At 71.5% G+C, this 57,671-nt stretch carries 48 protein-coding genes and 2 pseudogenes (1 of these 50 cut by a window edge); 21 read left to right on the top strand and 29 right to left on the bottom strand.

Features of this window, described 5'->3' with window-relative positions; genetic code table 11:
• The 5 genes from murQ to ABZV93_RS02850 form a co-directional block, all read right to left on the bottom strand.
• Positions 1–179, bottom strand: partial view of an N-acetylmuramic acid 6-phosphate etherase gene (murQ, locus tag ABZV93_RS02870; protein ID WP_354929270.1) — the 5' portion only. 784 nt of this gene lie to the left of the window's left edge; 179 of the gene's 963 nt are visible here — the first part of the coding sequence; it begins with the start codon at positions 177–179; its stop codon lies beyond the left edge, outside the window.
• The gene (locus tag ABZV93_RS02865; protein ID WP_354929267.1) at positions 179–1,102 is read right to left on the bottom strand and encodes a MurR/RpiR family transcriptional regulator; all 924 of its coding nucleotides are present in this window, start codon (positions 1,100–1,102) and stop codon (positions 179–181) included. The genes murQ and ABZV93_RS02865 overlap by 1 nt, the downstream gene beginning before the upstream one ends.
• 207 nt (positions 1,103–1,309) lie before the next feature.
• A complete protein-coding gene (locus ABZV93_RS02860) occupies positions 1,310–3,046 on the bottom strand; it encodes a serine hydrolase (protein ID WP_354929264.1) in 1,737 nt (578 codons plus the stop codon).
• Between the two features lie 62 nt (positions 3,047–3,108).
• On the bottom strand, positions 3,109–4,470 hold the full coding sequence (locus ABZV93_RS02855; protein WP_354929261.1) for a DUF1343 domain-containing protein: 1,362 nt from the start codon (positions 4,468–4,470) through the stop codon (positions 3,109–3,111).
• Positions 4,471–4,564: 94 nt separating this feature from the next.
• Positions 4,565–6,439 (bottom strand): glycoside hydrolase family 3 N-terminal domain-containing protein, encoded by a 1,875-nt coding sequence (locus ABZV93_RS02850; RefSeq protein ID WP_354929258.1) that lies wholly within the window; start codon positions 6,437–6,439, stop codon positions 4,565–4,567.
• Between the two features lie 367 nt (positions 6,440–6,806).
• On the opposite strand from ABZV93_RS02850, the gene ABZV93_RS02845 reads away from it, so the two are divergent.
• Positions 6,807–7,208 (top strand): hypothetical protein, encoded by a 402-nt coding sequence (locus tag ABZV93_RS02845; protein ID WP_354929255.1) that lies wholly within the window; start codon positions 6,807–6,809, stop codon positions 7,206–7,208.
• A gap of 55 nt (positions 7,209–7,263) precedes the next feature.
• Entirely contained in the window at positions 7,264–8,433 is a 1,170-nt protein-coding gene (locus tag ABZV93_RS02840; RefSeq protein ID WP_354929252.1) for a glycoside hydrolase family 5 protein, read from the top strand.
• A 191-nt stretch (positions 8,434–8,624) separates the two neighbouring features.
• On the opposite strand, the gene ABZV93_RS02835 is transcribed toward ABZV93_RS02840, so the two are convergent.
• Together ABZV93_RS02835 and ABZV93_RS02830 are read right to left on the bottom strand one after the other, a co-directional pair.
• Complete coding sequence (locus tag ABZV93_RS02835; RefSeq protein ID WP_354929249.1) at positions 8,625–10,322, bottom strand: GAF domain-containing sensor histidine kinase; 1,698 nt, start codon at positions 10,320–10,322, stop codon at positions 8,625–8,627.
• Positions 10,319–10,966, bottom strand: a complete 648-nt coding sequence (locus ABZV93_RS02830; protein WP_092654211.1) for a response regulator transcription factor — start codon at positions 10,964–10,966, stop codon at positions 10,319–10,321. Before ABZV93_RS02830 ends, ABZV93_RS02835 begins: the two co-directional genes overlap by 4 nt.
• On the opposite strand from ABZV93_RS02830, the pseudogene ABZV93_RS02825 reads away from it, so the two are divergent.
• The 7 genes and pseudogenes from ABZV93_RS02825 to ABZV93_RS02795 all read left to right on the top strand — a co-directional run.
• Positions 10,884–11,831, top strand: a pseudogene (locus tag ABZV93_RS02825) (GtrA family protein); the annotation flags it as partial. The gene ABZV93_RS02830 and the pseudogene ABZV93_RS02825 sit on opposite strands and share 83 nt — an antisense overlap.
• Positions 11,832–11,856: 25 nt before the next feature.
• The gene (locus tag ABZV93_RS02820) at positions 11,857–13,266 is read left to right on the top strand and encodes a glycosyltransferase (RefSeq protein ID WP_354929246.1); all 1,410 of its coding nucleotides are present in this window, start codon (positions 11,857–11,859) and stop codon (positions 13,264–13,266) included.
• Positions 13,253–14,854, top strand: a complete 1,602-nt coding sequence (locus ABZV93_RS02815) for a glycosyltransferase family 39 protein (RefSeq protein ID WP_354929243.1) — start codon at positions 13,253–13,255, stop codon at positions 14,852–14,854. Before ABZV93_RS02820 ends, ABZV93_RS02815 begins: the two co-directional genes overlap by 14 nt.
• 44 nt (positions 14,855–14,898) lie before the next feature.
• Positions 14,899–16,326, top strand: a complete 1,428-nt coding sequence (locus tag ABZV93_RS02810; RefSeq protein ID WP_354929240.1) for a hypothetical protein — start codon at positions 14,899–14,901, stop codon at positions 16,324–16,326.
• Positions 16,327–16,374: 48 nt separating this feature from the next.
• Entirely contained in the window at positions 16,375–16,818 is a 444-nt protein-coding gene (locus tag ABZV93_RS02805; protein ID WP_354929237.1) for a hypothetical protein, read from the top strand.
• A complete protein-coding gene (locus ABZV93_RS02800; protein WP_354929234.1) occupies positions 16,811–18,724 on the top strand; it encodes a PAS domain S-box protein in 1,914 nt (637 codons plus the stop codon). Before ABZV93_RS02805 ends, ABZV93_RS02800 begins: the two co-directional genes overlap by 8 nt.
• A 43-nt stretch (positions 18,725–18,767) precedes the next feature.
• Complete coding sequence (locus tag ABZV93_RS02795) at positions 18,768–19,508, top strand: response regulator transcription factor (protein ID WP_354929231.1); 741 nt, start codon at positions 18,768–18,770, stop codon at positions 19,506–19,508.
• Positions 19,509–19,536: 28 nt separating this feature from the next.
• On the opposite strand, the gene ABZV93_RS02790 is transcribed toward ABZV93_RS02795, so the two are convergent.
• From ABZV93_RS02790 to ABZV93_RS02770, 5 genes are all read right to left on the bottom strand, one after another.
• Positions 19,537–20,031 carry a hypothetical protein gene (locus tag ABZV93_RS02790; RefSeq protein WP_354929228.1) on the bottom strand — a complete coding sequence of 165 codons (495 nt, stop codon included), beginning with the start codon at positions 20,029–20,031 and terminating at the stop codon, positions 19,537–19,539.
• Between the two features lie 133 nt (positions 20,032–20,164).
• Positions 20,165–21,199: a patatin-like phospholipase family protein gene (locus ABZV93_RS02785; RefSeq protein WP_354929225.1), complete on the bottom strand. Its 1,035-nt coding sequence runs from the start codon at positions 21,197–21,199 to the stop codon at positions 20,165–20,167.
• A gap of 36 nt (positions 21,200–21,235) precedes the next feature.
• Positions 21,236–22,678, bottom strand: a complete 1,443-nt coding sequence (locus ABZV93_RS02780; protein ID WP_354929222.1) for a wax ester/triacylglycerol synthase family O-acyltransferase — start codon at positions 22,676–22,678, stop codon at positions 21,236–21,238.
• A gap of 118 nt (positions 22,679–22,796) precedes the next feature.
• On the bottom strand, positions 22,797–24,101 hold the full coding sequence (locus ABZV93_RS02775; RefSeq protein WP_354929220.1) for a chromosome partitioning protein: 1,305 nt from the start codon (positions 24,099–24,101) through the stop codon (positions 22,797–22,799).
• A gap of 4 nt (positions 24,102–24,105) precedes the next feature.
• Positions 24,106–24,780 (bottom strand): hypothetical protein, encoded by a 675-nt coding sequence (locus ABZV93_RS02770; RefSeq protein ID WP_354929217.1) that lies wholly within the window; start codon positions 24,778–24,780, stop codon positions 24,106–24,108.
• 400 nt (positions 24,781–25,180) lie between these two features.
• Here ABZV93_RS02770 and ABZV93_RS02765 point away from each other — a divergent pair, with 400 nt between their 5' ends.
• Positions 25,181–25,414: a helix-turn-helix domain-containing protein gene (locus tag ABZV93_RS02765; RefSeq protein WP_354929214.1), complete on the top strand. Its 234-nt coding sequence runs from the start codon at positions 25,181–25,183 to the stop codon at positions 25,412–25,414.
• Between the two features lie 36 nt (positions 25,415–25,450).
• Here ABZV93_RS02765 and ABZV93_RS02760 read toward each other — a convergent pair whose 3' ends face one another.
• Positions 25,451–26,098 carry a hypothetical protein gene (locus ABZV93_RS02760; RefSeq protein ID WP_354929211.1) on the bottom strand — a complete coding sequence of 216 codons (648 nt, stop codon included), beginning with the start codon at positions 26,096–26,098 and terminating at the stop codon, positions 25,451–25,453.
• A gap of 295 nt (positions 26,099–26,393) precedes the next feature.
• Between ABZV93_RS02760 and ABZV93_RS02755 the strand changes: the two genes are divergently transcribed.
• On the top strand, positions 26,394–27,218 hold the full coding sequence (locus ABZV93_RS02755) for a LysM peptidoglycan-binding domain-containing protein (RefSeq protein WP_354929208.1): 825 nt from the start codon (positions 26,394–26,396) through the stop codon (positions 27,216–27,218).
• 48 nt (positions 27,219–27,266) lie between these two features.
• A complete protein-coding gene (locus ABZV93_RS02750) occupies positions 27,267–27,881 on the top strand; it encodes an Rv3235 family protein (RefSeq protein ID WP_354929205.1) in 615 nt (204 codons plus the stop codon).
• A 357-nt stretch (positions 27,882–28,238) separates the two neighbouring features.
• Here the strand turns inward: ABZV93_RS02750 and secA are convergent, their stop codons facing one another.
• Positions 28,239–31,067 (bottom strand): preprotein translocase subunit SecA, encoded by a 2,829-nt coding sequence (gene secA, locus ABZV93_RS02745; RefSeq protein WP_354929202.1) that lies wholly within the window; start codon positions 31,065–31,067, stop codon positions 28,239–28,241.
• 230 nt (positions 31,068–31,297) lie between these two features.
• Here secA and ABZV93_RS02740 point away from each other — a divergent pair, with 230 nt between their 5' ends.
• On the top strand, positions 31,298–32,425 hold the full coding sequence (locus ABZV93_RS02740; protein WP_354929199.1) for a GNAT family N-acetyltransferase: 1,128 nt from the start codon (positions 31,298–31,300) through the stop codon (positions 32,423–32,425).
• Positions 32,426–32,713: 288 nt separating this feature from the next.
• Here the strand turns inward: ABZV93_RS02740 and ABZV93_RS02735 are convergent, their stop codons facing one another.
• The 8 genes from ABZV93_RS02735 to mtrA form a co-directional block, all read right to left on the bottom strand.
• Entirely contained in the window at positions 32,714–33,916 is a 1,203-nt protein-coding gene (locus tag ABZV93_RS02735; protein ID WP_354929196.1) for a crosslink repair DNA glycosylase YcaQ family protein, read from the bottom strand.
• Positions 33,917–34,008: 92 nt separating this feature from the next.
• Positions 34,009–34,440 (bottom strand): response regulator, encoded by a 432-nt coding sequence (locus ABZV93_RS02730; RefSeq protein ID WP_354929193.1) that lies wholly within the window; start codon positions 34,438–34,440, stop codon positions 34,009–34,011.
• 198 nt (positions 34,441–34,638) lie between these two features.
• On the bottom strand, positions 34,639–35,382 hold the full coding sequence (gene raiA, locus ABZV93_RS02725) for a ribosome-associated translation inhibitor RaiA (RefSeq protein WP_354929190.1): 744 nt from the start codon (positions 35,380–35,382) through the stop codon (positions 34,639–34,641).
• Between the two features lie 596 nt (positions 35,383–35,978).
• Positions 35,979–36,281: a phosphoribosyltransferase family protein gene (locus ABZV93_RS02720; protein WP_354929187.1), complete on the bottom strand. Its 303-nt coding sequence runs from the start codon at positions 36,279–36,281 to the stop codon at positions 35,979–35,981.
• Positions 36,278–36,760, bottom strand: a complete 483-nt coding sequence (locus ABZV93_RS02715) for a hypothetical protein (protein ID WP_354929184.1) — start codon at positions 36,758–36,760, stop codon at positions 36,278–36,280. Before ABZV93_RS02715 ends, ABZV93_RS02720 begins: the two co-directional genes overlap by 4 nt.
• Positions 36,739–38,523: an LpqB family beta-propeller domain-containing protein gene (locus ABZV93_RS02710; protein WP_354929181.1), complete on the bottom strand. Its 1,785-nt coding sequence runs from the start codon at positions 38,521–38,523 to the stop codon at positions 36,739–36,741. The genes ABZV93_RS02715 and ABZV93_RS02710 overlap by 22 nt, the downstream gene beginning before the upstream one ends.
• Entirely contained in the window at positions 38,520–40,274 is a 1,755-nt protein-coding gene (mtrB, locus tag ABZV93_RS02705) for an MtrAB system histidine kinase MtrB (RefSeq protein WP_354929178.1), read from the bottom strand. Before mtrB ends, ABZV93_RS02710 begins: the two co-directional genes overlap by 4 nt.
• Positions 40,275–40,496: 222 nt before the next feature.
• The gene (gene mtrA / locus ABZV93_RS02700) at positions 40,497–41,174 is read right to left on the bottom strand and encodes an MtrAB system response regulator MtrA (RefSeq protein ID WP_354929175.1); all 678 of its coding nucleotides are present in this window, start codon (positions 41,172–41,174) and stop codon (positions 40,497–40,499) included.
• A gap of 76 nt (positions 41,175–41,250) precedes the next feature.
• On the opposite strand from mtrA, the gene ABZV93_RS02695 reads away from it, so the two are divergent.
• From ABZV93_RS02695 to ABZV93_RS02675, 5 genes are read left to right on the top strand one after another with little or no spacing between them, the layout of a single operon-like run.
• A complete protein-coding gene (locus tag ABZV93_RS02695; protein ID WP_354929172.1) occupies positions 41,251–42,519 on the top strand; it encodes a hypothetical protein in 1,269 nt (422 codons plus the stop codon).
• A 13-nt stretch (positions 42,520–42,532) separates the two neighbouring features.
• A complete protein-coding gene (locus ABZV93_RS02690) occupies positions 42,533–43,240 on the top strand; it encodes a DUF4129 domain-containing protein (RefSeq protein WP_354929169.1) in 708 nt (235 codons plus the stop codon).
• The gene (locus tag ABZV93_RS02685) at positions 43,237–44,616 is read left to right on the top strand and encodes a DUF4350 domain-containing protein (protein ID WP_354929166.1); all 1,380 of its coding nucleotides are present in this window, start codon (positions 43,237–43,239) and stop codon (positions 44,614–44,616) included. The genes ABZV93_RS02690 and ABZV93_RS02685 overlap by 4 nt, the downstream gene beginning before the upstream one ends.
• Complete coding sequence (locus ABZV93_RS02680; RefSeq protein ID WP_354929163.1) at positions 44,613–45,644, top strand: MoxR family ATPase; 1,032 nt, start codon at positions 44,613–44,615, stop codon at positions 45,642–45,644. Before ABZV93_RS02685 ends, ABZV93_RS02680 begins: the two co-directional genes overlap by 4 nt.
• A 9-nt stretch (positions 45,645–45,653) precedes the next feature.
• The gene (locus ABZV93_RS02675) at positions 45,654–47,012 is read left to right on the top strand and encodes a DUF58 domain-containing protein (protein WP_354929160.1); all 1,359 of its coding nucleotides are present in this window, start codon (positions 45,654–45,656) and stop codon (positions 47,010–47,012) included.
• A gap of 98 nt (positions 47,013–47,110) precedes the next feature.
• On the opposite strand, the gene ABZV93_RS02670 is transcribed toward ABZV93_RS02675, so the two are convergent.
• Positions 47,111–48,112 (bottom strand): stage II sporulation protein M, encoded by a 1,002-nt coding sequence (locus ABZV93_RS02670; protein ID WP_354929157.1) that lies wholly within the window; start codon positions 48,110–48,112, stop codon positions 47,111–47,113.
• A 40-nt stretch (positions 48,113–48,152) separates the two neighbouring features.
• On the opposite strand from ABZV93_RS02670, the gene ABZV93_RS02665 reads away from it, so the two are divergent.
• The gene (locus tag ABZV93_RS02665; RefSeq protein ID WP_354929154.1) at positions 48,153–49,028 is read left to right on the top strand and encodes an RDD family protein; all 876 of its coding nucleotides are present in this window, start codon (positions 48,153–48,155) and stop codon (positions 49,026–49,028) included.
• A gap of 108 nt (positions 49,029–49,136) precedes the next feature.
• Here ABZV93_RS02665 and ahcY read toward each other — a convergent pair whose 3' ends face one another.
• Positions 49,137–50,585 (bottom strand): adenosylhomocysteinase, encoded by a 1,449-nt coding sequence (ahcY, locus tag ABZV93_RS02660; RefSeq protein ID WP_354929151.1) that lies wholly within the window; start codon positions 50,583–50,585, stop codon positions 49,137–49,139.
• Between the two features lie 115 nt (positions 50,586–50,700).
• On the opposite strand from ahcY, the gene ABZV93_RS02655 reads away from it, so the two are divergent.
• Entirely contained in the window at positions 50,701–51,213 is a 513-nt protein-coding gene (locus ABZV93_RS02655; RefSeq protein ID WP_354929148.1) for a MerR family transcriptional regulator, read from the top strand.
• Here ABZV93_RS02655 and ABZV93_RS02650 read toward each other — a convergent pair whose 3' ends face one another.
• Positions 51,214–52,161, bottom strand: a complete 948-nt coding sequence (locus tag ABZV93_RS02650; protein ID WP_354929145.1) for a cation diffusion facilitator family transporter — start codon at positions 52,159–52,161, stop codon at positions 51,214–51,216.
• A 187-nt stretch (positions 52,162–52,348) separates the two neighbouring features.
• On the opposite strand from ABZV93_RS02650, the gene ABZV93_RS02645 reads away from it, so the two are divergent.
• Positions 52,349–53,722: an adenylosuccinate lyase family protein gene (locus tag ABZV93_RS02645; protein WP_354929142.1), complete on the top strand. Its 1,374-nt coding sequence runs from the start codon at positions 52,349–52,351 to the stop codon at positions 53,720–53,722.
• Between the two features lie 4 nt (positions 53,723–53,726).
• Here ABZV93_RS02645 and manA read toward each other — a convergent pair whose 3' ends face one another.
• The 4 genes and pseudogenes from manA to ABZV93_RS02625 all read right to left on the bottom strand — a co-directional run bounded on the left by manA (position 53,727) and on the right by ABZV93_RS02625 (position 57,665).
• Positions 53,727–54,890 (bottom strand): mannose-6-phosphate isomerase, class I, encoded by a 1,164-nt coding sequence (gene manA, locus ABZV93_RS02640; protein ID WP_354929139.1) that lies wholly within the window; start codon positions 54,888–54,890, stop codon positions 53,727–53,729.
• A gap of 44 nt (positions 54,891–54,934) precedes the next feature.
• Complete coding sequence (locus ABZV93_RS02635) at positions 54,935–55,981, bottom strand: SIS domain-containing protein (RefSeq protein ID WP_354929136.1); 1,047 nt, start codon at positions 55,979–55,981, stop codon at positions 54,935–54,937.
• Positions 55,982–56,080: 99 nt separating this feature from the next.
• A pseudogene (locus tag ABZV93_RS02630) lies at positions 56,081–56,254 on the bottom strand (Trm112 family protein); the annotation flags it as partial.
• Positions 56,255–56,279: 25 nt separating this feature from the next.
• Entirely contained in the window at positions 56,280–57,665 is a 1,386-nt protein-coding gene (locus ABZV93_RS02625; protein ID WP_354929133.1) for a phosphomannomutase/phosphoglucomutase, read from the bottom strand.
• Positions 57,666–57,671: the final 6 nt, after the last annotated feature.

The raw sequence follows: 57,671 nt of genomic DNA, 5'->3' as shown, positions 1-57,671 counted from the left end.
GCGCCCGCCACCTGCTGGTCCTCGTCGTTGATGAGTTCCAGCACCGCGAGGGTGGGTACCCGGTCGATCTGCGTGGTGCGCGGATTGCGTGCCTCCGTGGGTGATTCCACGCGTACGAAGTCCTCGATCACCGGTCGGGTTCCCTTCTCCCGACGCGGCTCGCTCCGCGAATCACCCATCAACGCCGTCCGCGCGAAGCCGCCACCCGGCGTCCACTGATCGCGTCGAAGGTCACCTCGAGCGCGCCCATCGTCTTGTCGTAGTGACGCCTGGCCACCGCCACGAACAGGCAGTCCACCACGGTGAGCTGGGCGATCCGGCTGGCGGTTGCGCCGGAACGGAACGTGGTCTCCCGTGCCGCCGTGGTGAGTACGTAGTCGGCGACCTCCGCGATCGGGGACCGCGGGAAGTTGGTCAGCGCCACCGTGGTCGCGCCCCGGTCGCGTGCCTGGGCGAGCACCTCCATCGTGTCGCCCGTCATGCCGGTGTGGGAGATGCCGACCGCGACGTCGCCCGGGCCGAGCAGCGCGGCACTGGCCAGCGCGGCGTGGGTGTCGACCCATGCGAACGCCAACCGGCCGATGCGGTGCAGCTTCTGCTGGAAGTCCAGGGCCACGAAGGCACTCGCGCCCACACCGAAGAGCTCGGTGCGCCGTGCGGCGGCGAGTACCTCCGACACCGTCTCCACCACCTCGACGTCGAGCTGGCGGGCGGTCTCCTCCACCGCACGTGCGTCGGCGAACGCGACCTTCTCCACGATCTGCGCCATCGAGTCGTCAGGACCGATGTCGCTGCCGACGACCCGGCCGCGGTCGCCGTCGCGGGCGGATTCGCGGGCCGACTCCGCCGCCAGCCGAAGCCGCAGCTCCGGGTAGCCGGGTAGTCCTAGAACCTTGCAGAACCTGATGACCGTCGTCTCCGACGTGCCCGCCGCGCGGGCCAGCTCGGTGATGGTCCGGGCGGACGCCCCCTCGGGATCCTCGAGGACGAGGCTGGCCACGCGGCGCTCGGCCGGTGACAACGAAGGAGCGAGGGCCCGGATCCGGATCACGACGCCTTCGGCCACCGGGTCGGCCTCAGGAATCTTCGAATTCTTGCCCATAGTGGAAAGTAACTTACCCTCGCAACCTGGGAGCACGTGTCCAGCCACGCTCGCGACCGCCACCTGGCCGAACCTCGTTCCGGAACACCGGAGCGGGGTTCACCACCGACCACCACCATCGCCGTCGACCACCCGGCGAGCCGGAAGCCGGACCAGTGTCCGTGCTCCCTGCCGTGTCGCTAGCGTGCACTGTCGGTGACGAACGGTTCAGCGCCTTGCCAGTGACCAGCCGTCCGCGAGGAAGCGATCGGCTTCCCGCTCCCCGTTGAACAGCGTGCCCTGCGCGTCACCCAACCGGACCTCATCGACGTAGACACCGCGACCCTGGTAGAGCGGATCGGTGACGTATCGCCAGCGAAGCTGGACCTGACCTGGCGATTCGTCGACCTCAGCGTACGCCTGCTGCCAATGCCGTCCGGTGAATCCCCGGATAGAGCCGTCATGGTTAGCGATCCGTCCGCGACTCGACACGACGTACGGCAGCGGCGACCACGTAGCGCCACCGTCGCGGGACAACTCCAGTGTCAGGACGTCTGCGGTTTCGGTGTCCACGAACAGGTCGAAGCCGAGCCTGGTGCGTCTCTCCCGCAACGTCACCGGCAACGTCAGCGTCGCTGTGCTGTCGTCCGCGTGACCGGCGTACCACGCGGTGCGACCACGTCGCGGTGTGACGTCGAGTGCCTGCGCCACGTGGTCGGCGACCGTGCGGCGCGCGACGTTGACGCTGCTCCACTCCCTGCGTGGATGGACCCGGTTGGTTGTCAGGACGGCGATGGAACGCGACAACAGGTCGATGACCACCGACGTCCCGGTGAAGCCGGTGTGCCCGGCTGTACGCGGTGACGACAACGCGCCCATGTAGAACCGCTGGTCGAGCTCGAAACCCAACCCGTGCGCGTGACCTGGGAAACCTTCGTTCAGGTCGGTGAGCATCGCCGTGACTGTCTTCTCCTGAAGGACGCGACGACCTGCGTACGTGCCGCCGTTCATCATCGCCTGCGCGAGGATCGAGAGATCGGACGCGGTGGAGAACACCCCGGCATGTCCGGCGACACCGCCCAGCGACCAGGCGTTCTCGTCGTGCACGCTACCGCGCACCATGCCCCGGTCGGGGTCGGTCTGGAACTCCGTCGCCGCCACGCGGTGCAGCTTGTCCGCCGGCGGGTTGTAGCCGGTGTCGACCATGCCGAGTGGTTCGGTGATGCCGGTGCGCACGAGTTCGTCGAGGCCGCGGCCGGCGACGCGTTCGACCAGGACGCCGAGCGTGATGAGGTTGAGGTCGGAGTAGACGTACGTCGTTCCCGGTGGCGCGCTCGGCTTGACCGCGAGCACCGCCGCGATCCGGCTCGCACGGTCGGCGTAGGGCCGCCACAGGCGCATCCATGACGGCAGACCGGAGGTGTGCGTGAGCAACTGGCGTACGGTGATTGGTTCCTTGCCGAAGCTTCCGAACTCCGGAAGGTAGTTGGCGACCGGCGCGTCCAGGTTTACCCGGCCGCCCTCGACCTGCTGCATCACCACGATCGACGTGAACAGCTTGGAGATGCTGGCCAGGTCGAAGATGGTGTCCGGCGTCATCTGCACCTGCTGGTGCGGGGGCAACTCGGCACCGGACGCGTCGGCGTACTTCACCGCCTGGCCCATCGCCTCGTGCACGACGACCTTGCCCTCGCGGGCGACCAGCACGACGGCACCCGGGTAGAGCGGGTGCCCGTCGCCCTGCGGCCGGAGGTATCCGCGCAGGTCGTCCACCATCGCGGTGAGTTCGGCGGCGTCCAGACCGGCCTCCTTCGGTGTGCCGGCACGAAGTCGGGTGCCGGGAGGGGCGAAACCTTCATACGGATGGTCGAAACCACGACTGCGTGCATCGGCGCGTGCGGGCGGTGGTATCGATGCCAGTGCGGCGACGAGAACCGTGCCGACCAACGCGATCGTGGCGACCACCCGTACGCTAGCCCGCCTTCTCCACCCGTCCATCGACAGACCTGCCCTGGGCACGTCGTGTCCTAGGCCCGTCGTCCCGGATACAGGAGGTACTGCCGACGGCGTGCGTCGAACTCCTTCACCTCCTCACTCCACGCACCCACCACCTCGGCCACGGACGCGCCGGCGTCGATCATCGTGCGCAGCCGCGGCGAACCGGACAGCTTGTCGATCCAGTACGGCCGTTTCGGGTCGTAGGTGTCGTAGCGCCACTGGAAGTCCGCGTACCGGCGGGCCTCCACCAGCATCGCCACCGCGGCCGGGACGGGCTGGAACGCGCGTACGTCGGTGACGTGCACCTGCACACCCGCGCAGGTCTCGCCGACGTACTTGTTGAACGTCGGTACGAAGTACGCCTCGCGGAACTCCACGCCCGGGAGCCCGTGGGTGTTCAGCCGGTCACCCCAGTGGTAGTCGAGGTACGGCGCACCGAGGAGCTCGAACGGCCGCGTGGTCCCGCGCCCCTCGGAGATGTTGGTGCCCTCGAAGAAACAGGTGCCGACGTAGGCGAGGGCGCTGTCCGGCGTGGGGATGTTCGGCGAGGGCGGCGGCCACAGCGGGTCGTACTCCTGTGCGCGCGAGTCCGGCCGCCAGCCCCTGACCTCCACGACCTCGAGGTCGACCGGGCGGCCCGCCTCCGCGGGCAGCAGCTCGCCGTTGAAGAACCGTGCGAGCTCCCCCACCGTCATCCCGTGCTGCTGCACGATCTCCTTGGCGCCGACGCCGGAGGTGTAGTCGGGTGTCATCATCGCGCCGTCCACCCGGCCGCCGATCGGGTTCGGCCGGTCGAGAACGACGTACCGCAGGCCCAGCCGGGCGGCCGCGGCCATCGAGTTGTACATCGTCCAGATGTAGGTGTAGAACCGCGCACCGATGTCCTGGATGTCGAAGACCAGCGTCTCCACGCCGGCCTTGGCGAACAACTGTCCGAGCTTCGCCTGGTTGGCGCCGTACGCGTCGTAGACCGGCACGCCTGTCCGCGGGTCACGGCTGTCACCCTCCGAGCCGCCCGCCTGCGCGCTGCCGCGGAAGCCGTGCTCGGGCCCGAACGCGCCCAGAATCGTCAGGTCGTCGTGCTCGGCGAGGTCGTCCACGATGTGGCGGGCGTCGGGCAGGATGCCGGTCGGGTTGCTGAAGATGCCCAGCTTGCTGCCGCGCAGCACCGCCCAGTCGTTCGCGGCGGCGACCTCGGCGCCGGTGAGCACCCGGCCACCGGCGCGCGCGGCGGTGGCCGGCTGGTCACCCCGGCCGGCCTGCCGGTCGCCGGGGTGCTCGGTGGCGGCGGCGGCCGAGCCGGACAGCTCCAGACCGGTGGTCACCACCGCCCCGGAGGCCAGGGCCGAACCGAGGAGGGTGCGCCGGGACGGTGAACCGGTGCTGGTCATCGCGTACTCCGTTCGTTTCGCGGATCTGGCGTTCGCGCGTTCGTGTGCGTGGGTTCGCATTCGCGGGATTCGTGCGTGCGGCCTCGCGGGCCGGTCACCAGGTCAGGCCGTGGCCGTACGGGTAGAGCACGCCGGTGCCGTCGGCGGTCGGGATCTCCACCGGCAGCCGCCCGCGCGGGCCCACCTCCCCGCACAGCACCCGGGCGAGTGCCCGCATGGTCACCGCGGTCGGTGCGTACACCGCAACGCCCGCCTGCGCGCGGTCGGCGTACGCCAGGTCGTAGGGGTCGGCGACCGCGACCACCACGACCGGGCGCCCGGTGCCGAGGAGCTCCCCGACCAGCAGGCGCTGCCGGGCCTGCGGGTCGGTGACCTCGGTGTCCCAGGCCTTGGAGGTGAGGACGACCGTCAGGTCGGCGTCGGCCGCGGCGCCGACCGCGCCGGCGATCGCGGCATCGGTGGGACGGGTGCCCGTGGACATGGTGCCGGTGTCCGCGCCGCGGTCGGCCAGTGCGTCGGCGAGGTACCGCACCGCGCTGCCGCCGGCGCCCACGACCAGGACCCGGCGACCGTCGACCCGGGCGGGAAGCAGTCCGTCGTTCCTCACCACGGTGGTGGTCGTCTCGGTGATCCGGTCGGCCCGGTCCAGGTGTGCCTGCGTCCCGACGGTGTTCTCCACGGCCGACACGTCCACGGTCGGATGGTGGACGATGCCGTTGGCCAGCTTGAGCCGGACGATCCGGCCGACCGCCTCGTCCAGCCGGTGCCGGCTGATCCGCCCCTCGCGCACCGCCGCCAGCAGTGACCGGTGGGCCAGGTCGAACGCCGGCGGGCGCAGCAGCATGTCCACCCCGGCGTTGATCGCGAGGACCACCACCTGGTCGTCGCCGTACTTGTCCCGCACGCCCTTCATGCCCAGGGCGTCGGTCACCACCAGACCGGTGAAGCCCAGCTCCTCCCGGAGCAGGCCGGTCACGATCGGGTGGGACAGGGTCGCCGGGTCACCGGACGGGTCGAGCGCGGGAAACACCAGGTGCCCGGTCATGATCGAGTCGATTCCCGCGTCGATCACCGACCGGAACGGCGGCGCGTCGAGGTCCTCCCACTGCTGCCTGGTGTGGCGGATCTCCGGGATCCCGGTGTGGCTGTCCACCTTGGTGTCGCCGTGGCCGGGGAAGTGCTTCGCGGTGGCGGCGATCCGGCCGTCGCGTTGGTAGCCGAGCACCTGGGCGGTGGCGAGTTCTGCGACCAGGCCGGGGTCGGAACCGAACGATCGCACGCCGATGACCGGATTGCCCGGGTCGACGTTCACGTCGGCATCCGGTGCGTAGTCGTGGTTGATCCCGAGCGCGGCGAGCTCGGCACCGGTGATCGCGGCGGCCTCCCGGGCCGCGGCGGCGTCGCGGCCCGCGCCGAGGGCCATGTTGCCGGGGAACTGCGCGGCCGGCGGGCCGATCCGGGCGATCGTGCCCTGCTCCTGGTCGGTGGAGATCAGCAGTGGCAGGCCCGCACCGGTGCCGGTCGCGGCGGCCTGCAGTCCGTTGGACAGTGCCGCGACCCCGGGCAGCGGGCCGACGTTGCCCGACCAGGTGAAGTAGCAGACACCGCCAAGGTGATATTTCGCCACCACCTCCGCGGGCGTGGCCACGCCGTACTCCGCGGCGTTGCGGGCGTCGGAGCTGTCCGCGGCCGCGCCGTACACATGCGTGACGAGGAGCTGGCCGACCTTCTCCTCCGCCGACATCCGGGCCACGACCCGGCGGATCCAGGCCTGCGCCCGCGGGCCGGTCCGCTCGGCCGGTGGCTCCGGCGAGATGGGCGTGCCCGCGCCTGCGGTGCCGGCCGCGGCCTGGCCTCCGAGCGCGCCGAACGCGGCGACGGCGCCGACGGCGCCGGCCGTGCCCAGTAGTACTGAGCGGCGGCCGGGGCGGGACGAGGGACGAAAACTTCCTACGTCGGCGGGTGCCATGTGCGGAAGCTACCTACGTAGCCCGGTGAGGTCAACGGGTCACGCGGGGTCGGCGCCGGGCCGGTTCTGGACCGCCGCGACGAGGCCGGCCGGCGGTCGGGCACGGCGCTGGAGCGGCGGGGGCCCGACGGTGGCCCGCGGCGCCCCGCGAAAGGCCGCGCCCACCTCGTCCAAACGAACTATGCATCCGTCGGCCAAACGAATCAGTCGCCGCGCGCAATTGGCCGACATTCATCTGGACTAGACGCGCGTCACATTTGAGCGAGCAGAAATTCGACCGCGCGTACGACGACTCTCCCGCTTCGGCTCACTAGGTTTTCCAGCGTTCGGATCGCCATTGCCGGGAGGAGTCATTCGAAGAACTCGTGTGGTCGTCGTCGGCAATCATCCGGAACTGGTCGATGCACTTGTCGACCTGCTGGCCGACGAGCCAGACCTCGAGCTGCTCGGGGTTGCCGGCAACAGCGAGGAAGTTCTCGCACTGGTGCAGGCACCACGCGCACCCGACGTACTTCTGTTCGACATCGATTCGTACAGCTGGTCGAGCAGCCAGTCGAAAACCGAGTCGACCGGGAACAAAGAAGTCCTGGTCGTCAACGACCCAAGCCGCCGTCTACCGAATACCCGATTAGTTGCGCTGTCGAACTACGACGACATCGCCGCCGTTAGACAGACCCTCGAAGCCGGATTCCACCGACACGTGAGTAAGCGGTTCGTCGAGCAGGATCTGGCAGCAATTTTGAAGGAGGAGCATGCTAACCTGGGTTAGTTCTCGTTACCGAAAGACCACAAAGCGTGGTCGAGTCGCCGTATTGTTGGTCCCCGTGATCGTGTCGTTGATCGTTGGTCTGGTCGCTGCGTTCGCGCCGAAGCCCGGAAATGCTCCGGGTGCCGACGATGCCACCGCAACAGGCGGTAACGCCAAGATCCAGACACCGTTGCACACGGACGGGCCCAACATCGTCGATGCCAGTGGCAAGAAGGTCAACCTGACCGGCGTGAACTGGTTCGGCTTCGAGACGGAGACGTTCGCGCCGCACGGTCTGTGGGCCCGAAACTGGGAGAGCATGCTCGACCAGATCCGGTCCACCGGTTTCAACACCATCCGGTTGCCCTACACCAACCAGATGTTCGACAAGGAAAGCAAGCCCAACGGGATCAACTACAAGCTGAACCCGGACCTCAAGGGGCTGAAGGGCCTTCCGCTGATGGACAAGATCGTGAAGGGCGCGACCGACCGCGGCCTGATGGTCCTGCTCGACCGGCACCGTCCGACGGCGCAGGCGCAGAGCGAGCTGTGGTACACCCCGCAGGTCAGCGAGAAGCGCTGGATCGACGACTGGACGATGCTCGCCAAGCACTACAAGAGCGACCCGCTGGTCATCGGTGCCGACCTGCACAACGAGCCGCGTGGCCAGGCCACCTGGGGCACCGGCGTGAAGACCACCGACTGGCGTCTCGCGGCCGAGCGGGCCGGTAACGCCGTCCTGAAGGCCAACCCGAACTGGCTGATCGCCGTGGAGGGTATCGAGTCCTACAAGAACGACTACTACTGGTGGGGCGGCAACCTGGCCGGCGCCAAGCAGTTCCCGGTCCGGCTGAAGGAGAACGACAAGCTGGTCTACGCGCCGCACGACTACGGCCCCGGTGTCTACCAGCAGAAGTGGTTCCAGGCGCCCAACTACCCGAAGAACCTTCCGGGTGTCTGGGAGAAGCACTGGGCGTTCCTGAAGGACAAGACCCCGCTGCTGCTGGGTGAGTTCGGTGGTAAGTCGGTCAGCCCGAAGACCGCCGAGGGCAAGTGGCAGCACGCCACGGTCGCATTCGCCAAGAAGCACGGCCTTAACTACACCTACTGGTCGTGGAACGCCAACTCCGGTGACACCGGCGGTGTTCTGAAGAACGACTGGAAGACCGTGGACAAGGCCAAGCTCAAGATGCTGCGGCAGTACCAGGCGCCGCTCGCGGAGGTGCCCACCGCCGACAAGCGGTGACCTCCCCGGTACCGAACGGCCGAACCGGTCAACGGTAGGGCCAGCCAGGCTCAGTAGGTACGCGAAGTAGGTAGCACAACCGGGCGGTCCCGGACGTTCATTCGTCCGGGACCGCCCGTCAGTGTCTGTGCTCCCGGACGTTCATTCGTCCGGGACCGCCCGTCAGTGTCTGTGCTCCCGGGCGGTGCGGCTCACGGCCACAGGCCGGTCGGTGCCCGCGCCACGATCCGGGTTCCCTCCCCCGGCGCGCTGTGGATCTCCAGCGTCCCGCCCAGCTCCGCGATCCGTTCCCGCATCGACCGCAGGCCGAGGTGACCCGGATAGGACGCGCCCGGGTCGAACCCCACACCGTCGTCGGCCACCTCGAGGGTGAGCGCCGTGGGGCTGGCGTCCAGGCGTACGAGCACGTTCTTCGCGTTGGCGTGCTTCGCGGCGTTCTGCAGTGCTTCCTGCGCGATGCGGTACAACGTCTGTTTCACCTTGAACGCCCCGGCCGGCTCGTTGCCCAGAACTGCTCGCGTCCGCACACCGTGGCGCACCCGGAACGCCGCCAGCTGCTTGCCGAGCGCGGCCACCAGGCCCTCCTCGGCGAGCGCCTGCGGGCGCAGCTCGAAGATCAGCGCCCGCATGTCGGCCAGGCCCGCCTCCGCCAGCTGCAGCACGTAGGCGAGCGGCTGGTCGATCCGCTCGGGTTCCTGACCGATCGACTCCCGTGCGGTGCGGGCCCCGAGTGCGATGCCGTACAACGCCTGCGACACCGAGTCGTGCAGCTCCCGTGCCAGCCGTTGCCGTTCCTCCTGCGCGGCCTTCTCCTGCGCGGAGGCCACCAGGTGCGAGCTGTCCACCGCCATCGCGGCCTTGCCGGCCACCATGGACAGGTACGCGAGGTCCCGGCGGCCCGGATAGGAGCCGGCCGGGCACAGGCAGCACAGCACACCGAGGACGACACCGCGCGACATCAGGGGCACCGACACCAGTGCCGTCGCCCGGTGTTCCACTCCCGGTTCGCCGCCGGGCGCGGCCGACGAAGCGGCGCCGGCTCGCCCGGCTCCGGGATGGACGTGCTGGTGCACGATCGGCGCCCTGGAGGCCACCGCGGCCTGGGCGACGTTCGGTGCCGCACCGGCCGCGCCGTCCTCGAGCAGCTCCGTCGGCCCGGCACCGGCGGCCCGGCGCAAGGTGAGGTTGTCATCGAGCAGGTAGATCGCCGCCGCCAGCCCGCCCGTACCGGTGAGGGCGGAAGCACTCAGCTCGCGCAGCGTGCCGGGCAGCGGCTCACCACCCGGCGCACCCAGCACCGCCGCCGCGAGCTCCAGGTCGGCGCCGGCCCGGTCATGCTCGACGGCCATTCCCGCCGCGCCGGCGAACAGGCCGGCCGTTCCCACGTCCGCGGGCCCGAACCGGCGGCTCGGCATGCTGCCGGCGCTCGTGGTGCAGGCCACCTCGATCACGCCGCCCGGGCGTTCCAGGCCCGGAATCGGCACCGCCAGCACCGGTCCGGGCGCGGAGCCGGGCCAGGCGGTCGTCCGTCCGGAGTCGGTGACGACGGCCTCCCGCCGGCGCAGCGCCTCGCCGGCCGGCGAGCCGTCCACGGGCACGCTCGTGCCGACCAGGTCCGGTCGCACCCGGCCGTCCGTCACGCGGACCACCAGGGTGCCGTCGCGTTCCAGCGTCGAGACCACGCAGGCCACCCCGCCCAGGCCGCGGCGCACGCCGCCGGCCACCAGCCGCAGCAGCGAGTCCCGGTCGAGCTGCCCGTGCAGCAAGGCGTCGTTGACGTCGGCGACGTCGGCCGCGGTGCGGGCCGGCACCGCCCCCGGCGCATCGGGCGCGATACCGGCCGCGCCGGCGGCACCCCCGGCCCGGCCGACAGCCGTGGGGCCGGTCACGCCTGCGCCAGCTCGTGCGTGGACACCAGGCCGGTCTGCACCGCGTACAACGCGGCCTGTGTCCTGCTCTGCACGTCCAGCTTGCGAAGAATGCTGCTGACGTACGTCTTGACCGTCTGCTGCCCGATGGACAGCTCCCGGGCAACCTCCTTGTTGGACCGGCCGCGGGCCAGCAGGATCAGCACCTCCACCTCCCGCCGGGTCAGCGGTCCAGGCGCGTTGGTCACCCGCATGTCGCGCACCAGCCGGGCCGCCGCGGCCGGCGACAGGTGGACCTGTCCGGCGGCCGCCGCACGCACCGCGCGACGCAGGCCGTCGGCGTCGGTGTCCTTGAGCAGGTAACCGATCGCCCCCGAGCGCAGCGCGTCGACCACGAGGTGGTCCTCGAGGAAGCTGGTCAGCGCGACCACCTCGACGTCCGGCAACTCCCGCCGGATCGCGGCGGTGGCACTGATGCCGTCCATGACCGGCATGAGCAGGTCCATCAGCACGACGTCCGGTGTGACCTTGTGTGCCAGCTCGACGGCCTCACGCCCGTTTCGCGCCTCCCCCACCACTTCGATGCCGTCGTCCAGCTTCAGGAACATCATCAGTCCCTGCCGTACGACGGCGTGGTCCTCAGCGATCAGCAGACGGACAGTCATCGGCCCCTCCCGCCCCCAGGCGATGCCGCTCCTACCTCCACGGTACGGCCGGCTCGGGGGACGCGAGCCCTGCCGCCGTAGTCCCCCGTACGCCCGGTTGCCAGATCGTCAGCGTACGTCCCGGCACCTCCTGGCCGGGCGGCTTCCGCCGTGGCGAGGACTCCGGCCACGCCCGCCGCGCGAAAGCCGCGAACCCTTCCGGCCTGCCGCCAAGGGCGCCTTGCGCCACGACGTCGTCCGTCTCGCGGGTCGGTGTGGGAGAGGCGTCCTTGTCCGGACTTCTCCTGACCTGCTGGGCGTTCGCGGCGCCCGTCACCGGGAGGAGGGAGGCGTGGACTCCCCCGAAGGGGGGTGGCGATCGCGGATGGCCGGGGGAGGTGTGTGGCGCTGCGTCAACGGAGGATTGCGATGGACGAACCAAGCGGACCGTCATGGGGGGCGGCGCCTCATGTGCGCCCACGGGCTTTCTCTCACGCGTGCGTACCAGCGCTGTTGGCGACGCGCCGCCAGACTGTTCCTCGATCCGAGGGTATGGCGGTTCTCCGTCGTCGGGCTGGTGGGTGCGGGCGTCAACACGCTCGCGCTGCAGCTCATCCACGGCGTCATCCGCGTGCCGCTCGTCCTGGCGTCGGTGATGGCCACCGAACTGGCGATCGCCAACAACTACGTACTCAACGAGATCTGGACGTTCGGCTCCAGGCATGCGTCCCTCGTCCGGTTCACGAAGTTCAACGCCACCGCTCTGGTCGCTCTCTCGGTGAACGTCACGGTCGTGTGGGCACTGGACAGACTCGGCATTTTCTACCTGGTCGGGAACGCCTTCGGCATCGCGGCCGCGATGGGCATCAACCTCGCCGTCAGTGCGACATGGATATGGGGTGGCAAGAAGGATGGAGTCGTTCATCTTCGCGGGCCTGGTGGGGATCTCTCTCCTGCTGAGCGTCCAGGCGGCGCACACCTTGTACCTGATGATCTACACCTGGGACCAGCCGCCGAACGAAAGCAACGCGGCCCCCGAACATTTCGCCGCTCCGGCCCTGTCCTTCACCGCGATTCTTCCGGCCCGGCACGAAGAAGAGGTCATCGCGACGACCGTCGGCCGGATCGTGCACAGTAACTACCCCATGCACCTGCTGCAGGTGCTGGTCGTGTGCTCCGCCGACGACACCGGAACCATCGCGGCCGTCGAGGCCAAGATCGAGGAACTGCGCTACGAGGGCATCGACAACGCCTCGCTCGTGGTCTTCGACGACCAGCCGATCAACAAGCCGCACGGTCTCAACTGCGCGCTGCGGCAGGCACGCGGCGACGTGCTGACGATCTTCGACGCCGAGGACGAGATGCACCCGGACATCCTCCGGGTGGTCAACACCGTGATGGTGCGCGAACGGGTCAACGTGGTGCAGTCCGGCGTGCAGCTGATGAACTACAGCTCGAACTGGTACTCGACGTTCAACGTGCTGGAGTACTTCTTCTGGTTCAAGAGCCGCCTGCACCACCACGCGAAGCACGGTTCCATCCCGCTCGGCGGCAACACCTGTTTCTTCAACCGGAAGCTGATGGAGTACCTCGGCGGCTGGGACGAGACCAACCTCACCGAGGACGCCGACATCGGCCTGCGGGTCTGTGCGATGGGCGAGCCGATCCGGGTGATCTACGACGACAGGTACGTCACCAAGGAGGAGACTCCCCCGACGCTCAGCAGCTTCGTCCGGCAGCGCACCCGCTGGAACCAGGGGTTCATGCAGACGCTGCGCAAGGGCACCTGGAAGAAGCTGCCTACCCGGCGTCAACGCTTCCTTGCCTGCTACACGCTGGCCTTCCCGTACGCCCAGGCCATGCTCGGCGTCTACACCCCGCTCGCGGTCGGGATGATGCTCTTCCTGCACGCGCCGGTCGGGGTGGCACTGCTGTCCTTCCTGCCGGTTCTGCTGCTGGCCGCGCACTTCCTCACCGCGGTGGTCGGTCTGCACGAGTTCACCGAGGCACACGGCATGAAGCCGAGCCCGGGACTGGCGGTGAAGATGGCCCTCACCTGGATTCCGTACCAGTTCGTGATGGCCTACGCCTCGCTACGGGCACTGCGCCGCCAGCTGGCCGGACGCGGGGACTGGGAGAAGACCCAGCACGTCGGCGCCCACCGCGGCGCCGCTCCGGAACGGACCCGGCCCGCCGGGACAGCGGACGCGTTCGGCAACCCCCGCGCGGTCCGGGGCTCGCGTGACCCGGGCGCCGCCCGGACCGCCGGCGTGCCGACCGTCGACAGCCCGAGAAAGGCGATGCGCAGTGGCAGCAGCTGACGTCGCTACGGCGACTCCCAACCCCGCGCTCGGGGAACGGATGCGGCAGCGGCCCAACCTGTTGCTGCTGATCTCCCTGCTGAGCGGGGCGATCACGCACGCCTACCACACGTTCCTCTATCCGCTGTACATCACCGACGAGGGCATCTACACCCAGCAGGCGTGGGCGGTGCTGCGCGAGGCCGCCCTGTCGCCGTACACCTACTTCTACGACCACGCGCCCTTCGGCTGGCTGGTGATGGCGGCCTGGGCCAACGTGCTGCCCAACCAGTTCGAGGCGTTCGGCAACCCGATCAACACGATGCGGGTGCTGATGGTGGTCGCGCACGTGATCAGCACCGGGCTGTTGTTCGGGATAGTGCGGAGGTTCTGCAACAGCTCGGCCGGGGCGTTCTTCGCCTGCTTCATCTTCAACTTCTCCCCGCTCGCGGTCTACTACCAGCGCCAGGTCCTGCTGGACAACCTGATGGTGGTCTGGGTGCTGCTGGCGGTGTATCTCATCGCCCGCAACGGCGACCGGGTGGTGACCGCGATCTCGGCGGGGCTGGCGTTCGGCCTGGCGATGGTCACCAAGGAGAACGCGGTCTTCTTCCTTCCCGCACTCGCCTACATGGCGCACAAGTACTCCAAGGACAGCCGCAGCCGAAGGTTCCAGACCAGCTTCTGGTGGTTCGGGGCCGGCATACCGGTCGGCTTCTACCTGCTGTTCGCCGCACTGCGCAACGAACTGCTGCCGAGCGGGATGAACTTCGACCTGAACGCCCCGCAGGCCAAGCACGTGTCCTTGCTGTACACGATCTGGTGGCAGTCCAACCGGACCGGCATCTCCGGCCGGGAGCTGTTCGTCCGGCTGCTGGAGAACTCCTGGATGTCACGCGACTCGATCATCCTCATCGGCGGGTTGATCGCGGTCGTGGTCGTGCTGATCCTGTGGTCACAGGACAAGTCCCGCACCGGCTACCTCGTCGCCGGGCTGATGGCGCTCGGCTACGGCGTCTACATGGCGCGCGGGAGCGTGCTGCTGGACTTCTACATCGTGCCGATGATCCCGGTGCTGGCGATGAACGCCGGGCTGGTGTTCGGCACGCTGATGAAGTCGGTCCCACGGCCCCTGCAGGTGGCCGCGACCAGCTGCATCGTGGCCGCCGCCCTGGTGATCCCGGGTGGGTACTTCCTCTCCCACAACACCCAGGGACAGATCCAGGTCCACGACCTGTACCACCTGCAGGTCACGCCGCTGCAGACCCGGCAGGTGGAGTGGGTGCGCGCCAACATTCCGGCGAACGCCCGGATCATCATCGACGACGACATCTGGACCACGCTGCACGACAAGCCGCCGTACTTCCCGCGCGCGCACTCACACTTCAAGGCGGCCTCGGACCCCGCCGTCCGCGACAAGTTGTTCCGCAAGAACTGGGCGAACATCGACTACATCGTCATGTCGAACAAGATGCGACAGGCCATGGAACGCAACAACACCGGTGGCCAGGAGCAGTGGATGCTCGACGCGATCGACCAGCACGGCGAACGCGTGTGGGACCTCAACCGAGGCAACATCCACCTGTCCGTCTACCGGATCGTCAAGTGACCACCCGCCCTGCTGGGGGGCGCTGGGTGAAACGGGAGTGAACGATGAACATGTCGAAATGGACCTGGAAACAGATCCTCGTCGTTACGGTCGTCGCGTTGGCCGTCATCTCGATCGCACGGTCCTTCCTCCCTTCGTCCGGCGGCAAGGGAGATGCCGTCGACCTCACTGGACAGGGCTCGGGCAGGACCACCGAGGTCAAGGTGCCCGAGGTGCGCCAGCCGACGAAGATCGTACGGTTCAACGGCCACAAGGTGCCCGTCGGCGCCGGACCGGTCGCGGTACTCAACCCGGCGCTGGCCAAACCGGGCGGCCAGGTGGGCGTCAACGGCTCGGGCTTCGACAAGGGCGCCCGTGTCGACGTGATGCTGTCCACCGGAACGAGCCCGTCCAAGGCCACCGGTAAGGGCAAGGCCAAGGCGGCCGCCGCGGCGGGCAAGGGCAGGGTGGTGGCCTCCGCGCGGGCCAACCGTGACGGCGTGGTCAACGCCAACTTCACCTACCCGGTGGGCATCGCCAACCAGGGCGGCAAGCAGACCGTCACCCTGGCGCAGGTCGGCAGCACGACCAAGGTGGCCAAGGCACAGCTCGCCGCGCAGTCCGGCGTCGGGCTGATGTCGCTCAGCGACGACGTGGGGACACCGGGAACGCAACTGCAGGTCAACGCCGCGGGCTTCGCACCCAACGAGGCCATCAAGGTCTACTGGGGCCGGATCAGCGGCGTCCCCAGCTCCATGCTGCGGGCCGACCCGGCGGGCCGGCTGTCCCACGCCTCGCTGCGGGTCGGTGTGGGCGCCGTCGGCCCGAACACCGTGATCCTGGTGGGTGCGAAGAGCAAGACCACCGCACTGGCGCCGTTCCAGCTGCTGCGGCAGTACCCCATGGTGCTGACCAAGCCGTTCTCGGCCAGGGCCAACAAGACGATCAACCTGACCGGCAAGGGCTTCGCTCCGAACGAGCGGGTGCTCGGGTACTTCAACAGCCCCGGCGGCACACCGGTGATGACGATGCGGGCCGCGGACAACGGCACCATCGGCGGGGTCGCCTTCAAGGTGCCGTACGGCCTGTTCGGCCGGCAGTCGCTGGTCTTCGTGGGTGAGCAGTCCCGTGCCTCCACCAAGGCCGGCTTCCTCGCCCAGAAGTACCAGCCGAGTGTGCGCACCAGCACCTGGGGCGGGCTGCCGGGCACGATGCTGAACTTCTACGCGAAGGGCTTCGCACCGAACGAGGCGGTCCACGTCTTCGTCCAGGGTGAACTCGTCGCGGCGTTCCGCGTCAACGAGAAGGGTTCCGCGCTCGCCGCCGGCACGTACACGATCCCGGCGGACGCCCAGAACAAGGTGGTCTTCAAGCTCATCGGAGCGCGAAGCCAGGGCGCGGGAACCGCCACGGTCACGGTCGACAAGTCCGAGGGCAAGGTGCAGTTGCCTCCGCAGAAGAGGTACCGGCTGCCCGCGGACCTGAAGTACTGACCGAGAGCAGGACCCGAGCAGCACCGGGCATGAGGGAGGTGCGTCGGCATGACCGACGTCTTCGGGCCCAACACACGCGGGGTACTCCACCTGATCTCGCACCTCAACCGCGTCGACGGGGCGCAGATCGACGAGGTGGTGGCCGCCTGGCGGCGGCGGTCCCGGTCCGAGCGGGCGCTGGCGTGGGCCTCGCTCGGGCACGGGACGACCCCGGCCGAACGCCGGGCGATCCTGGACGCGGCGGTCCAGGCCCGCCGGGATGCGATGGCCGCGGCCCAGCGTCACCAGCGCACCGAGTGGGCGTTCTGGGCCGCCGCGTGGGACGCCGCCGCCGCGGTGGCGGCGGGTGACCGGATCGAGGAGGAGAACTACCGCGTCCTGATCGAGCCCCTGTCCGCCGCGCTGCCCTGGCTGCGGGAGCGGACGCCGACCCGGTTGAGCCGGTCCGATCTGCAGGCCACGATCGCGTCCTTCGGGGGGCGCGATGGCTGAGCAGTCCGTCCGGGTCGTCATCGCCGACGACGACCGCGCGCTGCGCGACGCGCTGGCCGACCTGATCTCGATGCAGCCGAACCTGGAGCTGGTCGGGCAGGCGGTGAGCCATCCCGACGCCGTACGCCTCGCCCTGCGGGACCGGCCGCGGGTCGTGGTGCTCGACGTCCGGATGCCCGGCGGCACGGCGCCGGCCAGCGTGCGGTCGATCCTGGACGGCAGCCCCACCACCGCGGTGCTCGTGCTGTCGGCGTACGAGGATCCGGGCAGCGCGGTGGACGTGCTCGCGGCCGGCGCCAGCGGGTATCTCGTCAAGGGCATCCCCGACGAGGAGATCCTGGAGGCGATCACCAGGGCGTCCCGTGGCCAGCTGAGCATCTCCGTTCCGCTGGCCCGCGAGTGCATCCAGGTGCTGCGCCGCAACCTGGAGAACGAGCGGCGTACCGGCGCGGCCACCCTGCAGAACGCCAACACCCTGCGCCAGTTGCTGGACCGGGTCGGTGCGGCGGCTGTCCTGGTCGGTCCGGACGGAACCATCGAGACCGTCAACGCACGCGTCCAGGAGCTCTTCGGCTACCGCCGGATGGAGGTCGTCGGCGAGCCGATCACCAAGCTCGTACCGGCGTCGGGGTACGGCGAGCCCGCCGACGAGGTGATCCACCGGCTGCTCGGCCGCGGCGGCGGTGAGGAGCAGGCGGAGGTGCACTTCACCGCGTCCGGGCGGCGCAAGGACGGCAACACCTTCCGGGTGGAGGTGTCGGCCAGTCCGATGGCGCACGGACATCGCGGCGTCGCGGTGTTCCTGCGCGACATCACCGACCTCAGCCTGGCCGAGGCGCAGTACCAGCAGCTGTTCGAGTCCTCACCGGACGCCACCCTCATCGTGGACAGCTCCGGAGTGATCCGGTTGGTGAGCGCGGCGGCGGAGCAGATATTCGGCTTCGCCCGCGAGGACCTGGTGGACCAGTCGGTGGACGTACTCCTGCCCGACCACCCGGTGACGATCTACCGCCGGGAGACCGACGTGCCCCCGCACCGGGCCGGTGAGCCCCGGGCACCGGAGGGGATGGAGCTGACCGGGCGGCGCCGGGACGGCACCGACTTCCCCGCCGACGTGAGCATCGCCTGGATCCGTACCGAGGACGGCCCGCGGGTGATCCTCACCGTCCGGGACATGACCGAGTCGGCGGGCTCGCGCGCGGTCCTCGAACGCAGTGTGGAGGCCCTGCGCGCGGCCGGGCAGGAACACCGGCACGTCCTGGTCGACCTCGTGGGAGCGCAGGAACGCGAACGGCTGCGGATCGCCGCCGGCATCCACGACGACAGCCTGCAGGTGATCACCGCGGCGGCGCTGCGCCTGCAGCAGCTGCGCCGCAGGCTGCGTGACCCCGAGGACCTGCGGGTGCTGACCAAGCTGGAGGAGACGATCCGGCTGGCCGCCGACCGGCTCCGCCGGATGATCTTCGACTTCCGCCCGCCCGCCCTCGAACAGGAGGGCCTGATGGCGGCGGTGAACGTCTACCTCGAGCAGCTGCGCGCCGAGACCAGCCTGCGGTGCGTACTGGAGAGCCGGATGGAGGTGGAGCCGCCGCAGGAGACCCGGGTGCTGATCTATCGGATCGCCCAGGAGGCGTTGATGAACGTACGCAAACACGCCCAGGCCAGCGAGCTGCGGGTACGGCTCTCCGACGTCGAGGACGGCGTCCTCGTGGAGATCATCGACAACGGAGTGGGCTACAACCCCCTCGAAACCGAGTCCAAAGCGGGGCATCTGGGACTAACCCTGATGCGCGACCGTGCCGAGATCGCCGGCGGCTGGTGCCGGGTGGAGAGCGCGCCCGGGTCCGGGACTACCGTGGAGTTCTGGGTCCCGCGGGAAGCGGGAATGACCGGAGGCGACCAGTGAGCGCGAAGCCGCGAACAACGGGTGCCGGCAGGTGTGCCCGAAAGTGCGCCCCGGAGTGCGCCCGGCCCGGGTACGGCCGGTGAACGCCGAGCCCGCGTCCGGGACCGTTCAGGTCCTCATCGTCGAAGACCACCAGGTCGTCGCGGAAGGCATGTGCGCGTTGCTCGACGAACACCCCGACCTGCACGTGCAGGGCTGGGCGCCGACGGTCGCCGATGCGGTCCGTTCGGCCGAGCAGGAACGCATCGACGTCGCCGTCCTGGACTTCTGGCTCCCCGACGGCAGCGGCGTGGACGCCGCCGCGGGTATCCGCCGGCACCGGCCCGAGGCGGCCGTGGTGTTCGTCAGCGCCGACGACAGCGACCAGGCGATGATCGCCGCGATCGAGGCCGGGGCGTCCGGCTACCTCATCAAGACCGCGAGCGGTAAGGAGATCGTGGACGCGGTGCTCCGGGCGGCGGCCGGCGAGATGCTCATTCCCGCGTCCAAGCTGCACGAGCTCCTCACCCGCAGCCGCGAGGCGACCCGCGAACGCAGCGACCGGGCGCAGGCACTGGCCAGCCTCACCACCCGCGAACGCGAGATCCTCGCGATGATGTCCAAGGGCCTGGACAACCGGGAGATCTCCGCCCGGCTCAACATCGCCTACCCCACCGTGCGCAGCCACGTGCGGAAGGTGCTGGAGAAGCTCGGCGCCCGGTCGAAGCTGGAGGCGGTGGTCAAGGCGGCCGCGGCCGAGGAGCCCGAGGGCGCCCACGTCGAGGACGAGTCGCCCGCCGACTGACGTACCAGCGTTGTCCGGCGTACGGACGTCACTCCCGCAGCAGGTCGGCGATCTCCTGCCGGGCGAACCACAGCAGCTCACGGCCCTCGGCCTCGTCCACCGCGAACTCGGCGTCCTCATCGCCTGCGTCGGCCTTGTCGACCGCCTTGGCCGCCGCGGCCACGACCTCCGCCGCCTCCACGTCGTCGACGTGCACGGCGGCCACCTTGTCCATCGGGATCGGCGCCTGTAGGACGACGGTCGCGCGGCCTCGGGCCCGGTCGGGCAGCACCAGCCCGTCCGGGGCGTCGGCGGCCACCACCACCCGGCGGCGCGGCGCGTCCGGGTCGAGGCCCAGCCGGCGAAGCGATTCCCGTGCGGCCGCCATGGTCGCGGCGTACTCGAGCTCCTCCAGGTCGCCTTCGGCGTACCACTCCCGAAGCTCGGGGGTGACCGCCGCGGCGGCCAGCGGTGGCGGCCCGAAGCCGCCCTGCGCGACGGCGCCCGCCAACTCGGTGAGCGTCACTCCGAGATACACCCGCATGCGCTGGTCCCTCCTCTGCGCCGTCCGCCCGCGTCGTGTCCGGGCCGTCCGGACGAACGTAGCGCCCGGACCGGCCGAACCGCTGGACCGGGTGCGGCCGGGCGCGGGTGCTGGTTTCCAGGTGCCGGTGCGGTCAGGACCGGTCGCGGCGCTGGGCGTCCGACGCGTCGGCGTGGCGCTGCAGGTCGCGGTACTTGCGGACGGGCCGGCCGTTGGTCCGGTTGGTCCGGCGGCGGCGCATGCCCCGCATCGCGAGCCGGCTGGTGCGCATCGAGGTCTCGAGCACGTCCAGCCGCCGGTGCTCGTCCATCGGGTTGGTGCCGAGCTTGGTGAGGTCCTCCGCGGTGGGGGCGATCACGGTGACCTTGGCACCGTCGGCGCGCAGGGCCTCCACCTCGCGGTTGAGCTGCCGGGTCAGCGAACGCCGCCAGTGCTGCAGCATCCACATCGACGGCCCCATCGACTCCGGGGACGCCAGCCAGGCCAGCGGCGCGAGGACGAACACCTCGTCGAGCCGGTACCCGACCGCGAGGTCGACCGAGGCGATGGAGGACGTACCACCGTCGACGTACACCCGGCCACCGATCTCCACCGGCGCGAACCAGCCGGGGATCGCGCAGGAGGCGGCCACCGCCTCCGAGGGCGTGGCCGGGTGCTCCGCGTCGGCGCCCAGGGCGACCCGGGCGCCGGCGTGGTAGTCCATGGCGACCACCTTCAGGGCGGGCCTGCGAGGCCACTCGGGGACGATCCCTCCGACCAGCCGGAGGAGTTCCTCCACCGAGCCGCGGCCACGCGGCACCAGGCCGGCCAGCACGACCGGCGCGCTGAGCAGGCGGCGGTCACGGACCACCGAGGCGAGCAACCGCGCCGAACCCACTCCGGGCCAGGGCGTGGGCGGACGGCCGCCGAACGCGTAGTCGAAGTTGACGTCGTTCAGCAGGCTGCCGTCGAGCACCTCACCGCGCTGGTGGGCTCGCTGCTCCTCCGGCGTCACCCCGGCGGCAAGGAGGGCCGCGACCACGGATCCGGCAGAGGTGCCGAGCAGGAGGTCGACCTTCGTCGCCTTGATCCCGGTCTCTTCCTCCAGCGCACAGAGTGCGCCGATCGTCCAGGCCGCGCCGAGGACGCCGCCGGCCCCGAGGACCAGGCCGCGTCGTGGGCCACTCATGGCGACCTCCTCACCTTGGCTCCGCATCCTCATCTTTCAGTGTGCCTTTCCCCGACGGCGCTCGGGCTGACTTGGCGGGGGCTCAACCAGGTCCACCGTCTCAACCAACTCGGCCAGCGCATCCGGGATGCACTGCGCGAGCACGTCGAGATCGGACATAGCGTCCCGGTCGGCGTTCAGCCCGAAGCACACGACGCCGTTGTACGAGGTCAGGCCGATGGCCAGCGCCTGCCCCTTGGCCAGCGGAACGACCGGATACGTCCCGGTCATGGGCGTCCCCGCGACGTACAGCGGGCTCTGCGGACCCGGGACGTTCGTGACCACCAGGTTGAAAATACGCCGGGACAGCGAACTCGCCACCCGGGCGCCCATGGCGTGCAGCGTCGGCGGCGCGAAGCCCGCCATGCCCGCGAGCGCCCGGGCCCGCACGGCCCGTCCCGTCTCCTGGTGGGCCTTCATGGCGTACGACACCTGGTGCAACCGCATGGCCGGACTGCCCTCGCCGACCGGAAGGTCCACGATGTACTCCGCCACCCTGTTCTGCCCCTCGCCGGTGAGCACACTCATCGGCACCAGGGCACGCACCGAGGTCGTCGGAGCCACCCGCACGCCCCGGGTGAACAGCCAGGACCGCAGCGCACCGGCGATGGTGGCGAGGACCACGTCGTTGACGTCCCCGCCCAGGCGGGCACGGACGGCGCGGTAGTCGTCCAGCGAGGTGTCCACCGTGGTGAACCGCCGCTGGGAGCTGATCGGCACGTTGAGCGGGCTGCCCGGAGCGGGCCACGCGGCGGTGCTGAGGGCGGTGACCAGGCTGCCGGCAGCGCTGCCGAGCCCGCGGGCCAGCCGGCCGCCGGTGAGGGGCAGCTCGGCGACGGTGTGCCGGGCGGTCTCCAGCAGGTCGGTCGGCCGGGACACCGCGGACGCCACCGCCCCGGCGAGGAGTTCCAGCGACGTCGGCTCCGGGCTCGGCACCCAGTTGTCGGCCGGGGCCTCCGGCGCCTGCGGCTGCGGGTCCAGCACCACCTGGCCGATGTCGACGGCGCTGATCCCGTCGATGACGGCCTGGTGGGTCTTGGACACCAACGCGAACCTGCCGTCCTCCAGGCCCTCGACGAGGTACATCTCCCACAGCGGGCGCTCGCGGTCCAGCGGCCGGCTCATCAACCGGGCGACCAGCTCGTGCAGCCGGTCGGGCGTGCCCGGACGGGGCACCGCGGACCGGCGGACGTGGTAGGTGAGGTCGAAGTCCTCGTCGTCGACCCACACCGGGTTGGCGAGGTTGCCCGGGACCCGCCGGATCCGCTGCCGGTAACGCGGCACGTAGGCCAGGCGTTCGCGAACGAGCGCGAGCAGGGTGTCGTACCCGAACCCGTCCTCGGGTGTGTCGAAGACGCTGACACTGCCCACGTGCATCGGCGTGGTCGGCTCCTCGAGGTAGAGGAACGACAGGTCGAGCGCACTCAGCCGGTCCGGCATCGGCGTACCTCCCGCGATTCGTCAAGCCCCTCATCGTGACACGTCGACCGCCCCGATCGTGGGCCGGACGCCGCGGCACGCGGCGGCGACGGCGGGAACTGCAGGGTGGGGACGCCGGCTACCGCTTACGCGCCCGCCGGCGCTGCTTGGGCATGGTGATCCCCATCAGGTCCGCGGCCAGTGCGCGCAGCGGCGCCCGGGCGGATGACTTGGCCGCCACCTCCGACAGCGTGCGGCCCTGGGCGAGCGCGGTGTCGAAGGAGACCCGGTCGTACGGCACACACACCACCGTGTCGACACCGACGTAGCGCCGCAGCGCCTCCCGGATCTGGCTCTCCGCGTCACCGCCGACCGGCCCCTTGCGTACGCCGTTGACGACCACGCGGATCACCGCGCCCGGCACCACCTCCCGCAGCTCCTCGATCCCGCGGATCAGCCGCTGCAGGCCGATCGGGTCCGCGGCGCCTACGGCGACGACCGTGTCGCAGAGCTCCAGGGTGGTGAGGGTCGCGCCGTTGCGGCGGGGGGCCGCGGTGTCGAAGGAGATCTCCTCGTCCTGTTCGAGGCTGAACCCGCAGTCGACCACGATCGCCGCGGCGAGCTGGCGGGACAGGTCCCAGACCTGCTCCAGTGCGCTGGCCCGCAGCTCCGGCCAGCGGTCGGCGCGCTGGATGCCGGTGAGCACCCGCAGCCTGGGCAGCACCTCCCGGGCGTGCCGGGCGAGCGCGGGCAGGTCGAGGGTGCCGTTGTTGGCGGACCGGCAGGCGGCGGCGAGGCCGGGCGCCTCGTCGAGCAGGCCGAGGGTCTGTGCCACCACACCGCCGTAGACGTCGGCGTCGGCGAGCAGGGTGGGTACGCCGAACAACGACAGCTCGGTGGCCAGCGTGACCGCCACCGAGGTACGGCCCGGGGCGCCGGTGGGTCCCCAGACCGCCAGCAGTTGCCCGGTGCCGGTTCCGGTTTCGTACGCCGGCACCTCCTCCGCCGGGGGCAGGGTCGGCATCGACCGGTGCGGGTCGGACATCGCGAACTCCGCCACCGGCACCGGCCCAGCGGTCTGCGCGACCTCCACCGCCTCGGCCACCGCACCGGCGAGCACGTCGGCGGGCGCGTCGGCCGGGACGACCCGGCTGATGCCGAGCCGGCGCAGCCGGTCCTCCCCTGCCAGGTCGCCCGGCGTCACCACGCCGACCACGGCGACGCCCCCGGCCATCAACCGGGCCACCGCGTCCCGGTCGAGCCGGCGCAGGTCGGCCGACAACAACACGGCGCGGGCCTGCCCGGACTGGGCGGTGGCGAGCACGTCGGGCAGGTCGACGCAGCGCCGGACGACGTCGAGCCCGAGCGAACTGCGCTCCAGCGCCGAGACGAGGTCGGACTCCCACTGTGCGCCGGTGACGGCGGTGAGGACGGGAAGGCTCACGATGTCACCTCTCCGGTGCGACGTGCTTGACGAGAACGGCCCTGCCGCCGGAGACGTCGCCGACGAGCTGGTCCAGGCTGAACCCCTTGCTCATCTGGTCGAGTGCCACGCGCACGGTCGCGCTGGAGTCGCCGCCACCTCCGCCGAAGCCGCCGCCCGCGGGCAGGTCGACGACGATGACGTTGCTGGCGGCGAGAATGCCCTTGTCCGGACGGAACTTGTCGTCGTTGGTCCGGACGACGTAGATGTCGACACGGTCGCCCTTGTGGATCGACTTGGGCAGCCCGGCACCGGTCACCGGGATCGGTGTGTCCAGCAACTGCTCGTCGGCGTGGTCGGTCCAGGCGTCCCGGGGAAGGAACTCACCCGGCCCGACCTCGCGAACCATCCGAGCACCGTCGGGGATCCGCGCTGACGCCGATACGTAGCGGTCGGCGTCCGCCTGCTTGGTGAAGCGCACCTTCCGGGCCACCAGCTGGCTCTGGGTGAGCGTGGCGGTCGGCGCGAGGGTCACGTCGTCCTTCACCGCCCAGACCTCCGCGGTCTTGTCCGACTGCGCGATCACCCGCGCGCCGAGCGCCATGGACGCGAGCACCAGGAGGATGCCGAGAAAGAGCTTGGGGTCGAGCCATCTGGGCCGCGACTGCCGAGTGGCCTTGGGCGACGGCGCATCCGACAAGGGTTCCTCCGGGGTCATGGGTTCCGCGACGTCAGGTGGACGCAGACGTTTTGTACGGACGCCGGCGGGCGGACGGACACCGATCAGCCGCCGACGAGACACCGATCGCGTGTCGGCCGGGTGCCGACCGGACGCCGACCGGACGCCGACAGAACAGTACGACACCGATTGTCACGGAAGTACGGACACCTGCTCCCAAACCGGGCACGCCCTGTGGATAACCCCGCCGTCTGACCTGAACCGGGCAGAAGTCGACCGAACCGCCCGCATTCGTGATCAGTCCGCCACGGAGTGGGGTAAGGGAAGTGGGAACGCTCCCATGGAGCTGTGGACAACCGAACGCAACCGCAAGCAAACACGTGGCAGACTGACAAGGCACCAAGCCCGGAAGGAGAACGCGTTGCCTGGCACGACAAGGTTCCTGCAGCTGGCCGATGTTGCCGAAGTGCTCAACATCTCGTCCGCGCAGGCCTACGCGTTGGTGCGCAGCGGCGAGCTTCCGGCGATCAAGATCGGCGGCCGGGGCCAGTGGCGGGTCGAAGCCTCCGCCCTGGAGACCTACATCGAGCGGATGTACTCCGAGACCCGCGACTTCATCACCACTCATCCCTACGGCAAGGCCGAGGAGTTGTAGGTCCGGACCCGTTCAGCTGTTCACTAACGACGGATGTCACGAACGACGAACGAACGCGACCCCTCCGAACGGCACTGTCCGTACGCCCCTGACGTCGCGTGCGCGGCGAATCTCCGCCGGCCCGTGCTCGGCCATCTCGAAGAAGTCCGCACCCACCCGGTCGATCGTGCCGGTGACTGTCGTGGCGTCTCGCAACGCGACTGCCACCGACGACCGGTCGCGGGCCACACCGCGCAATGCGTGGCCGAGCGTCAGCCGCGCCGCGACCTTCCCCTCGCTTCCCGGTGCGGCGGTGAGGTTGCCCAGGCCGGTGATGCCGGTGATGGAGTCCAGCGGCAACAGCACCTCGAAGCGGAAGTCCTCCGCGATCAGCAGCCAGTCGGCTCCCACACCGGAGACGTGTCCCGCGACCTTGCCGCCGCCGAGGGTGAAGACCGTCACCGGGTGACCGAACGCCGGTCGTAGCCGGTCGACCAGGCGGAACAACGCCACCTCGCGGCGAGTCCGGTCGGCGACCTCGGAGGCGAGTTCGGCCGCCTCCAGCTCCTCCATCTGGGAGTCGAGGTCGGCGAAGAGGCTTTCCCAGCGCACGCGCCCCACCGTACTTCCTAACGGCCCGGCCATGATCGCGACCCGGCCGAGCGTCGCCCAACCCGCCGCACCCACGTCGATGGATGCGGACACAAACAAATACAAGCAAATGACAGCAAATGCGGCTTATAGGAGTGGAACTTGGGCTGTCGGAAGCCGCCGAAGGAGGTCTCGGCGCCCGGATCGGGGTGATTTTTCCGATCGGCTCCCAGGCTCTGACACGTCGCTTTCCCCCGCGTCGGCCACCGAAAGCCCAGGTCAGAGCGCCATCAGGCGTCCATGAGCAGGCGCGGGGAGGCGCTGAGGCGCCGGCAAGCGTGTTGACAGTCCAGCGAACCGCAGAGTATGAAAGCAAACGCAAGCAAACGAATGCTTCGGAGGCCAAGTCATGCGGATCGTCCGCCGGGTCGTCTCGCCGATCGGCGTGCTGCTCGCCTTCCTCGTCGGCGCCTGGGCTCTTCGCTGGCTCACCGCCGGCAGCCTGGCGGCGGTGCGGGACGGCGCCCTGACGTTCGACGCGCTCCTGGTCTTCGTCGTCGCGGTGCTCGCCTGGGCCTGTTTCGCCTGGCTGGCACTCGGGACCGTGCTGATGGCGCTGTCCGCGCTGCCAGGCGCGATCGGCGCCGCCTGCGGCTCACTGGCCGACCGCGTCACCCCGGCCTTCTACCGGCGGGCGGCCCGGGTCGCTCTCGGCCTGTCCGTGGCCGCCGGGCCGGTGCTCGGATCACTGCCCGCCAATGCCGCCACGGTCGACCAGCCCACCCAGGCCGCCGCGGCCGCGCAGATGCTGCCCGGGCTCGACCGCCCCGGCACCATCGACAGCCAGCTTCCCGGCGGCGTCCAACTGCCCGACCTCGACCGCCCCGGGGGCACGAACATCCGCGACTCCCAGCTCCCCATGCCCGACCGCCCGACCTCCGCGAGTTCCGCCCGACTCGGTTTCGACCGGGCCGGCCTGCCCAATCCCGACCGGCCGGCGACCGCGGACCCCATCACCCGGGCACCGGTGCGGGGCGCCGACTCCCAGCAGCAGGTCGTCGTCAAGCGCGGGGACAACCTCTGGAACATCGCCAAGCAACACCTGCCCGCCGACGCCGACAACGAAGAGATCAACCGCGAGTGGCACCGGTGGTACGACGCCAACCGGCAGGTCATCGGGGACAACCCCGACCTGATCCAGCCTGGTCAGATTCTCACCCCACCCCAGTCCTGACCGCGGCCGACGACCACCACACCGCTCACATCGATCGGGGGACCCACGATGATCGCAACCCAGCAGCACCTGCCGGCCGCGAGGGAGACCGTCCGGCCGTTGCCCCGCCGGATCCCTACCCCGTCCACCGAGCCCGCCTACGACGACGAGCACGCGGTCGACCGGCCAGGCGGCACGTTGACCCACGGATCGCTCGCGCTGGACCTGGCGGTCGCCGACCGGGAAGCCACGGCCACTCGCCACCTCAGTGTCGTCGGCGGCCGCGGCGCCCTCCGCGACCGCGACCGCGACGACCCGTTCTTCGCTCCTCAGCAGACCCCGCGGGTGGCGCTGCCCGACCCCCGTTCGTGGTCGGGACGGTTCGTCCAGGCGCTGGTGGAGGTGCTGTCCGGTGACCGGCCGGCCAGCCAGCTGTTGCGGTGGACCGACCACCGGGTCTACAGCGACGTCCTGGACCGGGTGCGGGCACTGTGCCCGCCCGGGTCGGCGCAGCGCGGTGACCGCGGCAGGGCGATGGTCCGTTCGGTGCACGTGTGCGAACCCCGCGACGGGGTCGCCGAGGTGGCCGTGCACGTCAACCACGGCGGACGGTCGCGTGCGGTGGCCGTACGACTGGAGGGGCTGGACGGCCGCTGGCGGTGCACCGCGCTTCAGCTGGGCTGACCCTCAGTTGGGTCGGCCGTCGCGCACCATCCCTGAGCCCGCCGGCTCCGATGCACGGGGGAACCACCAAAGGCATCGGGGCCGGCGGTTCCATGGCCGGATCCAGGTCCGGATCCAGGTCCAGCTGGCGGCGATCCAGCTGCCGGTGCAGCCCGGACCGGCCTGGGCTCCCGTACTCGCCGGTCCCTCCCGACGCAGAACGCCGCGTAACCTACGCCCCCCGCTGACCAGAGCACGTGAGCACGCGGGTTCGGTCGGGTCGTCGCGGCGTTGCCGGGCTCAGCCGCTCGACCCAGCCCGCCGTCTCAGCTCGTCACGTCAGCGGATCGGCTCAGCCGATCAGCTCGACAATTCGGCTCAGTCGGTCATCCGGGCGCGGGCCTTCGGGTCTCCGTGGCAGCGCTTGTACTTCCGGCCGGATCCGCACGGGCACATCGCGTTGCGCGGCGTACCGGCGTACTCGAGGTCCGCGCCGGAGCCGTTGCCGGCGACGCCGTTACCGGCCGCCCTCCCGCTGGACTCGCTGCGCTGCTCCACGCCGCCTTCACCGTCCACCGTCGGCGCTGTGTAGCTGAGCCGGGTGGGCCGCTGCGGTGCGGACAGGCCACGGGCCACCACGTGCGGGTGTTCCTCGGCCTGCGCGGCCGCCTCCGCCTCGAGGGCGGCCTCCTCGGCGGTCGGGGCGGTGGGCTCGGCGACCTGCACCTCGAGGTTGAACAGGTAGCCGACGGACTCCTCCTTGATGGCGTCCATCATGGCCATGAAGAGGTCGTAACCCTCGCGTTGGTACTCCACCAGCGGGTCGCGCTGGGCCATCGCCCGCAGCCCGATTCCCTCGCGGAGGTAGTCCATCTCGTAGAGGTGCTCGCGCCACTTCCGGTCCAGGACCGACAGGATGACCCGGCGTTCGAGCTCGCGCAGCACCTCGGCGCCGAGCTCGTTCTCCCGGCGGGCGTAGGCCTGGTGGATGTCCTCACGCAGACGCTCGATAAGGAAGTCCCGGGTGACCCCGCCGCGGCCGCCGCAGTCCTCCTCGATGTCGGCCACGCTGACCCCGACCGGGTAGATCTGCTTCAGGTCGGTCCACAGCTGGTCGAGATCCCAGTCCTCGGCGTACCCCTCGGTGGCACCGGTGACGTAGGACTCCACCGTGTCGTCGAGCATCGGGCCCACCTGGTCGTGGACGTCCTCGCCCTCGAGCACCCGCCGGCGCTCGTCGTAGATCACGTGCCGCTGCCGGTTGAGCACGTCGTCGTACTTCAGGACGTCCTTGCGGATCTCGAAGTTCATCGACTCGACCTGCGCCTGGGCGGAGGCGATCGCACCGGTGACCCGCTTGTTCTCGATCGGCATGTCGTCGGGGATCTTCAGGCTGGTGAGCACCCAGTCGACCCAGTCGGACTTGAACCGCCGCATCAGCTCGTCCTCGAGGGAGAGGTAGAAGCGGCTCTCCCCCGGGTCGCCCTGCCGGCCGGACCGGCCGCGCAGCTGGTTGTCGATGCGCCTGGACTCGTGCCGCTCGGTGCCGAGGACGTACAGCCCGCCGACCTTGGTCACCTCGTCGTGCTCGGCCTGCACCAGCTTCCGGTGCCGCTCCAGGGTCGGCCCCCACGCCTTCTCGTACTGCTCGGCGTGCTCCACCGGGTCGATGTCGAGGTCCCGCAGCTCGGCGTCGGCCAGGAACTCCGCGTTGCCGCCGAGCATGATGTCGGTACCGCGGCCGGCCATGTTGGTGGCAACGGTGACCGCGCCCTTGCGCCCTGCCTGGGCCACGATCGCGGCCTCCCGGGCGTGGTGCTTCGCGTTGAGCACCTCGTGCGGGACACCACGGCGCTTCAGCAGCGACGACAACAGCTCCGACTGCTCGACACTCGTGGTGCCGACCAGCACCGGCTGCCCCTCGGCGTGGCGTTCGGCGATGTCGTCCACGACCGCGGTGAACTTCGCCTCCGCGGTGCGGTAGACGAGGTCGCCCTGGTCGGCCCGGATCATCGGCTTGTTGGTCGGGATCGGCACGACACCCAGGCCGTAGATCTTGTTGAACTCCGACGCCTCCGTCATGGCGGTACCCGTCATGCCGGAGAGCTTGTCGTAGAGGCGGAAGAAGTTCTGCAGCGTGATCGTGGCGAGAGTTTGGTTCTCGTCCTTGATCGGCGCACCCTCCTTGGCCTCGATCGCCTGGTGCAGACCCTCGTTGTAGCGGCGGCCCTGCAACATGCGGCCGGTGTGCTCGTCGACGATCAGCACCTCGCCGTCGACGACGACGTAGTCCTTGTCCCGGGTGAAGAGTTCCTTCGCGCGGATCGCGTTGTTCAGGAACTGCACCAGCGGGGTGTTGGCCGCCTCGTAGAGGTTGTCGATGCCGAGGTGGTCCTCCACCTTGTCGATGCCCGGCTCCAGCACGCCGACCGTGCGCTTCTTGATGTCGACCTCGTAGTCGACGTCGGCCCGCATCCGGTTGACCAGCCGGGCGAACTCCTCGTACCACTTCGAGCTCTGCTCGGCCGGCCCGGAGATGATCAGTGGCGTGCGCGCCTCGTCGATGAGGATGGAGTCGACCTCGTCCACGATCGCGAAGTTGTGGCCGCGCTGGACGCATTCGTCCAGGCTCCAGGCCATGTTGTCGCGCAGGTAGTCGAACCCGAACTCGTTGTTGGTGCCGTAGGTGATGTCGCAGGCGTAGGCCTCGCGGCGCTCGGCCGGGGTCATGTGCGCCAGGATCACGCCCACGGACAGGCCGAGGAAGTGGTGGATCCGGCCCATCATCTCGCCCTGGTACTGCGCGAGGTAGTCGTTGACGGTGATGATGTGCACGCCCTCGCCGGGCAGCGCGTTGAGGTAGGCGGCCAGCGTGGAGACCAGCGTCTTGCCCTCACCGGTCTTCATCTCGGCGATGTTGCCCAGGTGCAGCGCCGCGCCACCCATGATCTGCACGTCGAAGTGACGTTGCTTGATGGTGCGCTGCGCGGCCTCCCGTACGGCGGCGAACGCCTCCGGCAGGATGTCGTCGAGCGTTTCGCCGTCCGCGAGCCGGCTGCGGAACTCCTCGGTCATGCCGCGCAGCTCGGCGTCCGTCATCGAGTGGAAGTCCGCTTCGATGGAGTTGACCTGTTTGGCGATCGACTGCAGCTTCCGGAGGGTCTTCCCCTCACCGGCGCGCAGGATCTTGTCGAGCAGGGCAGGCACGGACTCTTGACTCCTCGTCGTTGCGGTGTCGACTACATTCCGTCAGAGGTTGTGTCGTAGGTGTGCATCCAACACCCGCGACGCGCCTTCGGCCATCGTAGGCGACGCTCACGGCCACGGTAGGCGACGGCCGCCGCCGCGTCGCACCCGCCCGCGGTCGCGCCGGACGGCATTTCCCCGACTTACCCCACTTTGCCCTCCCCGGCTCCCTTGCACCAGGATCGTCAGCCATGGATCCCGTGCGTCTTCCTGCCGGCCCGGTCGTCCTGCGTCCGCACCGCGACGACGACATCGCCGGCGTCCTCGACCAGTGCACCGACCCGGAGACCCAGGCCTGGACCACGGTCCCCTCCCCCTACACCGTCGCGCACGCTCGGCAGTACGTCCGCGAGGCGGTGCCCGCCGGATGGCGGGAGGAGTCCTACCTCGCTCTCGCGGTCGCCGACGCGCGGTCCGACGAGTTCCTCGGGACGGTCGATCTGCGCCTGGACGAGGCCGGTGGCGCGGAGGTGGGTTTCGGACTTCGCCGGTCCGCGCGCGGGCGCGGGGTGATGACGGCCGCCGTACGCGCCGTGCTGGAGTGGGCGTTCGCGTCCGCGGGACTGGACCTCGATGTCGTTCACTGGCGGGCACAGGTCGGCAACTGGCCATCCCGCCGGGTCGCGTGGCGGTGCGGCTTCCGGGTCGAGGGCACCGTCCGTGGCCTGTGCGTGGCGCGGGGACGCAGGTACGACGGCTGGATCGGCTCCCTGCGCTCGGGTGACCCGCGCGAGCCGGGCACGCCCTGGTATTCCGTACCCACCCTGCGGGGCGTTCGATGCGTGCTGCGGCGCTTCACCGACGCCGACGTGGCCGCCGTCCTCGTCGCGTGTTCGGACCCGGTGACCCAGCACTGGCTCGGCGCGCTGCCCCGCCCCTACACCGTGGCGGCGGCCCTCGGCTACATCCAGAGCCGGGAGGAGGAGCACGCGGGTGGGCGCGGCATCTACTGGGCGGCCGCCGACCCCGACACCGACGAGTGCGTGGGCTCGTTCGGGTTGATGGACATCGACCAGACCACCGGCAGCGGTGAGATCGGTTACTGGGTTCACCCCGACGCGCGGGGAAGCGGCGTGGCCACCGAGGCGACCCGGCTGATCGTGCGGCACGCGGCCGTGCCGGCCGAGGACGGTGGCCTCGGACTGCGCCTGGTGACACTGCGCGCCGCCACCGGCAACACCGCCTCGCAACGAGTCGCTGAACGCGCCGGCTTCCGCCGCGCCGGAGTGTGGCGCGCGGCCGAACGACTCGGTGACGGCAGCTTCGACGACCTGGTGGGCTACGACCGGCTCACCGGCGAGGTGACGACCGAAGCGTGACGCGTTGCCTTGCGATGGGTTGCGGCGCCGGAGAGGCCCACCGAGCGAACTGAGTGAACCGAGAAGATGCGAGGGGCGGCCGTCACCCACGCCGGACGGCCGCCCCAAGTGTTCCCGGTGGCCTTCGTCGCCGGCACCCCCTCGTGAGGTCGGCCACGCGACGTGGCCCCGCCGAGTGCGTGTCCGAGCATGCCACCACCCCGGCGCGTTGGGGAAGTCGGGGGGAAGATTCCGCGACTGAAACCGGCGCACCGTCGCGTGCGACGTCCCTGCACATCTGCCGGCGGGTCAGGCGAGCAGCGCCTTGCGCAGCGGTGTGGCCAGGTCGCCCTGCTCGTGCACGTCGACGTCGGAAAGCCCGAGCCAGGCGGCCATCGCGGTCAGCTCGGCGGCCAGCTCCTGCGCGGTGTCCGGCGGTGCGTGGTCCTCGGCGTGCGCGGACCGCACCCGCAGCACGCCTGCCGCCCGGTCGGCCTTGAGGTCGACCCGCGCCACCAGCCGGTCGCCCAGCAGGAACGGCAGAACGTAGTAGCCGTAGATGCGTTGCGGCGCCGGGACGTAGATCTCGATCCGGTAGCGGAAGCCGAACAGCTGCTCGGTGCGGGTGCGCTCGAAGACCAGCGAGTCGAACGGGCCGACGAGGGCACGGGCCCGGACGCGGCGGGGCATGCGCGCCTCCGCGTGGAGGTAGGCGGGGCGGTTCCAGCCCTCCACCCGTGCCGGCAACAGCTCACCGGCGTCGACGAGCTGGCCGACCGCGATCCCGGCCTCGGCGGCGGACAGCCGGAAGTAGTCGCGCAGGCACTGCAGGGTGGCCACGCCGTAGGCGCGGGCGGCGATCCGGACCAGCTCCCGGTGGGCCTCCTCCACCGAAGGTGTCGGCGTCGCGATCACCGCCGCCGGAAGGACGCGTTCGGGCAGGTCGTAGACGCGCTCGAACGCGGAGTTGCGGCGCGCCGAGGTGATCTCGCCGCAGTAGAACAACCACTCCAGCGCCGTCTTGACCGCGCTCCAGTTCCATCCCCAGTGGTCCTTGCGGCGGGGTACGTCGTGCTCGATCTCCCGGGCGGTGAGCGGGCCCCGGTCGCGGACCTCGGAGTGGACCCACTGCACGAAGTCGGGTTGCTCGTCGGCGATGCGCCGCACCGCCCCCCAGGCCTGGGAGCTCGCGCGGTCCATCCGGAAACGCAGGGCGGGCTGGGTGGAGACCGGGACCAGCGACGCCACGTGCGCCCAGTATTCGAACAGGCGGCGCGGCCCGCGGCCGCTGGCCCGGTCTAGCAGGTCGGTGGGGTATGCCCCGAGGCGGCTCCACAGCGGGAGGTAGTGGGCCCTGCTCACGACGTTGACGGAGTCGATCTGGAGCAGGCCGATCCTGCGCAGCACTCGGTCGAGGGATCGGACGTCGGGAACGCCGCGAGGTCTGGGGTCGGCGAAACCCTGGGCGGCCAGAGCCACCCGGCGGGCCTGGGCGACGGTGAGGTGCTCCACGACAGCACATGCTGGCACGCACCACCGACAGCCGACCAGACCGGCGACCGGTACCTGCTCCGGAACGCTCGGTCAGGCGGGATCAGGCGGGGTCAGGCGGCGGCGTCGCGGTTGGCCACGGCCCGAATTGCTGCCGCCACGTCGTCGACCGGGCTGTCCCGTGGCACCTGACCGTCCGCTCCGGCGGAGGCCACGCCCTCGGCGAGCTCCGACGCGGAGACCTGCGCCCCTTCGGTGAGCAGGACGATGCGGGTGGTGGGAAGCAGCGACTTGAGGCGGCGGCAGACCTCGCCGACCGCCCGGGACGCCTGCCCACGTCGCAGAACCACGACATCGGGCATGCTTTCGGCGACGACTCGCTCCGCCGCCCTTCCGTCACCGGCCTCGCCGACGACCTCGATGTCGTGTTCCTGGTCCAGCAGCAGTCGCAGACCTCTGCTGAGCAACTCCTGGCCGTCGACGAGGAGTACCCGAAGTGGACTGGGTACCCCCGCCCCGGCGCCCAAGTGTGCGGCGGTGGTCACCGAGGCATGATGACACGACATCTCGCCGCCTTCAGCACCTTTTGCTACGAACGTTGCGTCCATCACAGGACTCCGCATGTGTCTCGGCTGGGTCTGGGCCAAGAGCGCGGCGCGTGCAGCGTCAACGGCACTCGTCTCGCCCGGCCGGCCCCGGCGGTCCCGGGGCCGGCCAAGATCCCTGACGGCGACTACGGCGCCTCAGGATCGGCGTTCGGCCGCGGCGACGGCCGCGGCGGCGTGCTCCTCCTCCAGTCGGATCACTCCGTAGTCGTAACCGCGTCGGCGGTAGACGACGCTCGGGCGCTGGCTGTCGGCGTCGATGAAGAGGTAGAAGTCGTGCCCGACCAGCTCCATCTCGTACAGCGCCTGGTCCAGGGTCATCGGTACCGCCGCGTGTTCCTTCACCCGGACGACGAGCGGGCCGTCGCCGGTCACCTCGATACCGGCGACGACCTCGGTGCCGGGCCGGCCGTCGGCCTCGCCCACGCCGTTGCGTTCGGCGTACCGGGTGTAGTCCTCGTCGGAGTCGTACTCCTCGCCGGACATGCGTCCCGAACGCCGCCCGTTGAGTTCGTGCACCGCGGCGGTCTGTTCCATGACGGGGCCGGTCGCCTCCGCCACCGACATGGGGGTTCGGGAGCCGTGGTGCACCCGTCGTCGGTCGGCCGCCTTTCGAAGCCTGGCGAGCAACTTGTCGAGGGCCAGATCGAGAGCGGCGAACCGGTCCGCGGCGGACGCCTCCGCGCGGACCAGCGGGCCCCGCGAGTAGACGGTGAGCTCGACGCGTTCGGAGTCTCCCGCGCGCGTGCGCTCCTTGCAGACCTCGATCTCGATCCGACTGGCCCGGGCGGTGAACCGCTCCAGGCGCGTCAGCTTCTCCTCGACGTGACCACGGAATCGATCGGTCACCGCGCAGTGCCGACCAACGACCACAACGTCCACGTGAACCTCCCCAATGTCGTACTGCTCCGGGGTTTCGCACCTCACCGTGCCCACCGTGGGAGGACCGGTAAGGCGTGCTCAGGTCATACCCGCTCCAGGTGCGGATATGACGACTGGACTGGACTTGACTGGATTGGGATGGGATCTGGCTGGGATATGGGTGATTGTGCGGAAGGCACCCGCCCGGCCGACCTGGTCTTCGTCCCCACATCCGCCTGCGGAGGGTTTCGCGGCGGCAAGGTTGCTGGATGCCACTACTCCCCTTCTCCCGGTTCGGAGGGCATCTGGCCCTCCGGCGGGGCAGGGCTTACTTCTAAGCCGCACCGTGATCGGTCGACGAGAAGTCGCCTTACGTGGGCCGTTTCGCCTGCGGCTGGCATCGGCTTGCCGGGACGCGGCCGACAAGTCGACCTGTCGTCCGGCGCAACCACGGACCCGGGCGGGTGCCATGCCGAAACGCTAGCGCCCCTGACCGCTTCCCGGAACCCGGGAAACTGCGGGTATGTCACCAGGTGCGAAGTGCGACCGCGACACGCCCTGGGAAACGACCAGGACACGCCGTGGAAACACCCCCCGGGGACCCCGGGATACCCGACTCAGCTCGGCCGATCCTCGCCAGAGCCCGGCCCGATGGCCGGTCGCCGGCGCCGGGTCGCGGCCACCACGGCAGCCGCGCGGACGTTGACGCCCGCGACGCGCAGCACCCTGGCCGCCTCCGCGAGGGTCGCGCCGGTGGTGAGTACGTCGTCGACCAGCAGGACGGCCCGGCCGGTCAGCAGGTCGCGGGACCGGACCCGGACGACGAACGCACCGGCGAGGTTGGCGCGGCGGGCACGGGCGTCCAGTCCGGCCTGGTCGGCCACCCGGCGGCCGACGGCCAGCGCCGACCGCACGGTCACCGGCAGCCCCGCCCGCCGGGCCACACGTGCCGCCCGGCCCACGATGCGCGCCAGCGGGTCGTGGCCGCGGCGGCGGGTGACGGCGGCGCTGGACGGGATCGGGACCAGCACCACCGGCCGCCGCGGCGTGGCGGCGTGGCGGCGGCCACCGCGGTCGCCAGGGCCGCTCCGAGGGGGCCCGCCAGGCTGGTCCGGCCGCGTTCCTTGTGCGCGAGCAGCGCGGCCCTGGGCACTCCGGCGTACGACGCGACGGCCCAGACCGGGGGCAGCCCGGGCGGCACGGGGTCGGGCTCGGTCCGGAACGCCGCCGCCCGCAGAGTCGGCGCGCACCGCACGCACAGGGCCCGGCCGGGACGGCCGCAGCCCACGCACCGGCAACCGAGCGCCAGATCGGCGAGGTCGTCGCGGACCAACCGGTCGGCGTACGCGACAAGGCGCGCGGCGGGCCGCAGGCCGGTCATCCCGGGTAGGCCGGGCAACGGCCCGCTCCCTGGTTGCTCCACATGTACGTCTTGTCCTCCCGATGCAGTACCCCGTCGCTCCCGCCGAGCAGCACCAGCTGGCCGGGTGCGGCCGACAGCGAGGTGGCGTCGGGGCCGGTGAGCGGCGTCGAGGAGTATCCGTCCACGGTCACCTTGAGGGCACGCGAGGCCCCGGCCTGACCCTCCGAACCGATCACCGTCACCTCGTCGAGCTGGGACCACGCGAGGTCGGTCATCCTGGTGAGGTCCAGCGGGATCTCGCGCAGGCCGCGGATGGCCAGCCCCTCGCCGCGTTCGACCCGGCCGACCATCAGGACGGTTCGGTTGCCGTGCTGGACGAGCACGGCCGCCCGGGAGCCCTCCCGGGAGATCTTCAGCGCACGGACGTCCTTGCCGTTGAGCCCGGGCGCGTCGACGGTGCCGAGCCGGTCGCGTTCGTCGAGGACCTCGATCCGGGCGCGGCCGCGGTTGCGATCGACCATCCACAGCTTGCCGGTGCGATCCCAGGAGGGCTCCAGGAGGTCCCGCCCCTGCCAGGCGGTGCGCGGAGCCAGGCGTTTGGCGCCGTAGAGGTTGACCTTCCTGCCGTCGGTGGACACCGCGGCCAGCCAGTCGGCCGATCCGCGCGGGTCCTCCGGGCCGAGCCGGCCCTGCGAGCTGCGCTCGCCGAAGATCCCCACCGCGATCGAGCGCGCCTCGATCCGGTGGCCGGCCAGGCTGCTCACCAGAACCGTCCGGTCGGAGCCGACGAGGACGACCTTGCCGTCGTTGAGGGCGTACGCGCCGGTGGCCGCTCCGGCCACGCGGGGGTCGTAGGTCGCCCACTGGTCTGCGCTGGTGGTGTTGGAGCCGCCGTTGCCGCCGATGCTGAACGGCGCCCGGCCGGCGGTCACCTGGATCTTCTTGATCTGGCGCACCTGGTCGAGGGTCCAGCTCAGCTGGGCCAGCAGGTAGCGACGCTGTGGTTCGTACAGGCTGTCGACTCGGGGGTCGAGGTCGACGGTGGCGACGTTCCCGTCGACGGTCACCGACGGGGCGGCGAGGGTGGTGCGTTCGGGGAAGGCGGTCCGCACCGAGGGCTTCAGCCATCCGGAGGGCCCGCGCAGCAGGGCGTTGACCAGCAGCGTCTCCAGCCGCCCGCGGGTCGGCAGGTAGATCGGGTCGGGGACGAGGATCTCGAAGTTGGGGTCGAAGAAGTACAGGTTGTAGGACTCGTACTCGCGCCGGAAGTTGTAGATCGACATCACCAGGGCGCTCGGCGGCCGGCCGACCCGCCACTGTCCGGCCACCTTCGTCATCCCGAGGTCGAGCCGCAGCCGCTCACCCGGGCGCGCCGACGTCCAGTCGCCGTTGACGCCGAGTCCGCCGACCCTGCGTACGTCGATGAGTACCTTCCCGGACTTCGGCTCGGTGAGGGGTACGGGCGTGCTGTCGTAGACGAGCACCTGGTCAGGCTGCCAGCGTTCGCTCATCGCGGGCGTGAGGTACTTGCGGGCGACGGGCTGGCCGGCCTGGTAGCTCGCCATCGCGTCGAGGAAGCCGCGGGCGACCTGCTGCGGACTGTCGCCGGGCTCGGGGCCGTTGACCTGGACGGCCAGCGACGGCGGGGTCGCGGACTGGGTGCCCATCCCCTCGAACATCACCGGTCCGCTGCTCGGCACGGTGGCACACGCGGCCAGGGCTGCCAGCGACACCGCCAGCGCGAGCGCGGCGGCCACGACGCGACCGCGGGAGCGCGACCGGTGTGCCTCTGCCGTCACCGTGCACCTCCCCCTGTGCCGCCGGACGGCGCCGACGGCGAGGACGAGGAAGATGGCGGTGGTGCCGTCGGTGCGGAGGAGGGCGAGCCGGCCGGGGACGGCGACGAAGCCGACGACGAACCTGGGCCGAGCGCCCTCGGGGTGGCGGCGCGCGCGAGCCGAGGCGGGCCGCCCTCACCGGGAACCAGCGCGATCGGTGAGTGGTCGAGGGTGTCGCCGACCGTGCGCGGCAGCGTGAGCCGGAAGTGGGCGCCGCGGCCGGGCTCGCCCCAGGCCTGCAGCCAGCCACCGTGCAGCAGCACGTCCTCGAGCGCGATGGCGAGGCCCAGTCCGGTGCCGCCGGTGGTGCGGGCCCGGGCCGGGTCGGCCCGCCAGAAGCGTTCGAACACCATCGCCGACTCCCCCGGTTTGAGCCCGATGCCGTGGTCGCGGACGGAGACCGCAGCCGCCTCGCCGTCACCGGCGACGCGTACAACGACGTCGCGGCCCTCGCCGTACTCGATCGCGTTGATGACGAGGTTGCGCAGCACCCGCTCGATGCGCCGGGAGTCCACCTCCGCCACGACCGCCGTGTGCGGCAGGTGCAGCTCGAGCCCGCTGCCCTTGCGGACGGCGATGGGCCGGGCCGCGTCGACCACCCGGCGGACGATCTCGCGCAGGTCGGCGTCCTCCAGGACCAGCGCGGCCGCTCCGGCGTCGAACCTGCTGATCTCCAGCAGGTCGCCGAGCAGCGCCTCGAACCGGTCCAGCTCGGCCTGCAGCAGCTCGCTGGCCCGGCCCACGCTGGGGTCGAACTCCCTCCTCGCTTCGTACAGCACGTCGGCGGCCATGCGCACCGTGGTGAGCGGCGTGCGCAGCTCGTGGGACACGTCGGAGACGAACCGGCGCTGGACGCGGGACAGCTCCTCCAGCTGGCGGATCTGACGCTGGAGGCTGGTCGCCATCTGGTTGAAGGAGCCGGCGAGGCGGGCGAGGTCGTCCTCGCCGCGCACCCGCATCCGCTGGTCGAGCAGCCCGGCGGCGAGGCGCTCGGCGACCTGGCGGGCCATCCGGACCGGCGTCACCACCTGACGGGTGACGAACCACGCCACGCAGCCGAGGAGGACGACGATGAGCACCCCGACCGCGACCAGCGACCGCTGCAGGAGGTTCAGGGTGTCCTGCTGTTGCTGGAGGTCGAAGAGGTAGTAGATGTCCAGGGTGGCCCCGCTGCGCGGCTCCAGCAGCTGGGAGCCGACCGCGATGCCGGGGCTGTCCGGCTCGTTCGCCCGCCGGATCATGGTGTAGCGGTAGGCCACCTGCGCGGAGTGCACCTGTGAGCGCAGGTCGGCCGGGATGCTGGAGGGCAGGACCGTCGCCCGGGTCGAACGCGCCACCGTCTGCGAGCCGCCCTCGGCGGGGAGGACGTCGAGGACCACGTCGTACAGCCCGCCGGACGCGCCGCGCAGCGCGATGTCCTGGGCCAGCTGGGTGGTGAGCTCGCTGGGGTCACCGCTCGGCTCGGCGGCGTCGATCGCGGCCTGTGCCGACCGGAAACCCGCGGACGCCTCCCCCACCGAGGCGACCACCTTGGCGTGCAGCACGCCGTCGGTCACCTGGCGCAGCAGGATCCACCCGACGAACACGGTGACCAGGGCGGACAGCACCAGCGTGCCGGTCACCACCCGCAGGTGCAGGGACCGGCGCCACACACCGACCGGCCGGCGGGCGAGGCGCGCCGCCGGTCGGAGAATGCCGGCCAGGCTCTGCATGCGGGGGCGTCCAGGGAGGCTCGAGGGGGCTGCGCCGAGGGGGTGGCGCGGGCGTGGGTGGGGGTCACCGGTGACGCAGGGGCGCGCCGCGGTGACAGCTGGTCCGCGCGGCGCCGGGTCCTCGGCGGCCGGCGGACCGCTCCGATCGTACGTCCGCACGCCGACAGCCCCGTCGGCACACGGCTTCGGCGCGGCCTCCCCTGCTTGGTGTCGCGACCGACCTTAGGAGGGCCCTGCCTTGTAGCCGACGCCGCGGACCGTCACCACGATCTCCGGGTGCTCGGGGTCCTGCTCGATCTTGCTGCGCAGCCGTTGCACGTGCACGTTGACCAGCCGGGTGTCGGCGGCGTGGCGGTAGCCCCACACCTGCTCCAGCAACTCCTCCCGGCCGAACACCTGCCAGGGCTTGCGGGCCAGGCACACCAGGAGGTCGAACTCCAACGGGGTCAGGGCGAGCGACTCGTTGCCCCGCTTGACCGAGTGGCCGGGTACGTCGATCACCAGGTCGCCGATGTGCAGCGTCTCCGGCACCGCCCGGTCCGACCGGCGAAGGCGAGCGCGGATCCGGGCCACGAGTTCCTTGGGTTTGAAGGGCTTGACGACATAGTCGTCGGCGCCGGACTCCAGGCCGAGAACCACGTCGACCGTGTCCGTCTTGGCGGTGAGCATCACGATGGGCACGTCGGACTCGGCCCGGATCTCCCGGCAGACTTCGATGCCGTCCTTGCCGGGCAGCATCAGGTCGAGCAGCACGACGTCCGGTTTGGTCTCCCGCACCTTCGCCAGCGCCCCTTCGCCGGACTCGCAGAACACCGCGTCGAGACCCTCCGCGCGCAGCACGATCCCGAGCATCTCGGCCAGTGCCATGTCGTCGTCGACGACCAGAATGCGACCTTTCATGAATCCATGGTCCCACTGCGCGTGGCACGATGGCTCGACACGACCCGCGGGATACCCCAGACGTGAGGTGCGCCAGATGACCGACACCGGTACGCCGCCCGGCGGGCCACCCGGCGAGCCGCCGGCCGGCCGGCCCGGTTGGGGCGATGGTCGGGGCAATGGTTGGGGTGGCGGCTGGGGCGATTCGCCGCCTCCGGCCGCCCCCGCCTGGGGTGCCGCTCCGCCGCAGTGGGGCGGTGGCACCTCCTGGGGCAGCGCGCCGCCCCAGGCGCCGAAGCCGGGTGTCGTTCCCCTGCGCCCACTGGGATTCGGGGAGGTGCTGGACGGCGCCTTCACCACCGTGCAGCGCTATCCGAAGATCATGCTCGGGCTGTCCACGGCGGTGATGGCCGTCCTCACCGCCGCGTACTTCCTGACGCTTTTCGTGGGGTTCGGGCAGATCGTCACGGCCGACCCCGACCGGGTCACCCAGATCAGCGACCGGACCTGGGTCGGCATGGGTGCCACCGGTGCCGCCCTCGCCCTGGTGAGCTGGGTGGCCACCTCGGTGCTGACCGGGATGATCACCGTCACGGTCGCCCGCGGGGTGCTCGGCCGGCCGGCGACCGTCGGCGAGGTGTGGCGGGCGAGCCGGCCGCACATCCTCCGGCTGCTCGCGGTGACGTTCCTGATCGCGGCGGCCTTCGTCGTGGCGGTCGTGGTGGCGATCGTCGTCGTGGTGCTGGCGTTCCTCGCCAACCTCGTCGTCGGGATCCTCGCCGCCGTCGTGTTCGCCTGCGCGCTGATCTTCTTCGGAGTCGTGTTCGCCACCCGGACCGCCCTCTCCTCGGCGGTGGTGGTGCTGGAGACGCAGCCGGTGGACGCGACCCAGCCGTACGCCGGCCAGCGCCGGATCCCCGTGGTGGCGGCGATCCGACGCTCCTGGGCACTGGTCCGCGACCGCACCGCGCGCACCTTCGGCATCCTGGCCGTCGCCAACGTGGTCGCCTCGGTGGTGTCGTCGGTGATCCAGACCGCGTTCACCCTGCTGGCCACCGGTCTGGGCGCCGGTCTCGGTGACTCCTTCCGCGGCGGGGAGTTCCTCGCCCTGGTGCTGGCGGGGATCGGCGGCCTCGCGGCGTCGGTGCTCCAGATCGCCTTCCTCGCCGCGGTGAACGCGCTGGTGTACGTCGACGCCCGGATGCGCAGCGAGGGGCTGGACATCACTCTCGCCCAGTACGCCACCGCGGATCCGCTCGCCGGCACGAGCGGCACGGCCGGCTCGGGCGGCACTGGGCCCGCACCGGGGACGCCGTATCCGGCGATGCCGGGTACCGAACCGCCGTCGCCCTGGGCCACCCGATGACGGGTCCGCCCCGGTGAGCGGTCCGGCCGGGCGGTCGCCGGGAGGGCCACCGATCGACGTCGGGGGTGCCGACGCCGCCCGCGCGGCCCGGGACGAGCTGACGAAGGGCATCTACCACCGCGACGAACCCGGCCTGGTCTCCCGTTTCCTCGTGTGGGCGCGTGACTGGCTGGCGGACGTCTTCGCCCGGATCGCCGCGGTGTCCCCCGGCGGCTGGTGGGGCCTGCTCGCCCTGGCCGCGCTCCTCGTGCTCGCGGTGATCGTGGTCCACCGGCGGGTGGGTGCGCTGGCCAGAACCCGCGCGCGTGCCGACGGCGCGGTCTTCGGCGGGACGGTCCGCTCGGCGGCGGAGCACCGCGAGGCGGCCCGCGCGGCCGCCGGTCGCGGCGACCACGAGACCGCGGTCCGCGAAGGCTTCCGGGCTCTGGTGCGGGAGTTGGAGGAGCGGGCGTTCCTCGACGAACGCCCGGGCCGGACCGCCGACGAGGTGGCCCGGGAGGGTTCGGCGGTCGCGCCGGGGGCAGCGGTGCCGCTGCGGACGGCCGCCCGGGAGTTCGACGAGGTCTGCTACGGCGGGCGGGTCGCGACGGCCAGGGCGTACGACGAGATCCGGGCCGCCGACGACGCCGTACGACGGATCCGCAGGCCCACGGGGCGGGCCGACCACCTCGGTTCGGACGTCCGGAGTGCGGACGTACCGCTGGGTGGAGCACCGCGGTGAGCGCACCCACGAACCCGCCGGCCGGCTCGCCGCACGCCGGCACGAACTCCGGCACGAACCCCGGTCCGGGCGCGCCGGCCAGCCGGTCCGTCGAGCCCACTGCCCGGCAGCGGTGGCATCGCTCGCGGGGGGCGCTGGTGATCGCCGCCGTGCTCGTCCTCGGCGGCCTGGCCTCGGCCCTGCTGCTCGGCCGCACCGAAGGCGGCCCCCTCGACCCGGCGTCTGCTCGCCAGTCCGGCGGCCGGGCGCTGGCGGTCCTGCTCGACGACCGCGGTGTCGGGGTGCGCCGGGTGGACAACCTCGCCGGGGCGGTCCGGCTGGGGACCCGCGGCACCACGCTCGTGGTCGCCCAGCCCGACCTGCTGGCACCGGCGCAACTGGACCGGCTGGTGCGGGCCGGCTCGGGTCACCTGGTCCTGTTCGCCCCCGGTGAGGAGGCGCTGCGGGTGCTCGCCCCGGACGCCGTCCGCGCCGGTGACACCCTCGTTCCGGCCACGCGTACGCCCGGATGCGGCCTGCGGGCCGCCCGCCGGGCCGGACCCGTCCACGTCGACGGGCCGATGTACCGCGCGCTGCCCGGCGCGAGGGCAGTCGGCTGCTACGGCGACGGCAGCCGGTTCGGCCTGCTCCGGCTCGGGCACCAGCCGACCGCGCCGCCCGGCGGCAGCGACGACCCGGGTCCGACGGCCCGGATCGGCGGCGGCCGCACCGTCGACGTGGTGGGCCCGGCCACGTCGTTCGCCAACTCCCGGCTGACCGACGACGGCAACGCCGCGCTGGCCCTCAACCTGCTCGGCACCGAACGCGAGCTGGTCTGGTACGTCCCGTCGGCGGCCGATCCTTCCGCCGTGCCGTCGGGCGCCCCGGGTGGCCGTGAGCCGCGGAGCCTGACCTCACTGCTGCCCGACGGCGTCCGGTTCGGCGCCGGCCAGGCCGCGGTCGCCGTCGCCCTGCTCATGCTGGCCGCCTCCCGGCGCCTCGGCCCGGTCGTACCCGAACCCCTCCCCGTCGCCGTCCGCGCGTCGGAGGCGGTCGAGGGACGTGCCCGGCTCTACCAGCGTGCCCGGGCCCGCGCCCGCGCCGCGGACGCGCTCCGCGCGGCCACCGCCGCCCGGCTGGCGCCGCTGCTCGGCCACGCCCACCCGGACAGTTCCGGCTCGAGGACACGTCCTGGCCTGGCGCCGGGTCGCGTCCTCGGGCAGGGACCGGACACACTGGTCGCGGCCGTCGCCGACCGCACCGGGCGCGACGGCGGCCAGGTGCGCCGCCTGCTCGCCGAGTGCGCCGCGGGCGGGCAGACCCCCGAAGACGACGCGGCCCTCGTCCGGCTGGCCGCCGAACTCGACACGCTGGAGCAGGAGGTACGCCGATCGTGACCGACCAGGCGACCACGACCGACGACACCGACCACCCGCCGAACCCCGGGCACACCGGCCACCCCGGCGGGCCACCCGCCGGGGACGCCCGGAGCGCACTCCTCGCCGTCCGTGCCGAGGTGGCCAAGGCGGTGGTCGGCCAGGACTCGGCCGTCACCGGGTTGCTGATCGCGTTGCTGTGCCGTGGCCACGTGCTGTTGGAGGGTGTGCCTGGTGTCGCCAAGACGCTGCTGGTGCGATCCATGGCCGCCGCGTTGCGCCTGGACAGCAAGCGGGTGCAGTTCACGCCCGACCTGATGCCCGGCGACGTGCTGGGCTCCCTGGTCTACGACGCGCGCACCGCCGCGTTCGAGTTCCGGGAGGGACCGGTCTTCACCCACCTCCTGCTGGCCGACGAGATCAACCGCACCCCGCCCAAGACCCAGGCCGCCCTGCTGGAGGCGATGGAGGAGAACCAGGTCTCGGTCGAGGGCACCGCGCGGCCGCTGCCCGAGCCGTTCCTGGTGGCGGCGACGCAGAACCCCATCGAGTACGAAGGCACCTACCCGCTGCCCGAGGCCCAGCTGGACCGCTTCCTGCTCAAGCTGCATCTCACCCTGCCCTCGCGGGAGGAGGAGGTCGCGGTGGTCGGCCGGCACGCGCACGGGTTCGACCCGCGCGACCTCGCCGGAGCCGGGCTGACGGCCGTGGCAGGGGTGGACGACCTGACCGCCGCCCGGAAGGCCGTCGCCGCGGTGTCGCTTCGTGAGGAGGTCCTGGGGTACGTCGTCGACCTGTGCCGGGCCACTCGCGAGTCGCCGTCGCTGCGGCTCGGCGTCTCCCCGCGCGGCGCCACCGCCCTGATGCGCGCGGCCCGCGCCTGGGCCTGGCTGTCCGGCCGCGACTACGTGACGCCCGACGACGTGAAGGCGCTGGCGCTGCCGACGCTTCGCCACCGGGTGGAGCTGCGGCCGGAGGCGGAGCTGGAGGGCGTGTCCGCGGACGGTGTGCTGGACGGGATCCTGGCCAGCGTGCCGGTCCCCCGGTAGGCCGGTGCGATGACCTTCACCTTCCGCGCCGCTCTGCTGGCCGCCGCCGGGGTGCTCGTGGTGGCGTTCGCCGTACCCTCCCGGGCCGGCATCGCGCTGGTCACCGGCGCCGTCGTGCTGCTCGCCCTGGTGGACGTCGCACTGGCCGGAGCGGTCCGGCCGCTGACGTTCCGGCGGGAGGTCACCGGCGACGCCGCCGTACGAACGGGCGCCGGCGGGTCCGGCTCGGCAGGACCGGTCAGCTCGGTCAGCGGAGTCCGGCTGGGCGAGCAGACGCAGATCTGTCTGCTCGTCACCAACCCCGGCCGGCGGCCGGTCCGCGGGGTAGTCCGCGACGCCTGGCCGCCGTCGGCGGGCGCGGCCACGCAGCGGCATCCACTCCAGCTGTCCGCGGGCGAACGCCGCCGCGTGACCACGACCCTGCGCCCCACCCGGCGAGGCGACAAGCACGCCCACCGGGTGACCGTGCGCTCGCTCGGGCCGCTCGGCCTGGCCGGCCGCCAGGGCTCGCACGAGGTTCCGTGGACGGTGCGGGCGCTGCCGGCGTTCGAGAGCCGCAAGCACCTTCCCTCCCGGCTGGCCCGGCTGCGGGAACTCGACGGGCGCGCCAGCGTCCTGGTGCGCGGCCAGGGAACGGAGTTCGACTCGCTGCGCGACTACGTGGTGGGTGACGACGTACGCTCCGTCGACTGGCGAGCGACCGCCCGGCGCGGCGGCGTGGTCGTGCGCACCTGGCGGCCCGAACGCGACCGGCACGTCCTCGTCGTCCTGGACACCGGCCGCACCTCCGCCGGCCGGGTCGGCGACGCGCCTCGCCTGGACCACGCGATGGACGCGGCTCAGCTGCTGGCCGCGCTGGCGACCAGGGCCGGTGACCGGGTGGACCTGCTGGCCTACGACCGGACGGTTCGCGCGGACGTACGCCGGGCCGCGCCGCGTGAGGTCCTGCAGAGGTTCACCGCCGCGATGGCGCCGCTTTCCAGCGAACTCGTCGAGGCCGACCACCGCGGGCTCGCCGCCGCGATCACGCTGCGGGCGACCCAGCGCTCGCTGGTGGTGCTGCTCACCGGACTGGACGCCGCCGTCGTCGAGGAGGGCTGGCTGCCGGTGCTCGGCGCCCTGACCCGCCGGCACGAGGTGCTGCTCGCCGCCGTCGCCGACCCGAAGGTGGCCGAACTCGCACGGGGCCGGGCCGACGCGCGGGAGGTGTACGCCGCGGCCGCCGCCGAGCAGGCCAACGCCGAACGCCGGCAGGTCACCGCGACCCTGGAACGCCTCGGCGTGACCGTGGTCGACCGGCCGCCGGAGGAGATCGCGCCCGCCCTGGCCGACACCTACCTCGCGCTGAAGAAGACCGGCCGGCTGTGAGCCAGTGCCGCGGCTGGCCGACCGGTGTCAAGCCGCTGTTGTCAGGCGGCCGGCGTCAAGCGCTGGTTGTCAGGGCGGCGGTTGTCACGCAGTGGCGTTCAGGCGGCGGTGGGCAGCAGGTCGCCGCGTTCGTCCGCCGCGATGTCGCCGGACTCCCCCGCACGTACCGCCCGCCGGCCGAACCAGAAGACGTACGTCAGGAACGCCACCTCAGCCGCCACCCCGATGCCGACCCGCGCCCAGGTGGGCAGGCCGGACGGCGTGACGAAGCCCTCGATCACCCCGGACACCAGCAGCACCACGGCCAGCCCGAGAGCCATCCCGACCGTCTCCCGCCCGGTCTCGGCCAGCGCCCGCATCCGGGTGCGTGCCCCGGGAGCAATGACGGTCCAGCCGAGCCGGATGCCCGCGCCGCCGGCCACCAGGACGGCGGTGATCTCCAGCAGGCCGTGCGGCAGGATCAGCCCGAAGAACACGTCGCCCCGGCCGGCCGCCACCATCAGCCCGCCGGCCACGCCGACGTTCGCGGCGTTCTGCCACAGGATGTAGGCGACCGGTACGCCGAGCAGGACACCCAGTGCCAGGCTGCCGGCGGCCACCCATGCGTTGTTGGTCCACACCCCGAACGCGAACTCCGCCGCCGGGGCGGAGCTGTAGTAGTCGGCGAAGTCGTGCTCGACGAGCTGGTCGACCGCGGCCGGAGGCAGTAACGCCAGGCGCACCATCGGGTGCGTCGCCACCCACCAGCCGACGCCCGCGCAGACGGCGAGGAAGGCCGCCGCCGTGCCGAGCCACCAGGGCGCGCAGCGGTAGAGCGCCGCCGGGAACGTCACGGTGAAGAACCGCCCGACCTCGCGCCAGGCCGGGGTGTGTGCCCCGGTCACGGCGGCCCGCGCCCGGCCCACCAGGGCGGACAGCCGGCCGACGAGTACGACGTCGGGAGCGCTCGACCGGACGACGGACAGGTGGCTCGCCACCCGCTGGTAGAGCGTGACCAGCTCGTCGGCCTCCGCCCCGGTGAGCCGTCCCCGGCGGCAGACCAGGGCCTCCAGCCGGTCCCACTCCGCCTGGTGTGCGGCGGCGTACGCGTCCACGTCCACAGCAAGGCACACTAATGGCACCGATCCGAAGGGACCACACGTGAGCGAACCCGTCACCGGCGAGGCCGTGGTCCTCGACCTGCGACTGGCCCGGCCCGCGACCAGGGCGCTTGCTCTGGGGATCGACCTGCTCCTGGAGCTGATCCTCTTCGGCCTGCTGATGATCCCGGTGGCGCTGGTCACCGGCGACGACGCGAGCGAGTCGCTGATCGGCGGGCTGGTGGTCGCCTGCGGCGTGCTCACGTTCGTCGGCTACACCACGACGATCGAGACGCTCACCCGCGGCAAGAGCGTGGGGAAGTACGCCCTCGGGCTTCGGGTCGTGCGCGACGACGGCGGCCCGGTGCGGTTCCGGCACGCGTTCGTGCGCGCCCTGTGTGGTGTGTTCGTCGACTTCTTCGTCACCTCCGGCTGCGTCGGGTTCATCACCGCGATGCTCTCGCCGGGTGGCAAGCGGGTCGGCGACATGCTGGCCGGCACGCTCGTCCTCCGCGACCGTGCTCCGACGGCACCGTCGGCCGTGCCGGAGCCGCCTCCGGGCCTGGAGGCGTGGTCGGCGCGACTCGAGCTGTCCACGCTGCCCGACCAGCTGGCGCTGTCGGCCCGGTCGTTCCTCGGCCGCTACCACGAGCTCAACCCGGCCGCCCGCGAGGAACTGGGAGGGCAGCTCGCCGCCTCGGTCGCGCGGTACGTCGCACCGGCTCCCCCGGCCGGGCTGCCGCCGTGGGCGTACCTCGCCGCCGTGCTCGCCGAACGCCGTCGCCGCGCCTTCGGTGAGCAGCCACGCCCGCAGCCGCCGTACGGCCAACAGCCATACGCCCAGCAGCAACAGCCGACCGCGCCGGGCACTCCGCAGCCGGCGGAACCGTCGGCCGAGGAGCCGCGGGCCACCGGCGGGTTCGCACCGCCCCGCTGACACCAGGACGGAAACGCCCGGCGAGCGGCCTCACGAGGAGACCGCCCGCCGGGCGTGATCACCGGGCGGAGCGCCCGGTACTGCTACGAACTCGGTACTGCTACGAACTCAGTAGCGGTAGTGGTCGGACTTGTACGGCCCGGCCACGTCGACACCGATGTAGGCGGCCTGCTCCTTGGTCAGCTCGGTGAGCTTGACGCCGAGGGCGTCCAGGTGCAGCCGGGCGACCTTCTCGTCCAGGTGCTTGGGCAGGACGTACACGCCGATCGGGTACTCGTCCTTCTTGGTGAACAGCTCGATCTGCGCGATCACCTGGTTGGTGAAGCTGTTCGACATCACGAAGCTCGGGTGACCGGTGGCGTTGCCCAGGTTGAGCAGCCGGCCCTCCGACAGCACGATGATCGTGTGGCCGTCGGGGAAGCGCCACTCGTGGACCTGCGGCTTGATCTCGATCTTTTCGATGCCGGGCAGCTTCGAAAGACCGGCCATGTCGATCTCGTTGTCGAAGTGGCCGATGTTGCCGACGATGGCCTGGTGCTTCATCCGGGCCATGTGGTCGGCGGTGATGATGTTGAAGTTGCCGGTGGTGGTGATGAAGATGTCGGCGGTCTCCACCACGTCTTCCAGGGTGAGGACCTGGTAGCCGTCCATCGCCGCCTGCAGCGCGCAGATCGGGTCGATCTCGGTGACGATCACCCGGGCGCCCTGACCGCGCAGGGACTCCGCCGCGCCCTTGCCGACGTCGCCGTAGCCCGCGACGACCGCGACCTTGCCGCCGATGAGGACGTCGGTGCCGCGGTTGATGCCGTCCACGAGCGAGTGGCGGATGCCGTACTTGTTGTCGAACTTCGACTTGGTGACCGAGTCGTTGACGTTGATCGCCGGGAAACGCAGCGTGCCGGCCCGGTGCATCTCGTACAGCCGGTGGACGCCGGTGGTGGTCTCCTCGCTGACGCCCTGGATGCGGTCGGCGATGGTGGACCACTTCGTCGGGTCGGCCGCGAACGACTTCTTCAGCAGGCCGAGGACGATCGCGAACTCCTCGGTGTCGGCCGTGGAGGGGTCGGGCACCGCGCCGTTGGTCTCGTACTCCGCGCCCTTGTGGACGAGCAGCGTCGCGTCGCCGCCGTCGTCGAGGATCATGTTCGGGCCGGCTTCACCGTCGGGACCGGCCGGCCAGGTGAGCGCCTGCTCGGTGCACCACCAATACTCCTCCAGCGTCTCGCCCTTCCAGGCGAACACCGGGACGCCCTGCGGGTCCTCGGGGGTGCCGTTCCGCCCGACGACCACGGCCGCGGCGGCGTGGTCCTGGGTGGAGAAGATGTTGCAGCTCACCCAGCGCACCTGCGCGCCGAGGGCGGTCAGCGTCTCGATGAGCACCGCGGTCTGCACCGTCATGTGCAGCGAGCCCATGATCTTGGCGCCGGCGAGCGGCTGCGCGGCGGCGTACTCCTCGCGCAGCGCCATCAGGCCGGGCATCTCGTGCTCGGCCAGGCGGATCTCCTTGCGGCCGAACTCAGCCAGACCCAGGTCCTTGACCTTGAAGTCGAACGTCATGGGCGTTTTGCACCTCCGTATCGGATGGAACCCAGTTCGGCGAGCCTAGGCGGCCTCGCGGCTTCCCCGCAGGCGCCACGCGCGTTCTTGACACAAGTTTGTCAGAATGGGCGCCATGCGGATCAGCAAGGCCGCTCAGGCCCTCGGAATGTCCCCCCGGATGCTGCGCTACCGCGAGCGGCTGGGCCTGGTCCCCCGCGGGCGGGCCGACTCGTGGTGGCGGCCGCGGCCCGACGGCGCCGACTTCACCCCCGTCCCGCCGCGGAGCCAGCCGCCGAACCAGCCGCCGAGCAGCACTCCCGGTCGACCGCCGGGGCAGCCCCGGCCCCAGGCCCGGAACCACCCCCGGACCCACGCCGGTCACCGGCAGTACACCGAGGAGGACCTGCACACCATCGCCCTCGCCGCGCAGTTGGAGGAGAAGTACGACGTCACGCCGCTCGCGGTGGCGTTCGCGCTGCGCGCCTTCGCCGAACCCGCCGTCGGCGCGGCGGTGCGGGAGCTGGGTGAACGCCTCGGCCGGCTGCCCACTCCGGCGGCCCGGGCCGCCGAGATCGACAAGGATCGCGCGCTGCGCTGGCTCGGCCGCAGCGGGGTGCTCCAGCCGCCCCGGCCGCGGCCGCGCTGATCAGCGCCGCGGCTCGGTCCGGGACCCCCCCTGCAGGGTCCGGTCCAGGTCGGGTTCGAGGTAGATCACCCGGGCGATCGGCACCGCCTCCCGGATGCGCGCCTCGGCGGCGTCGATCGCGTGCGCGACCTCGGCCGCGGAGTCGGTGGGGGTGACCGCGATCTTGGCCGCCACCAGCAGTTCGTCCGGTCCGAGGTGCATCGTCCGCATGTGGATGACCCGGTCCACCAGCGGCTCGGCGGCCAGCGCCTCCTCGATCCGGCGTACGGTCTCGCGGGTCGCGGACTCACCGACCAGCAGGCTCTTCATCTCCGCCGCCAGCACCATCGCCACGCAGACCAGGAGCAGGCCGATCGCGATCGACCCGAGGCCGTCCCACACGCCGTTGCCGGTGGCCAGGGTGAGCAGCACGCCGACCAGGGCGAGGGCCAGGCCGACCAGCGCCGCGGAGTCCTCCAGCAGGATCACCGGAAGCTCGGGGCCGCGGGCGCGGCGGATGAAGGTCGGCCAGCTCACGTCGCCGCGGACCCGGTTGGCCTCGTGGACGGCCGTACGGAACGACAGTCCCTCCATCACCATGGCGATCACCAGGACGGCGACCGGCACCCACTTCCAGCTTTCGATGCCGTGCGGGTCCAGGATCTTGTGCCAGCCCTCGTACAGCGCGAACAGCCCGCCGACCGTGAACAGGACGACCGCGACGATGAAGCCGTAGACGTAGCGTTCCCGGCCGTGCCCGAACGGGTGCAGCGCGGTGGCGCCACGTCGGGACTGCTTCTTGCCGAGCAGCAACAGCAGCTGGTTGCCGGAGTCGGCGACGGAGTGGATCGACTCCGCGAGCATCGACGAGGATTGGGTCAGCAGGAACGCCAGGAACTTCGTCACCGCGATCCCGAGGTTGGCCATCAGGGCCGCGATCACGGCCTTGGAGCCGCCTTCTGCGCTCATGAACGATTCCTGTCAGATCCGGGTCGGTGGGAAAGTCCCTATCCTGCCCTGCCCCTGGGCAGCCCGCTTGCGCCGGTCCGCTCGTGGCGCCGGCTCGCGGCCGTCCACCGAACCGGTCCGTCCCCGAGCCAGGCGGGGGGACTCTAAGCTCACCGCCACAGGTGAGCCCGGCGGCGAAGGAGACACCATGCGACTGGCGCACGGAAGCATCAGCGACGCCCGGCTGCCGGACGTCGGAATGCGGGCGGTGTTCGGCCCGGACGCTCGGCGCCGGCGCTACCTGGCCGTCGAGGCGGAGCTGGCGCGGGCGCAGGCCGAGATCGGCCTGATCCCCGAGGCGGCTGCCGAGGCCATCGCGGCGAGCGCCCGGCTGGAGCTGCTGGACCCGGACCGGCTGGCCGCCGAGCAGGACCGCACCGGCCACCTGATGATGCCGATCATCGCCGAGCTGTCCCGGGTGACGGGCGAGGCCCACGGCGGCTGGGTGCACTGGGGTGCCACCACCCAGAACATCCAGCAGACCGGCGACGTCCTCGGCGTCCGGGCCGCGCACGCCATCGTCGCCGACCTGCTCCTCGACGTGCTGGGCACGCTGGCCGACCTCGCCGACACCCATGCCGAGACCGTGATGGCGGGCCGTACGCACGCACAGCAGGCGGTGCCGATCACGTTCGGGTTCAAGGTGGCGGCCTGGATCGACGCGATGCTGCACCATCTGGAACGCCTGGAACAGCTCCGCGACCGGCTGTTCGTCGCCATGGCCGGGGGCGCCACCGGAACGTTCGCCGCCATGGGGCCGGAGGGCCCGCGGGTCCAGCAGGTACTCGCCGGCCGCCTCGGCCTGCACAGCATGCCCGTACCGTCGCGGAGCATCGCCGACCCGTTCGCCGAGCTCGTGTCGGTCCTCGCCCTGCTGTCGGCGACCGGTTCCGCGATCGCCGAGGAGATCGCGCGGCTCGCCGCCGCCGAGTTCGGCGAACTGGCCGAGACCCTCCCGCCGGGCGACGTGGGTAGCTCGACCATGCCGCAGAAGCGCAACTCCAAGCTGTGCATGGATGTCATCACCATCGGCGCCCAGCTGCGGGCCCTGGTGCCGCTGGCGCTGGAGGCGATGATCCATCCGCACGAGGTCGACGGCGCGCGGACGGCGATGATGGACGAGGCCGTCGAGCAGTCGCTGGTGCTCACCGCCGACGCCCTGGTCCGGCTGCGCGACGTCCTCGGCGGGCTCCGGGTGTTCCCGGACCGGATGAGCCGCAACCTCGAGCTCACCGGAGGGGCGATCATGGCCGAGGCCGTGATGATGGCACTCGCCGACGCCCTCGGCCGCCAGCAGGCGCACGACCTCGTTCACCACGCGGCCGGGGCGGCCGCGTCCACCGGCCGTTCGTTTTCGGAGGTGCTGGCCGAGGCGGTGGAGCACGACCCGCGGGTGCGGGGGCGGCTGAGCGAGGACCGGATCGGGACACTGCTGGACCCGGCGACCCACACGGGGTGCAGCAGCGAGATCGCCCGGCAGACCGCCGCCCGTGCCCGGACGGCGGTCGGCACCCGGCGGTAGAACCTCAGCCGATGCCGGCGGTGGCCCGGAACACGACGCCGTCCCCGGCCAGGGTGACCGTGCCCTCGGCCGCGCCGGCCCAGGCCGAGCGGCCCGGCGTGAGGTCGACCTTGCCGGCTTCGCCGCGAGCGGCCACCGTGCCCTCGACGCACAGCAGGATCTGCGGACCCGCGGGATCCAGGGTGACCTCCGCACCTCCGGTGACCACGTGCCGGGACAGCCGGAACTCGCTGGCCGGCGTCGCGTAGCGGCCCTCGTCGTCGGCCGTGAGGATCTCCGCCCGCCGGGGCGTGAAGTCCAGGATCCGCAGGAGCTCGGGAAGGTCGATGTGCTTGCTGGTCAGCCCGCCGCGCAGCACGTTGTCGGAGTTGGCGAGGATCTCCACGCCGACCCCGTGGACGTAGGCGTGCAGGTTGCCCGCCGGGAGGTACAACGCCTCACCGGGGGCGAGCCGGACGTGGTTGAGCAGCAGCGCCGCCACCACGCCGGGGTCACCGGGGTACTTCTCCCCCAGCCGGCGGGCCAGGTCGGCGGCCGGGTCCGTACGGTCGGCGCAGGCGGCGACCACCGCGTCGACGACCGCGCGCTGCCGGTCGGCCGGCGCAGTCATCAGCATGGTGAACGCCGCCCGCATCCCCTCCTCGTCGGGCTGCTCGCGCAGCTGGGCCAGCAGGGGTTCGAGCTCGGTGACGCCGAACGCGCCGACCACCTCCAGCGTCTCGGCCGGCGGCCGGAACCCGACCAGCGCCTCGAAGTCGGTGAGCGCGCAGATCAGCTCGGGCTTGGCGTCGCCGTCCTTGTAGTTGCGGTGGGGCGCCGACACCGGGATGCCGTCGGCGTTCTCGCGTTCGAAGCCCGCCTTCGCCTGCGCGGGGTCAGGGTGCGCCTGCAGCGAGAGGGGGTTCTCCGCCGCCAGCACCTTGAGCAGGAACGGCAGCCGCGGCCCGAACTCGCGTACGCAGGGCGAACCGAGCTCGCCCTCCGGGTCGGCGCCGATCAGGTCGAGGAGCGTCTGCTCCTTTCCGACCAGGCCGGACGGCGACCCCGGGTGCGCGCCCATCCACAGCTCGGCCTGCGGCTCCCCGGTCGGCTTGACACCGAGCATGGCCGGAATCGCGGTCGGTGAACCCCAGGCGTACGGACGGATCGGGTTGTCGAGCAGCTGCATGACGTCCTCAGGTAGTAGCCGGTCGAGGAAGGACCCCGGCCGGCTCAGGTGGATGGGGAGTAGCGGCCCAGGCCGACCGCGAGATACACGGCGGCGTAGGTGCCGAGCGACTGGAGGGCGGCGTACCTCGCCACCTCCGGTCCTTCGTTCCAGCGCAGGGTGCGGACGTGGAGACCGCGTGACTCGGCTGCAGCGAGCAGCCGGCCCCGGGCCTCCCGGATCGAGGGCTGCTCGGCTCCGTCGTCGAGCACGAACAGGGCCGGGCGCAGCGACGCCGTGCCCCCGTCGGCGAACGGGTCGCTGAACGGGTCGGCGAACAGGTCCCGCGGCTCCGCGCCCTCCAGCACCGGCATCAGGTGGTCGGCGTCGGCGGCCAGCGCCGGCCGGTTGGACGCCCGGCGCAGAGTCTCCACCACCCGCCGGGCGGCGCGGGCCGCGAGCACCGAACCGCCCCAGATGAGCGGCAGCGCGTCGGCGAGCACGAGGGCGAGGTCCTTGGCGGGGTTGGCGGCCAGATCGGCGTGCGGCGAGCAGCGCGACGCCACCTCGTCCAGCGCCAGGGCGACCGACTCCGCCGACACTTCGGGGCCGAGCTCGACCCCGTGCAGAAGCTGGAGTACGACGACCGCCAGCGCCAGCGGGTCGCCGGTCTGCGCGGGGATCAGGATGGTGTCGCGGCCCTGCCCCGCCTCGGCCAGTGCCGACTCGCCCGGACAGGCCAGGATGACCGTGCTCCCCCGGCGTACGGCGTCGTGCACCGCCGCGGCCGTCTCGTCCCCACCGCGGGGAGCAAGCACCACCACGAGGTCCAGCGCACCCACCCAGCCGGGCAGGCCGGGGCCGGGCCAGGCGACGAACGGCACCGGGCACCAAGGCTCCAGGACCGCCCGCAGCAGGCGGGCGTCGGCCCCGACGGCGACCACGGCCCGCGGGCGGCCCGCTCCCCGGAGGCTGTCCTCGACACCCTTGGCGGCCTCGGCCTCCCGCCGGACGCGGGCACCGGCCTCGGCCAGCTCACGCAGGGCGGTGTCGGCGCGGGCCAGCTCCACCTCGTCGTCGAGGAGGCCGTCGTCGAAGTGTTCGGCGCTCACGTTGGTTCAAGCGTCGGTGCCGGTCGGGGAGTTCCCGTCGGTGGCGCCGGCGTCCGAACCGGACTCACCCGGCGCGCCTCCGGACTCCCCCGGACCGGTGTCGGGCCGGCGGGCCTCGTCGACCAGCAGCACCGGGATGTCGTCGCGCACGGCGTAGGCCAGTCCGCAGGCGGCGTTGGTGCACACCAGCTCCGACGCGGCGTCGTCGGCGTGCAGCGGGGAACGGCAGGCCGGGCAGGCCAGGATCTCCAGCAGCGCGGGGTTGAGATTCACCTGTGGTCCCTTCGGTGGTGCGGCCTCACGCGTTCACGGTGCCGCGGACGAGGCCGAGGACCTCGTCGCGCAGGCGTTCCATCGTCGCCTGGTCGGCCGCCTCCGCGTTGAGCCGGAGCACCGGCTCGGTGTTGGACGGGCGGAGGTTGAACCACCAGTCGGCGTGCTCAACCGTAAGCCCATCCAACTCGTCGACGGTCACGCCCACCCGGTCGGCGTAGGCGGCCTTCACCCGAGCCATCGTGGCGGCCTGGTCGTCGACCCGGCTGTTGATCTCGCCGGAGGCAGCGTACCGGTCGTACTCGTGGAGGAGTTCCGACAGCGGCCTGTCCTGCTCCCCCAGCGCGGCCAGCGTGTGCAGCGCGGCCAGCAGACCGGAGTCTGCGCGCCAGAAGTCCCGGAAGTAGAAATGCGCGGAGTGCTCGCCGCCGAACACCGCACCCGTGCGGGCCATCGTGGCCTTGATGAAGGAGTGGCCGACGCGTTCGCGCACCGGCTTGCCGCCGTGCTCGCGGATGATCTCCGGGACCGCCCGGGACGTGATCAGGTTGTGGATGACGGTCGCCCCCGGCTCCCGGGCCAGCTCGCGGACCGCGATCAGGGCGGTGATCGCCGACGGTGAGACCGACCGGGAGTTTTCGTCGATCACCCAGCAGCGGTCGGCGTCACCGTCGAACGCCAGGCCGATGTCGGCGCCCACCTCGCGCACCTTCGCCTGCAGGTCGAGCAGGTTGGCCGGCTCGATCGGGTTGGCCTCGTGGTTGGGGAACGTGCCGTCCAGCTCGAAGTACATCGGCACCAGGTCGATCGGCAGTCCCTCGAACACCGCCGGGACGGTCAGCCCGGCCATGCCGTTGCCGGCGTCCACCGCGACCGTGAGCCGCCGGATCCCGGACAGGTCGACCAGCCCGCGCAGGTGGCCGGCGTACGCGGAGAGGAGGTCGCGGCGCTCGACCTTCCCGGCCGGTACGACGTCCAGGTCGGCGACCGTCTCGTGGTGGCCCTGCCTGGCCTGCTCGACCAGCGACCGCAGCCGGGCCAGCCCGGTCTCCTGCCCTACCGGCGCCGCACCGGCCCGGCACAGCTTGATCCCGCCGTAGTCGGGCGGGTTGTGGCTCGCGGTGAACATCGCACCGGGCAGGTCGAGGTGGCCGCTGGCGAAGTACAGCTCGTCGGTGGAGGCCAGGCCGATGTCGACGACATCGCAGCCCCGGCTGGTCACACCCGCGGCGAACGCCTCGGCCAGCTCCGGTGAGGCCACCCGCATGTCGCGGCCGACCACCACGGCGGCCGGTCGGTCGAGCACCTCGACGTAGGCCTCGCCGATCGTCCGCACGAGGTCGGCGTCCAGGTCGTCCGGCACGACTCCGCGGATGTCATACGCCTTGAAGATCTTCTCCGGGTCAGACACCCGGCC

The organism is Actinopolymorpha sp. NPDC004070, from assembly GCF_040610475.1.
Classification (GTDB): Bacteria; Actinomycetota; Actinomycetes; order Propionibacteriales; family Actinopolymorphaceae; genus Actinopolymorpha.
The sequence above is the reverse complement of the archived record's forward strand: the minus strand, read 5'-3'. Positions and strand labels throughout refer to the sequence as shown.

Bases quoted from the DNA above. Each gene is read 5' to 3' on its own strand.
- ABZV93_RS02865 (WP_354929267.1), bottom strand. From the start codon at position 1,102: ATGGGCAAGAATTCGAAGATTCCTGAGGCCGACCCGGTGGCCGAAGGC.
- ABZV93_RS02855 (WP_354929261.1), bottom strand. From the start codon at position 4,470: ATGACCAGCACCGGTTCACCGTCCCGGCGCACCCTCCTCGGTTCGGCC.
- ABZV93_RS02850 (WP_354929258.1), bottom strand. From the start codon at position 6,439: ATGGCACCCGCCGACGTAGGAAGTTTTCGTCCCTCGTCCCGCCCCGGC.
- ABZV93_RS02830 (WP_092654211.1), bottom strand. From the start codon at position 10,966: ATGACTGTCCGTCTGCTGATCGCTGAGGACCACGCCGTCGTACGGCAG.
- ABZV93_RS02820 (WP_354929246.1), top strand. From the start codon at position 11,857: ATGGAGTCGTTCATCTTCGCGGGCCTGGTGGGGATCTCTCTCCTGCTG.
- ABZV93_RS02810 (WP_354929240.1), top strand. From the start codon at position 14,899: ATGAACATGTCGAAATGGACCTGGAAACAGATCCTCGTCGTTACGGTC.
- ABZV93_RS02805 (WP_354929237.1), top strand. From the start codon at position 16,375: ATGACCGACGTCTTCGGGCCCAACACACGCGGGGTACTCCACCTGATC.
- ABZV93_RS02800 (WP_354929234.1), top strand. From the start codon at position 16,811: ATGGCTGAGCAGTCCGTCCGGGTCGTCATCGCCGACGACGACCGCGCG.
- ABZV93_RS02790 (WP_354929228.1), bottom strand. From the start codon at position 20,031: ATGCGGGTGTATCTCGGAGTGACGCTCACCGAGTTGGCGGGCGCCGTC.
- ABZV93_RS02785 (WP_354929225.1), bottom strand. From the start codon at position 21,199: ATGAGTGGCCCACGACGCGGCCTGGTCCTCGGGGCCGGCGGCGTCCTC.
- ABZV93_RS02780 (WP_354929222.1), bottom strand. From the start codon at position 22,678: ATGCCGGACCGGCTGAGTGCGCTCGACCTGTCGTTCCTCTACCTCGAG.
- ABZV93_RS02755 (WP_354929208.1), top strand. From the start codon at position 26,394: ATGCGGATCGTCCGCCGGGTCGTCTCGCCGATCGGCGTGCTGCTCGCC.
- ABZV93_RS02750 (WP_354929205.1), top strand. From the start codon at position 27,267: ATGATCGCAACCCAGCAGCACCTGCCGGCCGCGAGGGAGACCGTCCGG.
- ABZV93_RS02740 (WP_354929199.1), top strand. From the start codon at position 31,298: ATGGATCCCGTGCGTCTTCCTGCCGGCCCGGTCGTCCTGCGTCCGCAC.
- mtrB (WP_354929178.1), bottom strand. From the start codon at position 40,274: ATGCAGAGCCTGGCCGGCATTCTCCGACCGGCGGCGCGCCTCGCCCGC.
- mtrA (WP_354929175.1), bottom strand. From the start codon at position 41,174: ATGAAAGGTCGCATTCTGGTCGTCGACGACGACATGGCACTGGCCGAG.
- ABZV93_RS02695 (WP_354929172.1), top strand. From the start codon at position 41,251: ATGACCGACACCGGTACGCCGCCCGGCGGGCCACCCGGCGAGCCGCCG.
- ABZV93_RS02675 (WP_354929160.1), top strand. From the start codon at position 45,654: ATGACCTTCACCTTCCGCGCCGCTCTGCTGGCCGCCGCCGGGGTGCTC.
- ahcY (WP_354929151.1), bottom strand. From the start codon at position 50,585: ATGACGTTCGACTTCAAGGTCAAGGACCTGGGTCTGGCTGAGTTCGGC.
- ABZV93_RS02655 (WP_354929148.1), top strand. From the start codon at position 50,701: ATGCGGATCAGCAAGGCCGCTCAGGCCCTCGGAATGTCCCCCCGGATG.
- ABZV93_RS02650 (WP_354929145.1), bottom strand. From the start codon at position 52,161: ATGAGCGCAGAAGGCGGCTCCAAGGCCGTGATCGCGGCCCTGATGGCC.
- ABZV93_RS02645 (WP_354929142.1), top strand. From the start codon at position 52,349: ATGCGACTGGCGCACGGAAGCATCAGCGACGCCCGGCTGCCGGACGTC.
- manA (WP_354929139.1), bottom strand. From the start codon at position 54,890: ATGCAGCTGCTCGACAACCCGATCCGTCCGTACGCCTGGGGTTCACCG.